49 protein-coding genes, 1 other RNA gene and 1 pseudogene (1 of these 51 only partly in view) are annotated in these 56,109 nt (G+C 73.8%); 29 read left to right on the forward strand and 22 right to left on the reverse strand.

Going from position 1 to position 56,109, the window contains the following annotated elements; genetic code table 11:
• The 3 genes from panB to WA762_RS01015 all read left to right on the forward strand — a co-directional run.
• Window positions 1–715, forward strand: the 3' portion of a protein-coding gene (gene panB, locus WA762_RS01005) for a 3-methyl-2-oxobutanoate hydroxymethyltransferase (protein ID WP_335931916.1). The gene continues 173 nt to the left of window position 1, outside the view; only the last 715 of its 888 coding nucleotides appear in the window; the start codon falls outside the window, past its left edge; it ends in the stop codon at window positions 713–715.
• A 176-nt stretch (window positions 716–891) separates the two neighbouring features.
• Complete coding sequence (locus tag WA762_RS01010) at window positions 892–1,914, forward strand: ATP-binding cassette domain-containing protein (protein ID WP_335931918.1); 1,023 nt, start codon at window positions 892–894, stop codon at window positions 1,912–1,914.
• Window positions 1,911–2,768, forward strand: a complete 858-nt coding sequence (locus WA762_RS01015) for an ABC transporter permease (RefSeq protein ID WP_335931920.1) — start codon at window positions 1,911–1,913, stop codon at window positions 2,766–2,768. The genes WA762_RS01010 and WA762_RS01015 overlap by 4 nt, the downstream gene beginning before the upstream one ends.
• Before the next feature lie 53 nt (window positions 2,769–2,821).
• Here WA762_RS01015 and WA762_RS01020 read toward each other — a convergent pair whose 3' ends face one another.
• A complete protein-coding gene (locus tag WA762_RS01020) occupies window positions 2,822–6,151 on the reverse strand; it encodes a BTAD domain-containing putative transcriptional regulator (RefSeq protein ID WP_335931922.1) in 3,330 nt (1,109 codons plus the stop codon).
• 160 nt (window positions 6,152–6,311) lie between these two features.
• Between WA762_RS01020 and WA762_RS01025 the strand changes: the two genes are divergently transcribed.
• On the forward strand, window positions 6,312–7,100 hold the full coding sequence (locus WA762_RS01025; protein ID WP_335931924.1) for a site-2 protease family protein: 789 nt from the start codon (window positions 6,312–6,314) through the stop codon (window positions 7,098–7,100).
• A 118-nt stretch (window positions 7,101–7,218) separates the two neighbouring features.
• Here the strand turns inward: WA762_RS01025 and WA762_RS01030 are convergent, their stop codons facing one another.
• Together WA762_RS01030 and npdG are read right to left on the reverse strand one after the other, a co-directional pair.
• Complete coding sequence (locus WA762_RS01030; protein WP_335931926.1) at window positions 7,219–7,452, reverse strand: hypothetical protein; 234 nt, start codon at window positions 7,450–7,452, stop codon at window positions 7,219–7,221.
• Between the two features lie 80 nt (window positions 7,453–7,532).
• Window positions 7,533–8,243: an NADPH-dependent F420 reductase gene (gene npdG, locus WA762_RS01035; RefSeq protein WP_335931928.1), complete on the reverse strand. Its 711-nt coding sequence runs from the start codon at window positions 8,241–8,243 to the stop codon at window positions 7,533–7,535.
• 336 nt (window positions 8,244–8,579) lie between these two features.
• On the opposite strand from npdG, the gene WA762_RS01040 reads away from it, so the two are divergent.
• Entirely contained in the window at window positions 8,580–9,950 is a 1,371-nt protein-coding gene (locus WA762_RS01040; RefSeq protein WP_335931930.1) for an MFS transporter, read from the forward strand.
• A gap of 90 nt (window positions 9,951–10,040) precedes the next feature.
• Here WA762_RS01040 and WA762_RS01045 read toward each other — a convergent pair whose 3' ends face one another.
• Window positions 10,041–10,298, reverse strand: coding sequence for a hypothetical protein (locus tag WA762_RS01045; protein WP_335931932.1), 258 nt, complete (start codon window positions 10,296–10,298; stop codon window positions 10,041–10,043).
• A 58-nt stretch (window positions 10,299–10,356) separates the two neighbouring features.
• On the opposite strand from WA762_RS01045, the gene map reads away from it, so the two are divergent.
• Together map and WA762_RS01055 are read left to right on the forward strand one after the other, a co-directional pair.
• Complete coding sequence (map, locus tag WA762_RS01050; protein WP_335931934.1) at window positions 10,357–11,214, forward strand: type I methionyl aminopeptidase; 858 nt, start codon at window positions 10,357–10,359, stop codon at window positions 11,212–11,214.
• A 417-nt stretch (window positions 11,215–11,631) separates the two neighbouring features.
• Window positions 11,632–12,297 (forward strand): biliverdin-producing heme oxygenase, encoded by a 666-nt coding sequence (locus WA762_RS01055; protein WP_335931936.1) that lies wholly within the window; start codon window positions 11,632–11,634, stop codon window positions 12,295–12,297.
• A gap of 227 nt (window positions 12,298–12,524) precedes the next feature.
• Here WA762_RS01055 and WA762_RS01060 read toward each other — a convergent pair whose 3' ends face one another.
• Complete coding sequence (locus tag WA762_RS01060; protein ID WP_335931938.1) at window positions 12,525–14,126, reverse strand: HtaA domain-containing protein; 1,602 nt, start codon at window positions 14,124–14,126, stop codon at window positions 12,525–12,527.
• Window positions 14,127–14,226: 100 nt separating this feature from the next.
• Window positions 14,227–15,657, reverse strand: coding sequence for an HtaA domain-containing protein (locus tag WA762_RS01065; protein ID WP_335931940.1), 1,431 nt, complete (start codon window positions 15,655–15,657; stop codon window positions 14,227–14,229).
• 145 nt (window positions 15,658–15,802) lie between these two features.
• On the opposite strand from WA762_RS01065, the gene WA762_RS01070 reads away from it, so the two are divergent.
• From WA762_RS01070 to WA762_RS01100, 7 genes are all read left to right on the forward strand, one after another.
• Window positions 15,803–16,906 carry a heme/hemin ABC transporter substrate-binding protein gene (locus WA762_RS01070; RefSeq protein WP_335931941.1) on the forward strand — a complete coding sequence of 368 codons (1,104 nt, stop codon included), beginning with the start codon at window positions 15,803–15,805 and terminating at the stop codon, window positions 16,904–16,906.
• 155 nt (window positions 16,907–17,061) lie between these two features.
• A complete protein-coding gene (locus WA762_RS01075; protein ID WP_335931944.1) occupies window positions 17,062–18,144 on the forward strand; it encodes a FecCD family ABC transporter permease in 1,083 nt (360 codons plus the stop codon).
• Window positions 18,141–18,980 carry a heme ABC transporter ATP-binding protein gene (locus WA762_RS01080; RefSeq protein WP_335931945.1) on the forward strand — a complete coding sequence of 280 codons (840 nt, stop codon included), beginning with the start codon at window positions 18,141–18,143 and terminating at the stop codon, window positions 18,978–18,980. Before WA762_RS01075 ends, WA762_RS01080 begins: the two co-directional genes overlap by 4 nt.
• A gap of 256 nt (window positions 18,981–19,236) precedes the next feature.
• On the forward strand, window positions 19,237–20,373 hold the full coding sequence (gene efeO / locus WA762_RS01085) for an iron uptake system protein EfeO (protein WP_335931947.1): 1,137 nt from the start codon (window positions 19,237–19,239) through the stop codon (window positions 20,371–20,373).
• A 32-nt stretch (window positions 20,374–20,405) separates the two neighbouring features.
• On the forward strand, window positions 20,406–21,671 hold the full coding sequence (gene efeB, locus WA762_RS01090) for an iron uptake transporter deferrochelatase/peroxidase subunit (protein ID WP_335931949.1): 1,266 nt from the start codon (window positions 20,406–20,408) through the stop codon (window positions 21,669–21,671).
• 40 nt (window positions 21,672–21,711) lie between these two features.
• Window positions 21,712–22,683, forward strand: a complete 972-nt coding sequence (gene efeU / locus WA762_RS01095; protein ID WP_335931951.1) for an iron uptake transporter permease EfeU — start codon at window positions 21,712–21,714, stop codon at window positions 22,681–22,683.
• Window positions 22,616–23,548 (forward strand): SCO2278 family lipoprotein, encoded by a 933-nt coding sequence (locus WA762_RS01100; RefSeq protein ID WP_472911605.1) that lies wholly within the window; start codon window positions 22,616–22,618, stop codon window positions 23,546–23,548. Before efeU ends, WA762_RS01100 begins: the two co-directional genes overlap by 68 nt.
• Window positions 23,549–23,839: 291 nt before the next feature.
• Here WA762_RS01100 and WA762_RS01105 read toward each other — a convergent pair whose 3' ends face one another.
• Window positions 23,840–24,586 (reverse strand): bifunctional DNA primase/polymerase, encoded by a 747-nt coding sequence (locus WA762_RS01105; RefSeq protein ID WP_335931953.1) that lies wholly within the window; start codon window positions 24,584–24,586, stop codon window positions 23,840–23,842.
• A gap of 164 nt (window positions 24,587–24,750) precedes the next feature.
• The gene (locus tag WA762_RS01110) at window positions 24,751–25,473 is read right to left on the reverse strand and encodes a TetR/AcrR family transcriptional regulator (protein WP_335931955.1); all 723 of its coding nucleotides are present in this window, start codon (window positions 25,471–25,473) and stop codon (window positions 24,751–24,753) included.
• A gap of 172 nt (window positions 25,474–25,645) precedes the next feature.
• Between WA762_RS01110 and ddaH the strand changes: the two genes are divergently transcribed.
• Entirely contained in the window at window positions 25,646–26,515 is an 870-nt protein-coding gene (gene ddaH / locus WA762_RS01115; protein WP_335931957.1) for a dimethylargininase, read from the forward strand.
• Between the two features lie 192 nt (window positions 26,516–26,707).
• On the opposite strand, the gene WA762_RS01120 is transcribed toward ddaH, so the two are convergent.
• The gene (locus WA762_RS01120; protein WP_335931959.1) at window positions 26,708–27,715 is read right to left on the reverse strand and encodes a small ribosomal subunit Rsm22 family protein; all 1,008 of its coding nucleotides are present in this window, start codon (window positions 27,713–27,715) and stop codon (window positions 26,708–26,710) included.
• 188 nt (window positions 27,716–27,903) lie between these two features.
• Here WA762_RS01120 and WA762_RS01125 point away from each other — a divergent pair, with 188 nt between their 5' ends.
• On the forward strand, window positions 27,904–29,214 hold the full coding sequence (locus tag WA762_RS01125; protein WP_335931961.1) for a hypothetical protein: 1,311 nt from the start codon (window positions 27,904–27,906) through the stop codon (window positions 29,212–29,214).
• A gap of 217 nt (window positions 29,215–29,431) precedes the next feature.
• On the opposite strand, the gene WA762_RS01130 is transcribed toward WA762_RS01125, so the two are convergent.
• A complete protein-coding gene (locus tag WA762_RS01130) occupies window positions 29,432–30,766 on the reverse strand; it encodes a multidrug effflux MFS transporter (protein WP_335932277.1) in 1,335 nt (444 codons plus the stop codon).
• 91 nt (window positions 30,767–30,857) lie between these two features.
• Between WA762_RS01130 and WA762_RS01135 the strand changes: the two genes are divergently transcribed.
• Window positions 30,858–31,862, forward strand: coding sequence for a Gfo/Idh/MocA family protein (locus WA762_RS01135; protein WP_335932279.1), 1,005 nt, complete (start codon window positions 30,858–30,860; stop codon window positions 31,860–31,862).
• 424 nt (window positions 31,863–32,286) lie between these two features.
• Here the strand turns inward: WA762_RS01135 and WA762_RS01140 are convergent, their stop codons facing one another.
• Complete coding sequence (locus WA762_RS01140; protein WP_335931963.1) at window positions 32,287–33,915, reverse strand: alkaline phosphatase D family protein; 1,629 nt, start codon at window positions 33,913–33,915, stop codon at window positions 32,287–32,289.
• 315 nt (window positions 33,916–34,230) lie between these two features.
• On the opposite strand from WA762_RS01140, the gene WA762_RS01145 reads away from it, so the two are divergent.
• The 3 genes and pseudogenes from WA762_RS01145 to WA762_RS35620 all read left to right on the forward strand — a co-directional run.
• The gene (locus tag WA762_RS01145; RefSeq protein WP_335931965.1) at window positions 34,231–35,004 is read left to right on the forward strand and encodes an SDR family oxidoreductase; all 774 of its coding nucleotides are present in this window, start codon (window positions 34,231–34,233) and stop codon (window positions 35,002–35,004) included.
• Between the two features lie 105 nt (window positions 35,005–35,109).
• A complete protein-coding gene (locus WA762_RS01150) occupies window positions 35,110–35,577 on the forward strand; it encodes a lamin tail domain-containing protein (RefSeq protein ID WP_335931967.1) in 468 nt (155 codons plus the stop codon).
• A gap of 55 nt (window positions 35,578–35,632) precedes the next feature.
• Window positions 35,633–35,839, forward strand: a pseudogene (locus tag WA762_RS35620) (hypothetical protein); the annotation flags it as partial.
• Between the two features lie 165 nt (window positions 35,840–36,004).
• Here WA762_RS35620 and WA762_RS01155 read toward each other — a convergent pair.
• Window positions 36,005–36,391, reverse strand: a complete 387-nt coding sequence (locus WA762_RS01155; protein WP_335931969.1) for a hypothetical protein — start codon at window positions 36,389–36,391, stop codon at window positions 36,005–36,007.
• Window positions 36,392–36,649: 258 nt separating this feature from the next.
• On the opposite strand from WA762_RS01155, the gene WA762_RS01160 reads away from it, so the two are divergent.
• Window positions 36,650–37,606 (forward strand): PhzF family phenazine biosynthesis protein, encoded by a 957-nt coding sequence (locus WA762_RS01160; protein WP_335931971.1) that lies wholly within the window; start codon window positions 36,650–36,652, stop codon window positions 37,604–37,606.
• A gap of 102 nt (window positions 37,607–37,708) precedes the next feature.
• On the opposite strand, the gene WA762_RS01165 is transcribed toward WA762_RS01160, so the two are convergent.
• Entirely contained in the window at window positions 37,709–38,794 is a 1,086-nt protein-coding gene (locus WA762_RS01165) for an NAD-dependent epimerase/dehydratase family protein (protein WP_335931973.1), read from the reverse strand.
• Complete coding sequence (locus WA762_RS01170; RefSeq protein WP_335931975.1) at window positions 38,791–39,858, reverse strand: ScbA/BarX family gamma-butyrolactone biosynthesis protein; 1,068 nt, start codon at window positions 39,856–39,858, stop codon at window positions 38,791–38,793. Before WA762_RS01170 ends, WA762_RS01165 begins: the two co-directional genes overlap by 4 nt.
• Window positions 39,859–39,986: 128 nt before the next feature.
• On the opposite strand from WA762_RS01170, the gene WA762_RS01175 reads away from it, so the two are divergent.
• Window positions 39,987–40,649: a ScbR family autoregulator-binding transcription factor gene (locus WA762_RS01175; protein WP_335931977.1), complete on the forward strand. Its 663-nt coding sequence runs from the start codon at window positions 39,987–39,989 to the stop codon at window positions 40,647–40,649.
• A gap of 209 nt (window positions 40,650–40,858) precedes the next feature.
• A complete protein-coding gene (locus WA762_RS01180; protein WP_335931979.1) occupies window positions 40,859–41,221 on the forward strand; it encodes a VOC family protein in 363 nt (120 codons plus the stop codon).
• Window positions 41,222–41,369: 148 nt separating this feature from the next.
• Here the strand turns inward: WA762_RS01180 and WA762_RS01185 are convergent, their stop codons facing one another.
• Together WA762_RS01185 and WA762_RS01190 are read right to left on the reverse strand one after the other, a co-directional pair.
• Entirely contained in the window at window positions 41,370–42,236 is an 867-nt protein-coding gene (locus WA762_RS01185; protein WP_335931981.1) for a metallophosphoesterase family protein, read from the reverse strand.
• A gap of 144 nt (window positions 42,237–42,380) precedes the next feature.
• Window positions 42,381–44,174 (reverse strand): glycoside hydrolase family 3 protein, encoded by a 1,794-nt coding sequence (locus WA762_RS01190; RefSeq protein ID WP_335931983.1) that lies wholly within the window; start codon window positions 44,172–44,174, stop codon window positions 42,381–42,383.
• 200 nt (window positions 44,175–44,374) lie between these two features.
• Here WA762_RS01190 and WA762_RS01195 point away from each other — a divergent pair, with 200 nt between their 5' ends.
• Both WA762_RS01195 and WA762_RS01200 read left to right on the forward strand, forming a co-directional pair.
• Window positions 44,375–45,727: an MFS transporter gene (locus WA762_RS01195; protein WP_335931985.1), complete on the forward strand. Its 1,353-nt coding sequence runs from the start codon at window positions 44,375–44,377 to the stop codon at window positions 45,725–45,727.
• Window positions 45,724–46,578, forward strand: a complete 855-nt coding sequence (locus tag WA762_RS01200) for a tyrosine-protein phosphatase (protein WP_335931987.1) — start codon at window positions 45,724–45,726, stop codon at window positions 46,576–46,578. The genes WA762_RS01195 and WA762_RS01200 overlap by 4 nt, the downstream gene beginning before the upstream one ends.
• 153 nt (window positions 46,579–46,731) lie before the next feature.
• Here the strand turns inward: WA762_RS01200 and WA762_RS01205 are convergent, their stop codons facing one another.
• Together WA762_RS01205 and rnpB are read right to left on the reverse strand one after the other, a co-directional pair.
• A complete protein-coding gene (locus tag WA762_RS01205; protein WP_335931989.1) occupies window positions 46,732–47,370 on the reverse strand; it encodes a TetR/AcrR family transcriptional regulator in 639 nt (212 codons plus the stop codon).
• 168 nt (window positions 47,371–47,538) lie between these two features.
• An RNA gene (rnpB, locus tag WA762_RS01210) (RNase P RNA component class A) lies at window positions 47,539–47,941 on the reverse strand.
• A 166-nt stretch (window positions 47,942–48,107) separates the two neighbouring features.
• On the opposite strand from rnpB, the gene WA762_RS01215 reads away from it, so the two are divergent.
• The 4 genes from WA762_RS01215 to eda all read left to right on the forward strand — a co-directional run bounded on the left by WA762_RS01215 (window position 48,108) and on the right by eda (window position 51,453).
• Entirely contained in the window at window positions 48,108–48,851 is a 744-nt protein-coding gene (locus tag WA762_RS01215) for a MerR family transcriptional regulator (protein WP_335931991.1), read from the forward strand.
• Entirely contained in the window at window positions 48,848–49,714 is an 867-nt protein-coding gene (locus WA762_RS01220) for a hypothetical protein (RefSeq protein ID WP_335931993.1), read from the forward strand. Before WA762_RS01215 ends, WA762_RS01220 begins: the two co-directional genes overlap by 4 nt.
• Before the next feature lie 117 nt (window positions 49,715–49,831).
• Complete coding sequence (gene yaaA, locus WA762_RS01225; RefSeq protein WP_335931996.1) at window positions 49,832–50,632, forward strand: peroxide stress protein YaaA; 801 nt, start codon at window positions 49,832–49,834, stop codon at window positions 50,630–50,632.
• 194 nt (window positions 50,633–50,826) lie between these two features.
• Window positions 50,827–51,453 carry a bifunctional 4-hydroxy-2-oxoglutarate aldolase/2-dehydro-3-deoxy-phosphogluconate aldolase gene (gene eda, locus WA762_RS01230; protein WP_335931998.1) on the forward strand — a complete coding sequence of 209 codons (627 nt, stop codon included), beginning with the start codon at window positions 50,827–50,829 and terminating at the stop codon, window positions 51,451–51,453.
• A 192-nt stretch (window positions 51,454–51,645) separates the two neighbouring features.
• Here the strand turns inward: eda and WA762_RS01235 are convergent, their stop codons facing one another.
• The 4 genes from WA762_RS01235 to WA762_RS01250 form a co-directional block, all read right to left on the reverse strand.
• Window positions 51,646–52,968 (reverse strand): bifunctional RNase H/acid phosphatase, encoded by a 1,323-nt coding sequence (locus WA762_RS01235; RefSeq protein WP_335932000.1) that lies wholly within the window; start codon window positions 52,966–52,968, stop codon window positions 51,646–51,648.
• Complete coding sequence (locus WA762_RS01240) at window positions 52,968–53,711, reverse strand: zinc ribbon domain-containing protein (protein WP_335932281.1); 744 nt, start codon at window positions 53,709–53,711, stop codon at window positions 52,968–52,970. The genes WA762_RS01235 and WA762_RS01240 overlap by 1 nt, the downstream gene beginning before the upstream one ends.
• Window positions 53,708–54,550 (reverse strand): Nif3-like dinuclear metal center hexameric protein, encoded by an 843-nt coding sequence (locus tag WA762_RS01245; RefSeq protein WP_335932002.1) that lies wholly within the window; start codon window positions 54,548–54,550, stop codon window positions 53,708–53,710. Before WA762_RS01245 ends, WA762_RS01240 begins: the two co-directional genes overlap by 4 nt.
• A 332-nt stretch (window positions 54,551–54,882) precedes the next feature.
• On the reverse strand, window positions 54,883–55,923 hold the full coding sequence (locus WA762_RS01250; RefSeq protein ID WP_335932004.1) for an ABC transporter substrate-binding protein: 1,041 nt from the start codon (window positions 55,921–55,923) through the stop codon (window positions 54,883–54,885).
• Between the last annotated feature and the right edge of the window lie 186 nt (window positions 55,924–56,109).

The raw sequence follows: 56,109 nt of genomic DNA on the forward strand, positions 1-56,109 counted from the left end.
GACCGCGTCCGTCTTCGACGAGGCCGGCATCCCGGTCATGCTCGTCGGCGACTCGATGGGCAACTGCCACCTCGGCTACGAGACCACCGTGCCCGTCACGATGGACGAGATGGCGGTGCTGTCGGCCGCCGTCGTACGGGGCACCCGGCGCGCGCTGATCGTCGCCGACCTGCCCTTCGGGGCGTACCAGGAGGGGCCGGTCCAGGCCCTGCGCAACGCCACCCGCCTGATCAAGGAGTCCGGGGTCGGCGCGGTCAAGCTGGAGGGCGGCGAGCGCAGCCATGAGCAGATCCGGCTGCTGGTCGGCGCCGGCATCCCGGTCATGGCCCACATCGGCCTGACGCCGCAGTCCGTGAACGCGATGGGCTACCGCGTGCAGGGCCGCGGCGAGGAGGCCGCCCAGCAGATGCTGCGCGACGCCAAGGCGGTGCAGGACGCGGGCGCGTTCGCGGTCGTCCTGGAGCTCGTGCCGGCCGAGCTGGCTGCGGAGATCACCCGCACCCTGCACATCCCGACCGTCGGCATCGGGGCCGGTCCGGACACGGACGCCCAGGTGCTGGTCTACACCGACATGGTCGGGCTGACCGGCGGCAAGGTGCCGCGCTTCACCAAGCAGTACGCGAACCTGCGCCAGGTGCTGGGCGACGCGGCGAAGGAGTTCGCGGAGGAGGTCGTGGGCGGTTCCTTCCCGGCCGCCGAGCACACCTTCCACTGAGGGCCCGCCCCGTTCCGCCCGGGTCGCCCCCGGGCGGAACGGGCGCCCCGGTGCGCGGCCCGGCCCCCCGGCTCCGGCCCGGAAGACCACCGCCGGCACCACCGACAGCCCGCCGACATCCCCCATCGGCGGGCTGTCGGCCTGTTGTCGGCGGCCTGTCGGTGACGCCTGGTCCCATGGTGGACATGACGCGAAACGACACGAACCCCAGGAGCGGCGCCAACGCCGTGGAGGTCCGGGGGCTGGTCAAGCACTACGGCTCGACCAGGGCTCTGGACGGTGTGGACCTCGACGTCCGCGAGGGCACGGTGCTCGGCGTGCTCGGCCCCAACGGCGCGGGCAAGACCACGCTGGTGCGCTGCCTGTCCACCTTGATCGTCCCCGACGCCGGGCGCGCCGTGGTGGCGGGCTACGACGTGGTGAAGCAGCCCCGCCAGCTGCGCCGCACCATCGGTCTGACCGGGCAGTACGCCTCGGTCGACGAGAAGCTGTCCGGCTGGGAGAACCTCTACATGATCGGGCGGCTGCTCGACCTGTCGCGCAAGGACGCCCGGTCCCGGGCCGACGAGCTGCTGGAGCGGTTCTCGCTCACGGACGCGGCCCGGCGCGCGGCGATGGACTACTCCGGCGGCATGCGGCGGCGCCTCGACCTGGCCGCGTCGATGATCGGCCGTCCGGCCGTCCTCTACCTGGACGAGCCGACGACGGGGCTCGACCCCCGGACCCGCAACGAGGTGTGGGACGAGGTCCAGCGGATGGTCGCGGAGGGCGCGACGGTCCTGCTCACCACCCAGTACATGGAGGAGGCGGAGCAGCTCGCGAACGAGCTGACCGTCATCGACAAGGGCCGGATCATCGCCAACGGCGGGGTCGACGAGCTCAAGGCCAAGGTCGGCGGACGCACCCTGCAGATCCGCCCCTCGGACCCGGCGCAGCTGCCCGCGATGGCGCAGGCGCTGCGGGAGGCCGGCCTGGACGGGGTCTCGGGCGCGCAGGCGGTCCCGGACGAGGGCCTGCTGTACGTGCCGATCCTCAGCGACGAGCAGCTGACCGCCGTCGTCGGCCTGCTCGGCGCCCGGGGCTTCGCGCTGGCGCACATCGCCACCGCGCTGCCCAGCCTGGACGAGGTCTTCCTGGCCATCACCGGCGAGAAGAGCACTTCCGCCGCCGACACGATCCCCGCGGAGGTCGCGGCATGAGTACGACGATCCAGCAGCCCGTCACGACCGGCGCCGCCCCGTCCGCCCCGCCGAGGGCGCCCGTCGGCGAGGGCCGGATCGGGCTGCGCGCCAATCTGCGGCACATCGGCGCGCTGATGCGGCGCAATGTGCTCCAGATCAAGAAGGATCCGGAGTCGATGTTCGATGTGCTGCTGATGCCCATCGTCTTCATCCTGCTGTTCGTGTACGTCTTCGGCGGGTCCATCGGCGCGAGCCTGGGCGGCGACCGGCAGACGTACATCAACTACGTGGTTCCCGGCATGATGGCGATGCTGGGCATGAACATCGCCACCGCGGTCGGCACCGGGGTCAACGAGGACTTCCGCAAGGGGGTCATGGACCGGTTCCGGACGATGCCGATCGCCCGTTCCTCGGTCCTCATCGCGAAGATCATGGTGGAGCTGGGCCGGATGATGGTCGCTACCGCGATCCTGCTGGGCATGGGCTTCCTGCTCGGCATGGAGCTGAAGACCTCGGCGCTGGGTCTGCTCGGGGCGGTCGGTCTGTCGGCGGTGTTCGGCGCCGCGATCATGTGGGTCTTCATCCTGCTGGGTCTGTCGCTGAAGTCCGCCCAGGCGGTTCAGGGAATGGGGTTCCTGGTGCTGATGCCTCTGCAGTTCGGTTCCTCGATCTTCGCCCCGACCGCCACGATGCCGGGCTGGCTCCAGGCGTTCACCGACTACAACCCGCTGTCCAACCTGGCGGACGCGGCGCGCGGGCTGATGATCGGCGGTCCGGTCGCCCATTCCGCGTGGCTGACGCTCGGCTGGGCGGTGGGGATCACCGCGGTGACGGCTCCGCTGGCGGTCGCCAAGTTCCGCAAGAAGAGCTGAGCCGGGCGGCGACCCGGGGCCGGGGCGCGGCGGGCCCCGGCCGGTCGGCGGTCTCAGTCCCGGTGCGCCTCGGCGAGGGCGGTGGCCTCGTCCAGGGAGAGGCCGCCGCCCTCGGTGTACGCCCGGTCGTAGGCGTCCCGGCCGAGGACCGCGACGGCCAGTTCCTCCGCGTGCGCGCGGTCGTCGCGCTCCATCGACGTCGGCACGTGCCCCGGGGGCAGCAGCCCCCGTCCGGCCGCCAGCAGCCGGGCCGCGAGCGCGGCCCGGCGCTCGCCGCCGAGCCCCGCCAACGACCGGGCCACGGAGACGAGATGGATGACGGACATCTGCGGCGCCACCATCTGCGACAGCCGGTCCCGGGACTGGCGCAGCGCCGCCAGGGACCGGGGCAGCGCCTCGGCGTACCGCCCGTCCTGGTTGTCCAGCCAGGCCAGGGTGCCCACCAGGAACCCCTCGAAGATCGCCAGGGTCCGGGAGCGGAACTCCTCCTGCAGCGCGACGAGTTGCTCGCGCGCCTCGCCGGTGCGTCCGGTCCGGCCCAGCCACAGGGCGAGGTAGATCCGGGCGGCGGGGATCGCCTCGTGCCCCTCGTGGCGCCCCTCCGCCAGCACGGCGCGCAGAATCGCCTCGCCCTCGTCGCCGCGGCCGAGCTCGGTGAGGGTGGAGGCGTACCGGGTGCGCAGGATCGCCACCTGGGACTGGGCGCCGATCCGCTCCGCGTGGCCGATGGCGGCCTGGAAGTCCTCGGAGGCGCGCGCGAAGTCGCCGCGCTTCTCGTTGGCCTCGCCCCGGGAGGAGAGCGCTTCGGCGGTGCCCCAGTCGTCGCCGAGCCGCCGGAAGATCTCCAGGCTCTCGTCGGCGTCGGCGCGGGCCGTGCCCGCCCATTCGGGGCGGTTGGCCAGCACGTTGGCCCGCATCTGGAGCGCGCCGGCCAGCTCCCAGGCGTAACCGAGCTCCCGGCTGGCGCGGACCGTCTCGTCGAGCAGGGCGCGCAGGTCGTCGACCCCGCCGGTCATCATGACCGCGAAGAACCAGAGCGAGCCCGGGGCCCGGCAGGTCTGCGGCTGCCCGGCCCGGTAGGTGTCCGCGATGGTCCGCAGCCGGGCCATGCCCTTCTCGTCGGCCCACACGTCCTGGGCGTGGTCCATGCTGACGAGCTGGATCAGGGTCACCTGGCGCCGCGCCTCCTGGAGCAGTTCGGGCGGCATCGGCGGCGGGGCGTCGGTGCAGCGCTCCCGGATGGACGGCACGGGCCGGGCGGGCCCGGCGAAGGGGTCGGGGCCCAGCGCGGCCACCGCGTCGGCCCACAGCAGGCCCTCGGCGCGCAGATCGCGCATCTGCCAGTACCAGCACAGCGACAGCACGACGCAGAGCGCCTCCTGCTCGTCGCGGGCGGCGACGGCCCGGCGCAGGGCGGTGCGGATGTTCTCGTACTCGCGCTGGAGCAGGGCGATGGCGGCCCGCTGCCGGGGGCCGCGGAGCTCGGGGTCGGCGGTGCGGGCCAGTTCCCGGAAGTACACGAGGTGGCGTCGCTCCACGGCGTCCCGTTCCGCCGCCTCGTCGAGCCGTTCGGCGGCGTACTCGCCCACGGTCTCCAGCAGCCGGTAGCGCATCTCGCCGTCGTCGGCGGGCGCGGCGACCACGAGGGACTTGTCGACGAGCGAGCCCAGCACCCCGGGGACGTCGCGCGCGTCCCGGGGGCCGTCCGCGCAGACGGCCTCGGCGGCGGCCAGGGAGCAGCCGCCCGCGAAGACCGACAGGCGGCGCAGGGCGGCGCGTTCGTCCCCGTCGAGCAGGTCCCAGGACCAGTCGACGACGGCGCGCAGCGTCTGCTGCCGGGGCAGCACCGTACGGGCCCCGCTGGTCAGCAGGCGGAACCGGTCGTCGAGCCGGTCCGCGATCTGGCGCGGAGTGAGCATCCGCAGCCGGGCGGCGGCCAGTTCGATGGCCAGCGGCAGCCCGTCGAGGCGATGGCAGATCTCGGCGGCGGCCGCGGCGGTCTCCTCGTCCGCGTCGGCCCGGAAGCCGGGCCGGGCGGCGGCGCCGCGGTCGGTGAACAGCCGCAGCGCCACCGGATCGGGCAGCGGGTCCACGGGCCGGACGAACTCGCCGGGCACCCCGAGCGGTTCCCGGCTGGTGGCCAGCACGGTGAGGTCCGGGCAGCGGGCGAGCAGATGGTCGACGAGGGCGGCTGCGGCCCCGACCAGGTGCTCGCAGTTGTCCAGGAGGAGGAGCATCCGGCGCCGCGAGCAGTGCTCGGTGAGGCGCACGAGGGGGTCGCCCGCGTTGCCCTCGACGGCGCGCAGCTCCTCGGCGCCGGCCCCGCGCAGCACCGTCTCGCGGGCGCCGAGCGCGGTCAGCACGGCCTCCGGGACGGCGTCCGGGTCGTCGACGGGGGCGAGTTCGGCCAGCCATACGCCGTCCGGCCAGGCGTCGCCGACGGCCTCGGCCGCCTCCTGGGAGAGCCGGGTCTTGCCGGCGCCGCCCGGGCCGAGGAGGGTGACCAGCCGGACGCGCGCCAGGTCCGCGCGCAGCGCCTCGATGTCGTTCTCGCGCCCGACGAAGCTGGTGAGCCGGGCCCGGAGGTTCCCGCGCCGGGCGGGGGCGGGCCGGGGGGCCGGGGACGGCGCGTCCCGGCGGACCGGGCGCGGGCCGCCCGCCGCGTCCTGGGCCAGCAGCCCGGCGTGGAGGGCGCGCAGTTCGGGGCCGGGGCCGGCGCCGAGCCGCTCGGCGAGCACGGTGCGCACCTCGTCGTACGCGGCCAGCGCCTCGGCCGTGCGCCCGGCGTCGCGCAGGGCCCGCAGCCGCAGCGCCTGGAGCGGTTCGTCGATCGGGTGCTCGGCGCACAGGGCCAGCAGCTCGGGCAGGACGCCGTCCGCGTGCCCGAGCGCGAGCGCCGCGGCGAACCCGGCGCGGCGGGCGTCCAGCCGCCGGGCCGTCCAGCGGGCGGCGACGGCGTCGCGGTCGGGGAGGTCGGCCAGGGCCGGGCCGCGCCACAGGGCGAGCGCCTCGTCGAGCAGGGCCCGGGCCTTCGCCGGGTCGCCCTCCGCCAGGGCCCGCGTCCCCTCCCCGGCCAGCCGTTCGAAGCGGAACAGGTCGACGTCCTCCGGCCGGGCGGCCAGCCGGTAGCCGCTCTCCTCGGAGGTGACCGCCGCATGGCCGAGGACCCGGCGCAGCCGCCCGACGAGGGCCTGGAGCGCGCCCACCGCGTCGGCCGGCGGGGCGTCGTCCCACACCTCGTCGACGAGCACGGCGGCGGGGACGGCGCGCCCCGGGCGCAGGGCGAGGACGGTGAGCAGGGCACGCAGCCGCGCCCCGCCGAGGGCGACGGCGGTGCCGTCGTCGCGGAGCGCCTGAGTGGTCCCGAGGATGCCGTAACGCACGTGCCCATTCTCCGTGACCGGAATCGGTGCGAGGACACCCGTGCGAAACGCGCCCGCCCCGCGTCGGCGCGCGACGGACGGGGGTGCGGGCCGCGACGGACGGGGGTGCGGGCCGCGACGGACGGGGGACGGGCGGCGGACAGCCCGTAGGCTCGGTCCCATGGTCAGTGCATCGCGCCAAGGGATCAGCCCGGTGTTCCTCGGCATCGTCGCCGTGATGGCGGTGTCGGGCTGGGCGGTGTGGGCGGGGTTCGCCGAGCGGCCCGGCATCGCGGTCTTCCTCTTCGTCACGGCCGCGTGGGTGGTGTCGCTGTGCCTGCACGAGTACGCGCACGCCCGCACCGCGCTGCACAGCGGGGACATCTCGGTCGCCGCGAAGGGCTACCTCACGCTCAACCCGCTCAAGTACACCCACGCGCTGCTGAGCATCGTGCTGCCGGTGGTCTTCGTGATCATGGGCGGCATCGGTCTGCCGGGCGGCGCGGTGTTCATCGAGCGGAGCCGGATCCGGGGGCGGTGGCGGCACAGCCTGATCTCGGCGGCGGGCCCGCTGACGAACGTGCTGTTCGCGATCGTGTGCACGGCGCCGTTCTGGCTGCACGCGCTGGACGGCGTCCCGGGCCCGTTCCGCCATGCGCTGGGCTTCCTGGCGCTGCTCCAGGTGACGGCGGCGATCCTCAACTTCGTTCCGGTGCCCGGGCTGGACGGGTACGGGGTGATCGAGCCGTGGCTCTCGCACCGCGTCCGCAGGCAGGTCGAGCCGTTCGCCCCGTTCGGGCTGATCGCGGTCTTCGCCGTGCTGTGGATCCCCGGGATCAACATGGCGTTCTTCGACGCGATCCACGCCCTGCTGCGGGCGCTGGGCGTCGACGACTTCACGTCGTACTGCGGCTGGGACGCCTACCGGTTCTGGCGGCCGGCCAACCCGGTCTGCGCGTTCCAGGGCTGACCGGTCCGCGGGTCTCCGCGGCCGGCCTGCGACGGTCCGCGGCCGGCCTGCGACGGTCCGCGGGCGGGCTGCGACGGTCCGCGGGCGGGGCGCCGGTGACCGGCCTCCCCGCTCGGTCTCACCGGCTCGCGGCGGCTTCGGCGCGGTGCCGGCGCAGGTAGAACCACGCCATGTTGGACGAGAGCCCCGCCAGCAGCACCCAGACGATCCCGAGCCAGCTGCCCTGGACGAACGAGAACACGGCCGCGACGACGGCCAGGGCGCAGACGACGAGGGCGTAGAGAGCGAGTCGGGGCATGGGAGTCGGCTCCTGTCCGGAGTGCGGTGCGCGGTCCCGTCCAGTGTCCCCCATGCCCCTTTCCGCCCGTCGCGGGGTGGTCCGGAAGAGGCCCGGGACGGGCCCGCGTCCGCGACCCCGCGGGCCCGGGCCGCTCAGACGTCGGTGACGCGGAGCCCCGCGTGCGCCTTGTAGCGGCGGTTGACCGAGATCAGGTTGGCGACGAGCGACTCGACCTGGTGGGCGTTGCGCAGCCGCCCGGCGAAGACGCCGCGCATCCCGGGGATCCGGCCCGCCAGCGCCTGCACCAGGTCGGTGTCGGCACGGGACTCGCCCAGCACCAGCACATCGGTGTCGATCTCCTCGATGGCCGTGTCCTGGAGCAGCACCGCGGAGAGGTGGTGGAAGGCGGCGGTGACCCGGGACTCCGGGAGCAGCGCGGCGGCCTGCTCGGCGGCGCTGCCCTCCTCGGGCTTCAGGGCGTAGGCGCCCTTCTTGTCGAAGCCGAGCGGGTTGACGCAGTCGACGACGAGCTTGCCGGCGAGTTCACCGCGCAGCGACTCCAGGGTCTTGGCGTGGCCGTCCCACGGCACGGCCACGATCACCACGTCGCTGCGCCGGGCGCACTCGGCGTTGTCCGCGCCCTCGATGCCGTGGCCGAGCTCCCCGGCGGCGTCCCGGGCACGGTCGGCGACCCGCGACCCCACGATCACCTTCTGTCCGGCGCGGGCGAACCGGTAGGCGAGCCCGCGCCCCTGCGGGCCGGTGCCGCCGAGCACGCCGACGGTCAGCCCGGACACATCGGGGAGGTCCCAGGGGTCCTTGGCGGGAGGCTTGGGCTCCCCGCCCGTCTCATTCGTAGTCATGGCTTCGACACTACTGCCCGGCGTGTCACCGTCCGCCACGCAGGAGAACACCGTGTCTCCGCGCGGAAGAACACGGAAGAGCGAAGAGCACGGAAGAACGGGGGCGGCCCGCGGACGCCGGGCGGCCGACCGCGCGCGACGAACACCGTGCCGCCACGCGGGAGGCCCCCGTACACACACGGAGGGCCGGAGCCGGACGCGGAACCGGACGTGGAGGGCGGGCCGGAGCCGGACGCGGAGGGAGCTCGTGCGGCGGAGGGGGCTCGGGCTGCGGAGGAGGCCCGGGCGGCGAAAAGATGTTGCGCCCAGGGGCGCGGCTCCGGACCATGACCCCTCGTGACCTCAGCTCCTTCCCGGGCCGGGCGGTTCTCCGCGCTGCTGCCCGATCTCACTCCCCTGCGTGCCTCGGCCGATTTCCGCCTGCTGTGGATCCAGGGCGTGGTCACCTACTTCGGCAGCTTCATGGCGCTGATCGCGCTGCCGCTCCAGATCAAGGAGTTGACGGGGTCGCCGCTGGCGGTCGGCGTGATGGGCGCGGTCGAACTGGTCCCGCTGGTCGTCTTCGGCCTGTACGGCGGGGCGCTCGCGGACGCCGTGGACCGCCGCAAGGTGATCCTGGGCACCGAGGCGGGGCTGGGGCTGCTGGCCCTCGTCCTGCTGCTGAACGCCGCGCTGCCCCATCCGCTGCTGTGGCCGCTCTACCTGGTCGCGGGCGGGGTCTCCGCGCTCGCCGGGCTCCAGCGCCCCGCGCTGGACTCGCTGATGGCCCGGATCGTGCCGCACGACCAGCTGACCGCGGCCGCCGCGCTGAACTCGCTGCGCTGGCAGTTCGGCGCGATCACCGGCCCGGCGGTGGCGGGGCTCGTGGTGGCCTACGCCGGGCACGCCACCGCGTACACGGTAACGGTGGTGACGTTCGCCGTCTCCGTGCTGCTCTGTCTGCGTCTGTCGCCGGCCCCGCCCGCCCGGGACAACGCGAAGCCGTCGCTGCGCGGGATCGCCGAGGGGGCGCGGTACGCCTGGAGCCGGCCGGTGCTGCTGGGGACGTACGCCGTCGACCTGGCCGCGATGTTCTTCGCCTTCCCGAACACGATCTTCCCGTTCCTGGCGGACGAGCTGGACGCCGACTGGTCGCTGGGCCTGATGTACGCGGCGGGCTCGGTCGGCTCCCTGGTACTGGGCCTGACCAGCGGCTGGACGTCGCGGGTGCGGCGGCACGGCCTGTTCGTGGTGGGCGGGGCGGCGGTGTGGGGGCTGGCGATCGCGGCGGCCGGATGGTTCAGCAGTGTGTGGCCGGTGCTGATCTGCCTGGCGGTGGCGGGCGCGGGCGACATGCTCAGCGGGCTGGGCCGTTCCACGATCTGGAACCAGACCATCCCGGAGGAGCTGCGGGGCCGGCTGGCGGGCATCGAGGTGCTCTCGTACAGCGTCGGCCCCCAGCTGGGCCAGGTGCGGGCCGGCGCGATGGCGGGCTGGACGGGGACCCGGCCCGCCATCTGGAGCGGTGGCCTGGCCTGCGTGGCGTCGGTCGCGCTGCTCACCGCGGCGCTGCCGAAGCTGCTCACCTACGACTCCGAGACGGACGAGGACGCGGTACGCCGGCGCGCGCAGCGCGAGGCGGGCTCCGCCCCGGCGGCGGCCCCCGTCCCGCCCGGGGCGGAGACCGGGGCGGGATCCGGGGCGGAAACCGCTCCGTCGGGCGGCTGAGAACGAAGCGCGGCGGCCCGGGTGGGCGGACGCGACGGCCCGGCCCGGGCGGGCGGGTTCAGTCGCCGGACGGGCCCGCCCGGTGTCCGGTCACGCGTCCGGCTTCCCGGCCGGACCGTCGTCCCCCGGGGTCCCGGGGGTTTCGTCGTCGTGCCACTTGGGGTCCGTCTCCCACTCCGTGTTCCGCTCCCGCGCGATGTCCATCGCGTGCCGCGCCTCCTCCGGCGAGGCGTACGGCCCGAAGCGGTCCTTGGCCGGGCAGTCGGGGCCCTCCTCGACCTTCTGGTGCCGCAGGCAGTAGTACCACTCGCCCGGCCTGCCGACCGTGCGCTTCTTGAACAGGGCCATCACCGGCTCCTTCCCTCGGGGCCATGCTGCCCCAAGCGCGCTGGTTAGACTCGCTGACATGTCTGGCCAGTCGCTCCTCGTACCCGGGGAGATCACTCCCATCCGTTCCGTACCCGGAAAGATCCGGCGCCCCGAGTACGTGGGCAAGCCGGCCCCGACTCCGTACACCGGGCCCGAGGTCCAGGACGCCGACACCGTCGAGCGCATGCGCGTCGCGGGCCGCATCGCCGCGCAGGCGATGGCGGAGGCCGCCAAGCACATCGCCCCCGGCGTGACGACGGACGAACTCGACCGGGTGGCCCATGAGTTCATGTGCGACCACGGCGCCTACCCGTCGACGCTGGGGTACCGCGGCTTCCCCAAGTCGCTGTGCACCTCGATCAACGAGGTGATCTGCCACGGCATCCCCGACTCCACGGTGCTGCGCGACGGCGACATCGTGAACCTCGACGTCACGGCGTACATCGGCGGCGTGCACGGCGACAACAACGCCACCTACCTCTGCGGCGAGGTGGACGAGGAGTCCCGCCTGCTCGTGGAACGCACCGAGGAGGCGCTGAAGCGGGCCATCAAGGCGGTCCGGCCCGGGCGGCAGATCAATGTGATCGGGCGGGTCATCGAGTCGTACGCCAAGCGCTTCGGGTACGGCGTGGTGCGGGACTTCACCGGGCACGGGATCAACTCCTCGTTCCACTCCGGCCTGATCATCCCGCACTACGACAGCCCGCACGCGACCACCGTGCTGAAGCCCGGGATGACGTTCACCATCGAGCCCATGCTGACGCTGGGCAGCCACGACTACGACATGTGGGACGACGGCTGGACGGTGGTGACGAAGGACCGCAGGCGCACCGCCCAGTTCGAGCACACGCTGGTGGTGACGGACACGGGCGCCGAGATCCTGACCCTGCCGTAGCCGGGCGGCCGTGCGGAGGCCCGCGCGCGGCAGGCCCACGCGGGCGCGCGCGGCGCGTTTCCGGCGGCCCGTGACGGCGTGTGCGCGGAGCCGTACTCGACCGTGCGGGCGGCCCGCCACCGGAACCGCCGCCGGAACCCGCCACCGCCGAAGCAACGCTCACCACGAGAAGCGGCCGCCCCGCCGGGCGGCCGCTTTCGTGTGCCCACGCCCGTACGGGCCTCGCCGCCCTGCCATGCGGAGGGCGCGGAACCCGGCGTATCGTTTTTACCGACAGACTGTCGGGAAGCTGTTGACTTAGGTAAGCCTAAGTAGGAGGATCAGGGGTGTCGACAGCGGCCGCATCGCTCGGTCACTGCCGTTCTTTATCCGTTTCTTTCCGGACTTCCCGTCCCTCTTGGCCCCCGGAGGCCCGCCTTGGACGCAACCGCCGCCGTCACGCCCTTCTCGACGCTCATCCGCACGGCGTCACACGAACAGCACACCGAGGCGGAGACCTCGACCTTCATGAGCGACCTGCTCGGCGGGCGTCTCGGGGTGGACGCGTATACGCGCTACACCGAGCAGCTGTGGTTCGTGTACCGGGCACTGGAGGAGGGGGCGCAGGCGCTGCGGAACGACCCGGTCGCCGGCCCGTTCATACAGTCCGAGCTGATGCGCACCGCCGAGCTGGAGCGCGATCTGGCGCATCTGCGGGGCGACGGCTGGCGCGACGGCCTGGAGCCGCTGCCCGCCACCGCCGCGTACGCCGCCCGGGTCGAGGAGTGCGCCCGCACCTGGCCCGCCGGTTATGTCGCCCACCACTACACCCGCTACCTCGGCGACCTCTCCGGCGGCCAGATCATCCGGGACAAGGCGGAGAAGACCTGGGGCTTCGCGCGCAAGGGCGACGGGGTCCGGTTCTACGTCTTCGACCAGATCCCCAACCCCGCCGCGTTCAAGCGGGGTTACCGCGAGCTGCTGGACGCGCTGAACGCGGACGACCTGGAGAAGCAGCGGGTCGTCGACGAGTGCAAGCGGGCGTTCGCGCTGAACACCGCGGTCTTCCGCGAGCTGGGCGAGGCGTTCCCGCTCGGCGCGTAGCGCCTTCCCCGCGCGGGGTCTTCGCGCGGAGCCCTCTCGGCGCGGCCGACGACGGCGGACCGAAACACCGGTCGGCCGCCGTCGGCCGCGCCGTTCCCGTTCCCGCTTCCGTTCCCGCTCCCGCTTCCGCTTCCGCTTCCGCTTCCGGCACAGCGGAACCGCCCGGGTGACGGCCGTGGAACGGGCCGCCACCCGGGCGGTGCGGTCGGGACGCCGCGTGCCTACGGTCAGGCGGTGCGGCGGCGGGCGGCGAGGACGACTCCCGCACCGGTCGCCACGACGAGGCCCGCACCGCCGATCAGGGCGCCGGTCGGGAGGTCGGAGCCGGTGGAGGCGAGGGATCCGGAGCCGCCGACCGAGCCGCCGACCGAGCCGCCGCCCACGCTGTCGCCGCCGAGGGACGCGGAGCCTCCGGCCAGACCCGTGGAACCGGTCGAGTCACCGGAGCCGGTGGAGCCGGAACCGCCCGCCGCGCCGGGGAGTTCGGCGTCCTCGTCCAGGGCGACCGCGACGGTCAGCGGGTCGAGCTCCTCGCCCGCCCGGTACATGCCGCCGAACGCCTTGGTGCCGTCGGCGGTGAGGGTCGCCGGGACGGCGGAGAGGTTCACCACCCCGTCCTTGGCCGCGAATCCGCCCTTGGGCAGCTTCAGGTCCGCGACGGCCAGGCCGGAGTACTCGGAGACCTTCTTGGTCTCGCGGTCCTTGCTGGAGACGTCCGCGATCAGCGTGCCCTTCGTGCCGTTCGCCTGGATCCTCAGCTTGGTGAGGGAGAGGTCGAGGGTGTAGGAGCCGTCCTCCTGGTGGCCCAGGAAGCGGACCTTGCCGTCGAACCCGGCGTTCAGGGTCTGCTTCTCGGTGTCGACGTGCCCGGTGGCGTCGGGGAACCGGTAGCCGTCGGCGGACGCCCGGGCGCCGCCCGTCGTCTCGACCTTGCCGTGCGCGATGGGCCCGGTGACGTAGGTGCGGAACGACTTCTTGACGCCCCAGTCCAGGGTGCCGTCGACGATCTCGCCGGTCTCGGCGGCCGGCTTGTCCGTGGCGGTGGCCGACGGGGAGGCGGACGAGGTGGGCCTGCCGGTCGGTTCGGTGGTGGGCTTCCCGGTGGGCCCGGTCGTCGGCTTCCCGGTGGGTTCCGTGGTGGGCTCGGTGGTCGGCCCGGTCGACGGCTCCCTGGTGGGCTCCGTGGTCGGGGCCCCGCCCGCCTTCACCGAGAGGGTGGCCGGGTCGAGCGCGTCGCCCTCCTTGTACTGGCCGTTGAACGCCTCGGAGCCGGCCTTGGTCAGCGTCGCCGGGATGTCCTTGAAGACCATCGCGCCGCCCGCGCCCTGACCGGGCTTCACCGCCGACAGGTCCAGGGAGGCGAACACCACGTCGTCATGGGTGCCTTCCGGGGTCGTGACGTCGGCGGTGATCGCGCCGCCGGTGCCGGCGGTGGAGAGCTTCACGTCCGAGAGCGTGATGTCGAGGACGCCGCCGTGGGCGTAGAAGTTGACGCCGCCCTCGAAGGCGGTGTCCGTGCCGTGCGTGGCGGTGTCGTAGCTGCCCTTGCCGTTGACGAAGGTGAACACGCCGTTGTCGGGGGCCTGGACGGCGCCGTCCTTGACGGTGATCTTCCCGCCGGAGAACGACGACGCCAGGTACTTGCGGAAGGACTCCTTGACGCCCCACTCCAGGGTGCCGTCCTTCAGGTCCAGCTTCGGGGCGGCGGCCGCCCTGCCGGAGGCGGCGCCGTCGGCGGCGAGCGCCGGGAGGGCGAACGCGGTCGCGCCGAGGGCTGTCGCCGTGGCGACGGCGGCGGCGAGGGCTATGGGGCGGCGGGTGGCTGCCATGGTCGGTGGTCTCCTCGGGGGATGCGGTATGGGGGTACCGGGTGAGGCAAGCGGTACGGGGGTACCGGATGAGCCGGGTGGTACGGGGGGTGAAGGGGAGTCAGTCGTTCTTGCCGGGGGCGCCGCGGCGGCGGGCGAGGTACAGCGCGCCCGCGGCGGCCAGGACGCCGGCGCCGCCGAGGCCGAGGTAGAGCGGCGTCCGGGAGCCGGAGTCGGAGCCGGTGCCGGGCGACGCGGCCGTGGTGACGGTCTTCGTCTCGGCCGTCGGCGACGGGGTGGGGTCGCTGCCCAGGTCGGGCAGGGCGGGCAGGGCGGCGTCCCGGTCGACGGCGACGGCCAGGGAGACCGGGTCCATCGCGGTGCCCGCCTTGTAGAGCGAGCCGAACGCCTTGGCGCCGTCGGCGGTGAGGGTCGCGGGGGCCTCGGTGAGGACGGCGAGGCCGTTCTTCGGCGCGAAGTCCTTCGCGGCGAAGGTGACCAGCGGGACGGCCCTGCTCCGTTCGCCGCCGCTCAGCACGTCGGCCGAGAGGGTGCCCCGGCCGTCCTTCACCCGGACCGCGACCGCGGAGAGTTCCAGGTCCAGCCCCTCGGCGCCGGTGAAGCGGACGCTGCCCGCGAAGCCGGCGTCCAGGGTCTGCCGCTTCGGGTCGTACGTTCCCTTGCCGGCCGGGAAGCGGAACAGCGCGCCGCCGTCCTGCGCGCCGTCGGCCAGGGTCCACTTCCCCTTGCCGACGGGGCCGGTGACGTACTCGCGGAAGGTGCGGCGCACGCCCCAGTCGACGGCGGCGTTCTCGACGCGTCCGGCGGTCTCCCCGTTCTTCGCGGTCTTCTTCGGATCGGCGCTCTTCCCGGCGGACTTCTCCGGGGAGGCGGCCGCGTCCGGCTTCCCCGCCGGGGCGGTGGTGTCCACGGAGAGGCTGATCGGGTCGAGCGGGGTGCCGGCCGTGTAGTAGCCGGCGAACGCCTTCGCGCCCTGCGCCGTCAGGGTCGCCGGGATGTTGGTGAGGGCGATGGGGGTGGTGCCGCCCCGCATGTCGATCCCGGACAGGTTGAGGGTGGCCAGCGGCACCTGCGCGGCGGAGCCGACGCGTCCGCTGCCGCGCTCCTTGCTGACCATGTCGGCGAGGACGGCGCCCCGGCCGCCCGTGATCCGGATGGTGGGGCGGCTGATGGAGAGGTCCAGTTCGTTGCCGCCGTCGGCCTTGCGGTGTCCGACGAAGCGGACCCCGCCGGAGAAGCCCGCGGTGAGGGCGCCGGTCGCCGGGTCGTAGGAACCGGCGGCGGAGTGGAAGCGGAACTGGCTTCCGCCGACCGTGGCGGCGCCGCCGGTCAGGCCCCAGCTCCCGTTCGCGATGGGGCCGGTGACATAGCTCTGGAACGACGACTTGATGCCCCAGTCCAGCCGGCCGCCCTGCACCGTGCGGCCTGCCGCCTGGGCGGCGGTGGCCGGGAGCAGGGCTCCGAGCAGCGCCGCGAACAGCGCGACCGCGAGCGCCCGTCCGGGCACGCGGGCAGGTCGGGACGACAGCATGAGGACCCCTCCGAGATCTAGCGAGCAAGGTAAGGCTAACCTAAGCTATGAAGATCGTGTGGTGGTACCCCCTTCACCACATGCCTCGCAATCAGATGCGAACCATGGCCAACTGCTCATGGCGGAACGACAGGACGGTGCCCCAATGCGCTTCTCGCAGGACTTCGCCCCACCGGGACGGCGCACCCGGCGGCCCGGACGCCCCGGCCCCGGCGGGCCTTCCGGCCCCGCCCGGCCGCGCGGCCCGCTCGCCGCCCTGACGGCGGTGCTCGCCCTGGCCCTGCTTCTGACCGGCTGCGGCGGCACGGACGCCGGGAAGCCCGCGGCGAAGTCCCCGGGTTCCGCGAAGACCGCGGCCGACCGGCTCGAACCGCTGCCCGGGACGCCGAAGCCCCGACTGCCCGTCACGGTGAAATCGGCCGACGGGACCGAGGTCACCATCACCTCGGCCGACCGCGTCGTGCCGCTGACCGGCGGACTGAGCGAGATCGTCTTCACCCTCGGTCTCGGCGGGCGGGTGGTGGCCCGGGACATCACCGCCACCTTCGAACAGGCCGCGAAACTCCCGGTGGTGACCCGCGCCCACGACGTCTCGGCGGAGAGCGTGCTCTCGCTGAGGCCGACCGTGGTCCTCGCCGAGACCACCACGGGCCCGGCCGAGGCCATCGACCAGATCCGCGACGCCGGTGTCCCGCTCGTGGTGGTCGACCCGGCCAAGGAGCTCACGGACGTCGGCCGACGGATCGGGACCGTGGCGGCGGCCCTCGGCGTGCCGGACGCGGGCGCCGCGCTCGACGCGCGCACCCGTTCCCGGATCGAGGCCGTGCAGAAGTCCGTGCCCGCCGACGGCGGGAAGAAGCCCCGGGTGGCCTTCCTCTATCTGCGCGGTTCCGCCTCCGTCTATCTGCTGGGCGGCCGGGACTCCGGCGCGAGTTCCCTCATCGAGGCGGCCGGGGGCGTCGACGCGGGCAAGGCGTCCGGCCTGAAGAAGGACTTCACCGCCATCACCAGCGAGGCACTGGCCAAGGCGGCCCCCGACGCCATCCTGGTGATGAGCAAGGGCCTGCAGTCGGTCGGCGGCGTGGACGGCCTGGTGAAGATCCCGGGAGTCGCGGAGACCCCGGCCGGGCTGGACCGGCGGATCGTCTCCATCGACGACGGGGTGCTGCTGAACTACGGTCCGCGCACCGACCGGGTACTCAAGGACCTGATCACGCAGCTCCACCCGAAGGACGGGGCGGCCGAGTGACCACGCCCCGAACTCCCACGCCCCGAACTCCCGCACCGCGGACCCCCACGCCCCGGACCGCCGCCGGCTCCCCCGCCGCCGCGCCGCCGACGGCCGGCGCCCGGGCCGCGGCCTCCCCGGCCGCCGCCTCCCCCGGAGAAGACCCCCGTCCGGCCGTGGCCCCCGGGGGCCCGGCCGCGACGGCCCCGGGGCCCGGGGCCCCCGAGTCCCGCCGTTCCACCGCCTTCCTCCTCACCGCCGGCCTGGTCGCGGCCCTGCTGGTGTGCTCCCTGCTCTCCGCCGGTCTCGGCGCATACCACATCCCGCTCGGGGACGTCCTCGGCTCCGTCCAGCACCGGATCGGGCTCGGCGGCGCGGCGCTGGACCGGGTCGGGGAGAGCGTGCTGTGGAACGTGCGGCTGCCCCGGGTCGCCCTCGCCCTGCTCGTCGGGGCGTCGCTGGGCTGCGCGGGCGCGCTGATGCAGGGGGTGTTCGGCAACCCGCTCGCGGAGCCCGGGGTGATCGGGATCTCCTCCGGCGCGGCGGTCGGCGCGGTCGCCTCGCTCGCGTTCGGGCTGAACTTCCTGGGCAACTGGACCGTCACCGCCTTCGCGTTCGCCGCCGGGCTCGGCACGGTGCTGCTGGTGTACGCGCTGTCGCGGTCGGGCGGGCGCACCGAGGTGGTGACGCTGATCCTCACCGGGATCGCGGTCAACGCCTTCGCGGGTGCGCTGATCGGGCTGTTCGTCTTCTTCGCCGACAACGCGCAGGTCTCCCAGATCACCTTCTGGCAGCTGGGCTCGCTGGCGCAGGCGACCTGGCCGAAGGTGCTCGCCGTGCTGCCGTGCGCGGCGATCGGCCTGCTCGTCGCGCCGTGCTACGCCCGGCGGCTGGACCTCCTCGCGCTGGGCGAGCGGCCCGCCCGGCACCTGGGGGTCGACGTCGAGCGGCTGCGGGTGGTGCTCGTCCTGGTGGTGGCGCTGCTGACGGCCGCCGCGGTGGCGGTCGCCGGGATCATCTCGTTCGTGGGGCTGCTGGTGCCGCATCTGCTGCGGATGGCGAACGGCCCCGGGCACCGCTTCCTCGTTCCCGCCAGCGCGCTGGGCGGCGCCCTGGTGCTGGTGGCGGGCGATCTCGCGGCCCGTACCGTGGCCGCTCCCGCCGAGCTGCCGCTCGGTGTGCTGACCGCGCTCTTCGGCAGCCCGTTCTTCTTCTGGCTGCTGCGCAGGACCCGTCGCAGGCAAGGTGGTTGGGCATGACGTCGCTACGCAATCCGTTCCGGGCGCGGGGCCGCCGGCTGCCCGCTCCCCCCTCCCCCGGCGCGCCGGTCGCCGAGGCGCGCAACCTGCGGGTGCGGCTGGGGCAGCGTCCGGTGCTCGACTCCATCGAGCTGACCGCGCACGCGGGCGAGGTGCTGGCACTGGTCGGCCCCAACGGGGCGGGGAAGTCGACGCTGTTGGCGGCGCTGGCCGCCGATCTGCCCGCCGAGAGCGGCGAGGTGCGCGTCGACGGCCGCCCGGTGACCGACTGGTCGGCTCCCGAACTGGCCCTGCGCCGGGCGGTGTTGCCGCAGACCGCGGCGCTGTCCTTCCCGTTCCCGGTGGCGGACGTGGTCCGCATGGGGCGGGCGCCGTGGGCCGGAACCGGGCGGGAGGACGAGGACGATCCGGCGGTCGCCGAGGCGATGGCGGCGACCGAGGTCACCGGGTTCGCCGCGCGCCCGTTCTCGGCGCTGTCCGGCGGCGAGCGGGCCCGGGTCGCGCTGGCCCGGGTGCTGGCGCAGCGCGCCCCGCTGCTGCTGCTGGACGAGCCGACCGCCGCCCTCGACCTGCGCCACCAGGAGCTGGTGCTGCGGATCTGCCGGGAGCGGGCCGCGGCCGGGGACGCGGTCGTGGTGGTGCTGCACGACCTGGGGCTGGCGGCGGCGTACGCGGACCGGGCGGCCGTGCTGCACGGCGGGCGGATCGCCGTGGCCGGACCGCCCGCCGAGGTGTTCACCGACGAACTGCTCGGCGAGGTCTACCGGCAGCCGGTCGAGGTGTTCCCGCATCCCCGGACCGGGGTGCCGCTCGTGGTACCGACCCGTTCGGCGTGAGCGACCCGCGACCCGCGACCCGCGACCCGCGACCCGCGACCCGCGACCCGCGACCCGCGCGACTTGACCATCGCTTGACCGTGAGATGAACCCTCCATGGGGCATCCGTGATCGGATCGTTTCCACACGGCCCGGGTGAGAGGTGAATCACGGCATGAGTGGGTGCCGGTCAGGTAAGCCTCGGTTAAGTTAGGTCCGCCTCACCTGTCTTTGTCCGATCTTCTCCTGCTTCTCTTCGTCCCCCGTGGAGCCCCGTATGCGAGCCGTCCGTCTCTCCGTCGTCACCGCTGCCGCCGGCGTGGCAGCCCTGACCGCCGTCACGGGGTGCGCGCAGAAGAGCGACGGCAAGGGCGAGGGCGCCGTGGAGATCGTCGCGAAGGACGACGCCTGCGAGGTGTCGAAGACGAAGCTGCCGGCCGGCCACGTCGAGCTGGCCGTGCAGAACAAGGGCTCCAAGGTCACCGAGGTCTACGTCCTCTTCCCGGACGACCGGATCGTCGCCGAGCGCGAGAACATCGGCCCCGGCACCAGGGCCACCATCACGGCCGAGATCAAGGCCGGTTCGTACGAGATCGCCTGCAAGCCCGGCATGAAGGGCCACGGCATCCGGCAGAAGATCGAGGTCACCGGGGCCAACGCGGCCAAGCGCAGCCCCGAGATGGACAAGGCCGTCGCCGGGTACCGCACCTACGTCCAGGCCCAGGCCGACGAGACGCTGCCGAAGGCCAAGAAGTTCACGGACGCCGTCGCCGCCGGCGACATCGAGACCGCCAAGAAGCTCTACGCCGACTCGCGGCTGGGCTGGGAGCGCACCGAGCCGGTCGCCGAGTCCTTCGGCGACATCGACCCGAAGGTCGACGTCCGCGAGGACGGCCTGGAGGACGGGCAGAAGTGGACCGGCTGGCACCGCCTGGAGAAGGCGCTGTGGCAGGAGAAGAAGCTCGGCGCCGAGGAGAAGGCGCTGGCCCCGGTCCTCTACAAGGACCTGGTCGACTGGCAGAAGCGGGTCGGCACCGCGGACATCACCCCGACCTCCATGGCCAACGGCGCCAAGGAACTCCTCGACGAGGTCGCCACCGGCAAGGTCACCGGTGAGGAGGAGCGTTACAGCCACACCGACCTGGTCGACTTCAAGGGCAACGTCGAGGGCGCGGAGAAGTCCTACGAGCTGCTGAAGCCGATCGCCGCGAAGAACGACCCGGCGCTGACGGCCTCCCTGGACAAGCAGTTCGCGGCGCTGAACGCCCTGCTGGACAAGTACCGCGAGAACAAGGCCTCCTACGACTTCGTCTCGTACGAGAAGGTCGGCAAGGCGGACCGCAAGGAGCTGTCGGACGCCGTGAACGCGCTGGCCGAGCCGCTGTCCCGGCTGGCCGCCGCGGTGACGAAGTAACGACGGGTCGGGAGCGGACGGGAGTGACCGGGATGTCCGATCGGAAGCAGAACGGCGACGACACCGGCGCGGCCGCCCCGTCCCGCCGGGCCCTGCTCGGCTGGGGCGGCGCGGGGCTGGCGCTGGGCGCGGCCGCGGCGGGCGGGGCGATGGCCGTGATCCGGCCGGAGGGCGACCCGGTGCCGGCCGCCGACAGCGGCGCGGCCGTGCCGTTCCACGGGGAGCACCAGGCGGGCATCGCCACCGCCGTCCAGGACCGGCTGCACTTCGCCGCGTTCGACGTGACGACGAAGGACCGCGCCGACCTGGTCGCGCTGCTCAAGGAGTGGACGCGGGCGGCCGAGCGGATGACCGCCGGTCACGCGGTCGGCGACGGCGCGTACGGCGGACCGGGCGAGGCCCCGCCGGACGACACCGGCGAGGCCCTGGGGCTCAAGCCGTCCCGGCTCACGCTCACCGTCGGCTTCGGCCCCTCGCTCTTCGCCAAGGGCCGGTTCGGCCTGGAGGACCGGCGCCCCGAGGCGCTCGTCGACCTGCCGAAGTTCCCCGGCGACAACCTGGACCCGGCCCGCAGCGGCGGCGACCTCTGCGTCCAGGCGTGCGCTGACGACCCGCAGGTGGCGGTGCACGCCATCCGCAACCTGGCCAGGATCGGCATGGGACGCACCGCGATCCGCTGGTCCCAGCTGGGCTTCGGCAAGACGTCCTCGACCACCCCCGACGCCCAGACCCCGCGCAACATGATGGGCTTCAAGGACGGCACCCGGAACATCTCCGGCACCGACGCCGCCGCCCTGGACGAACACGTCTGGGTGGGCGGGAAGGACGGCGCCGACTGGATGACCGGGGGCTCGTACCTGGTGGCCCGGCGCATCCGGATGCACATCGAGACCTGGGACCGCGCCCCGCTCCAGGAGCAGGAGGACATCTTCGGCCGCGACAAGGGCGAGGGCGCCCCGGTCGGCAAGGCCAAGGAGCGCGACGAGCCGTTCCTGAAGGCGATGCTGCCGACCGCCCATGTGCGCCTCGCCCACCCGGACAGCAACAACGGCGCGACGATCCTGCGCCGGGGCTACTCCTTCACCGACGGCACGGACGGCCTCGGCCGGCTCGACGCCGGGCTGTTCTTCATCGCCTACCAGCGCGACTCCCGCAAGGGATTCATCCAGCTGCAGCGCCGTCTGGCGGCGCATGACGCGCTCAACGAGTACATCCAGCACGTGGGTTCGGCGCACTTCGCCGTCCCGCCGGGCGTCCGCGACAAGGACGACTGGTGGGGCCGGGCGCTGTTCTCGTGACGGCACTCGAAGCGGAACAGCGGAACAGGAGAACCGAGACGTGTTCAGCAACTTTCTGATCGGCCTGCGCGAGGGTCTTGAGGCCAGCCTGGTCGTCTGCATCCTCATCGCCTACCTGGTGAAGACCGGCAACAGGGACAGGCTGACGCCGATCTGGATCGGCGTCGGCATCGCGGTCTTCGTCAGCCTGGCGTTCGGCGCCGGTCTCGAATTCGGTTCGCAGGAGATGACGTTCAAGGCCCAGGAGGCGCTCGGCGGTTCGCTGTCGATCATCTCGGTGGGTCTGGTCACCTGGATGGTGTTCTGGATGCGGCGCACCGCGCGGCATCTGAAGACCGAGCTGCACGGAAAGCTGGACGCGGCGCTCGCGATGGGGACCGGCGCGCTGGTCGCCACGGCGCTCCTCGCGGTGGGCCGGGAGGGCCTGGAGACCTCGCTGTTCGTATGGCGCGCGGTGCACGCGGCGGACGACGGCTGGCACCCGATGATCGGGGCGTTCCTCGGCATCGCCGCCGCGGTCGTGCTGGGCTGGCTGTTCTATCGGGGCGCGCTGCGGATCAACCTGTCGAAGTTCTTCACCTGGACCGGCGGCATGCTGGTGGTGGTCGCCGCGGGCGTCCTCGCGTACGGCGTCCACGACCTCCAGGAGGCCGAGTTCATCGGCGGACTGCACCACCAGGCGTTCGACATCAGCGGCGCGATCCCGCCGGACAGCTGGTACGGCACGCTGCTGAAGGGCACGTTCAACTTCCAGCCGGACCCGACCGTCCTCCAGCTCATCGTGTGGGCGGTGTATCTGGTCCCCACACTCGCGCTGTTCCTCGCCCCGGTAGGGTTCGGACGGTCAGTGGGGGCGACGGATCAGAAGGCGCGGAAAGCAGCGGATGAGAAGTCTGAGGCCGGTTCGGCCGGTGACGTGGCTCGCGGCGGCGACGGTGCTGTGCTTGACGGCGAGCGGGTGCGTGACGGTGCACGGCGAGCTGGAAGTGGTGCCGTCGGCGACCAGGGCTGAGGCCGCACGGGCCCTGAAGGACTTCACCGACGCGTACAACGCGGCGGACAAGGTCTACGACCCGGCCCTGGACGCGGACCGGGTCACCGGCCCGCTCGGCGCGATCAACCAGGCCGGGCTGAAGGCGCGGCGCAAGGCCCATCCGGACGGCAATCCCGATCATATGCCGCTGAAGCTGACCGACGCGCGCTATCTCATCCCGAAGAAGGCCGGCTGGCCGCGCTGGTTCGTCGCGGACACGGACTCCAACCGCGACCAGGGCGACGCGAAGAGCGCCGCCCGCTGGCTGCTCGCCTTCGTCAAGTCCGGCCCCGACGCGGAGTGGCGGGCCGCCTATCTGTCGGTGGTCGCGTCGTCCCGGCTCCCCGGCCTCGCCAGGGACGGCGAGGGCCGGGCCAGGCCGGTGCCCGCCGACAGCGCCGAACTCGCCGTGGCCCCCGAGGACTTGAGCACCCGGTACACGGAGTACCTGGGGAAGGGCGCCCCGGACGTCTTCGCCCCCGGCGACGCCACCACGGTCTGGCGCGAGGCGCGCCGCACCACCCGGCGGCCGGGCTTCTCGTACCAGTACGTCGACCAGCCGCTGGACACCGGCTCGTTCGCCCCACTGGGCCTGGAGACGGAGGACGGCGGAGCGCTGGTCTTCTTCAGCAGCAAGCACTTCGAACGGCAGACCGCCGCGAAGGGGCTGCGCCCGCCGGTCAACGCGGATGTGGAGGCGCTGCTGACGGGCGAGGTGAAGTCGACCCTCACCAAGGAGCGGGTCTCCGGTCAGCTGGTGTACGTGCCGAAGAAGGGCGCGGGCGACGGCAAGGTGGTCGTGCTGAACCGGCTGCCGGGCCTGACCTCGGCGCAGGGCTCCTGACGCTCCCGGCCGCGCGTGCCGGGTCGGCGCGGGCGCGCGTCCCGGCCGCGGCCCCGGCGGCCCATCGGCCCGGCGGCGGGCGTCACGTACCGAACGGCGGACGGCGTGCGGGGCGGCGGTTCGAAGACCAAGGGCTGCCCCGTCATCCGTGGTGGATCAGCGCGCGGCGTCAGATGTGGTGCATCGCAAGGCGGAGGGGCGCCCGCATACTGGACGTATGCGGGCGTTCCGACAACGCGGCGAGGTGCCGCAGCTGCCGTCGCGCGCCCGCCAGGGATGACGGGGCAGCCCTTAGCGGCTCAGCGGCCAGGCCACCGAGCCGTGGTCGAAATCGCTCTGGTCCGCCGTGTCCGCGTACTGGGCGCAGGCGTCGGTGAGCGTCTCCAGCAGGGTCAGCGGGTCGGGCAGCGGGTGTTCCGGCCCCCGCACCCACTCCACGTCCAGCTCGGCCGGCAGCCGGGCCGGCGGCAGGAGGACGTAACTGCCCCGGCAGTGCCACCGCAGGCCGGGGTGCTCGTCCATGGTCTCGGGGTGGCAGTCCAGCTCGCACGGCCACCACTCGTCCTCATCCTCGGGGGTGCCCCGGGTGGCGGTGAAGAAGAGCATCCGGTCGTCGCCGGAGCGGGCGACCGGGCCGACCTCAACGCCCGCGCCGAGCAGCCGCTCCAGGGCCTGCTCCCCCGCGGGCAGCGGCACGTCGAGGACGTCGTGGATCATGCCGGTCGCGGTGATGAAGTTGGCCTGCGGCTGGTTGCGGGCCCAGCGCTCGATCTGGGCGCGGTCCGTGGTGGCCTGGGTCTGCCAGGCGAAGGAGACGGGATGCCGGGCGGGGGTGGGACAGCCGATGCGTTCGCAGGAACACCGGTAGCCGATCGGGTGGGCCGCGGGCGCGATCGGCATTCCGGCCTCGGCGACGGCCAGGAGCAGCGCCTCCCGGGCCGTGTCGTCGACCCCGCTCCGGTGTGGTTTGGGGCGGCGGCGGAGCCACTGGGAAATCCTGTTCGCTGAGCCGCGACCACGGCCGATATCGGCGCCCATCTATCCCCTCACCTCGGTATTGCCTCTGCCCATCGTCCCACCATCCTGCGCCCGGGGTGGCCGGAGTCCCGAAGCGGGGTACGGGAGACACCACGACGAACCGGGCACTATGCCACGTTTTTTCATGAGATGACGGTTCTGTCCCGGGGTTCTGCCGGGCCGCCTCAGGGTTCTGCCGGGCCGCCCCGGGGGGCTTCCAGTCCGCGCAGGACGTGGTCGACGACCGCGTCCGCGTAGGCGTGGGTCAGCGGGAGGGTGCGCAGCAGCCAGCGGTGGGTGACCGGCCCGACGAGGAGTTCCAGGGCGATCCGGGGGTCGGCGTCGGCGCGCACCCACCCGGCCCGCTGGGCGGCGCGCAGCCGGTCCGCGTACAGCTGGAGGCCCGGTTCGAGCAGTTGCCGGACGAAGGCGGCGCCGAGCGCGGGGTCGATGATCCCCTCGGCGGCCAAGGCCCGGGCCGGCGCCTCGAAGACGGGATCGGTCAGCTCGTCGACGGTGGCCCGCAGGACGGTCTTGAGATCGGCCGCCAGGTCACCGGTGTCCGGAATCCCCGGCGCGTCGGCCGGGCCGCCCCCGGCGCCGTCTCCCGGCTCTCCGGCGTCCGGCCCGCCTCGGAAGCCCCCGGCGTCCCCCGCTCCCCCGGCCGCCTCGGCGCTCCGCCGGGCGGTTCGGTCGCTGAGCGCGACGAACGCCTCCAGCAGGACGGCCGCCTTCGACGGCCACCACCGGTAGATCGTCTGCTTGCCGACGCCCGCCCGTGCGGCGATGGCCTCGATGGTGGTCGCGCGGTAGCCGGCCTCGCCGACCAGGGCGAGCGCCGCGTCGTGGATCGCGCGGCGCGAGCGCTCGCTGCGACGGCTGGAGTCGGGGGGACGCTTCTCTGCCATGCCGGCCGTTCTGACGACGGATACGGGTCACCGCGTATCGTCTCATCACCGCGCCCGGAACCACCCGATCGGATCACTGCGCGCCGCCCCCCGGAAGGCGGACCATGGGCTCACGCACACACCCGTGCCACGTTCCCGGCAGGCGACCCCTGCGTTTCGTGAGGAGCCCTCATTGCCCACGGACCACCCCGCCACCACCCCGCGTCCGGACGCTCCGCGCCATGTCCCCGGCCGCCGGGCCACGCCCCGCCGCTATCTGATGTGTCCCCCGGACCACTTCCGGGTGACGTACTCCATCAACCCCTGGATGGACCCCGGAAAGCCCGTCGACCTGCCGCTGGCGCACGCCCAGTGGGAGGACCTGCGGGACCGCTACCGCGCCCTCGGGCACACGGTGGAGCTGCTCGCCCCCCGCCCCGGGCTGCCGGACATGGTGTTCGCCGCCAACGGCGCAACCGTCGTCGACGGCCGGGTGCTGGGCGCGCGGTTCGCGTACCGGGAGCGGTACGAGGAGGCCGCCGCCCACCGGGAGTGGTTCCGGGCCGCGGGCTTCGCCGAGATCCACGAGCCGGCCCACGTCAACGAGGGCGAGGGCGACTTCGCGGTGACCGCGTCGTATCTGCTGGCCGGACGGGGCTTCCGGTCCAGTCCGCTGTCGCACGGCGAGGCGCAGGAGTTCTTCGGCCGCCCGGTGATCGGCCTCGATCTGGTGGACCCGCGCTACTACCACCTGGACACCGCGCTGTGCGTGCTCGACGAGGCGGGCGACGAGATCATGTACTACCCGGGCGCCTTCTCGCCGGGCAGCCGGGCGGTGCTGGCGCGGCTCTTCCCCGACGCGCTGATCGCCGAGGAGGCGGACGCGGCGGCGCTCGGTCTGAACGCGGTGGGCGACGGGCTCCATGTGCTGCTGCCGCAGGCCGCCGCCGGGCTCTTCGGGCCGCTGCGGGCGCGCGGCTTCGAGCCGGTGCCGATGGATCTGAGCGAGCTGCTGAAGGGCGGCGGCAGCGTGAAGTGCTGCACCCAGGAGCTGCGCGGCTAGCCGCGCGGCCCCGGTCCGCCCGGCCCCGGGTCGGGCGGACCGGAGCCGCCGGGGGGCGGGCCGGACGGAGACGGAGGCCGACCGGACGAAGACGGGGCGGGGTCGCGGAGGCGGCCCGAAGACGGGGCGGGGTCGCGGAGGCGGCCCGCCCCGCTCCCGCCGCGTCCCCGCCTCGCCTCCGTGCTCCCCCGGTCAGGCGCCCGGGCCGTCCGAGTCGTCCGGCGGCCAGGCGTCGCCCCACGCCGCGTCCCGGGCGGCCCGGTACAGCCCGCCGTGCCGCTTGGTGACCGTGTCGCGCCGCAGCGCCTCGTCGCGGGTGCACAGGTCCAGCAGCACCTGCCCCTTGCGGATCTGCGGTCTGCGGACGACGCGCGCCGGGACGGGCGTCGCCGCGAACCGGGTCGCCGCGACATAGCTGAACTTCTCGTCCTCGTACGGCAGTGAGCCGCCCTTGACCTGCCGGTGCAGCGAGGAGCGGCTGACCCGGGCCGAGAAGTGGCACCAGTCGGCGCCCGGCTCTATGGGGCAGGCGTCGCTGTGCGGGCAGGGCGCGGCGACCGTCAGCCCGGCGGCGATCAGCCGGTCGCGGGCCTCGATGATCCTGGCGTATCCGTCGGGGGTGCCCGGCTCGACGATCACCACCGCCCGGGCCGCGGCCGCGACGGAGTCGACGAGCCCGGCCCGGACCTCCGCCGTCAGTTCGTTGAGCACATAGGAGACGGTGACCAGGTCGGCGGGGGCGAGGCCGAGGTCCGCGCCGATCCGGGCCCGGCGCCATTCGGCCGCGCGCAGGGCGGGGACGCCGGAGGAGCCGGCCAGTTCGCGGCCGAGGGCGAGGGCGGGCTCGGCCCAGTCCAGCACGGTCGTCCGCGCGTCCTCCCAGGTGCCGGCGACGGCCCAGGTCGCCGCGCCGGTGCCGCCGCCGACGTCGGTGTGCGTGGCGGGCGCCCAGTCCGGGGCGGCGGCCCGGAGCGCGGCGAGGGCGGACCGCACCGCCTCGAAGGTCGCGGGCATCCGGTAGGCGGCGTAGGCGGCCACGTCGGAGCGGTCGCGCAGCACCGGGGCGTCCGTGGGGGTGGTCCCGCGGTAGTTGGCGATGAGCCGGTCGACGGCCTCGGCGGCCTGTCGGGGCGGCAGCCCGTCGAGCAGTCCGGCGAGTGCCGCGCGCAGGTCTTCCGCGGTGGGGAGGGTGGCGTTCACCGGCGAATTGTAGGCGGAGGTGACGAACCGGCCGTGCGTGCCAGGCGTCGCACGGCGGGCGGCGGTCCGAAGAGCGGGCCTACGGCCCGGAAACGGCGGGGAACAACGGCATTCATGAACTGCCACGAGCGCTACGCGTGTTGATAATCTGACGGCCGCGAGGTCGGGACCGCCCATCGAGGGACACCATGAGACAGAAGATCGTGCGCCTGGTACTGGTCGGCGGGGTGCTCGTGCTCGCCATGATCCTTCTGCTGGCCACGTGCGGCAGCGGCGGGAAGAAGAAGGCCGACGCGTCGGAGAAACAGGTCACGACGAGCGCGACGCCGGTGACCCGGCTCACCGTTCCGGCCGCTTTCGAGACGAAGCACGGCTGGGAGCTGGTCGGTACCTCGCCCGACTACGGGCTCTCCCGGGAGACGGGTCTCCTCGCCTATCTCGTACGGGTCTCGGACTCCAAGTACCAGCTGCGGACCATCGATTCGGAGACCGGCCGGTCCGGCTGGCACGGGGAGAGCTGGCGGCCCGCGGCCCCGCAGCGCTTCCCGAGGCTCCTGACGGCCACCGTGGACGACCGGGAGTACTTCGTGACCTGGTCGTACGGGAAGGTCGGCGAGAACGCGCTGGCCCCGGCCGACTCGATCGTCTCGATGGACGTCTACGACGCGAAGGACGGCAACCGGCGGCGCGTCGAGGTGCCGTGGGGCTCCGCGCCGACGGTCTCCGCCACCGGCCCCGGCATCCTCATAGGCGACGGCCGGACCAACAGCGTCGTGGTGGACCCGGCGACCGGCCGGGTGTCGCAGCTGACCGCCGCCCAGCTGAAGTATCCGAAGGGCTGCGCCTCCTGCAAGCAGCTCACGGAGGTGCAGGGGCAGGCGCAGAAGGGTCTGCTGGTCAGCGGCGCCAAGGAGTTCTGGGTGCAGGACGGCTGGTTCAGCCGTGATGTCGCCCCCAAGGGCGCCGACCGGCAAAGCGGTGTCCCCACGTCGGTGATCCGGGGCCTGGTGCTGGCGAAGTGGCAGCTCGCGAAGGGCGCGAAGCGCGCCGCCACCCACGATCTGTGGACGGTGCACGACCTGGAGACGGGCAGGGAGCTGGCCTCGGTGGAGTGCAGCAAGCCCGCGATCAAGCCGGGCCAGTACCCGCAGCTCGTGTCCGCCCCCTCCGGCGGCTTCCTGGTCGCCGGGCCGCTCGCCTTCGACCTGGTGACGAAGCGGGGCTTCTGCTTCGAGGGCTCGGACGGCTCGAAGCCGCTGACCCTGGTCTCGGTGGACGACGAGGGCATCGCGTACGGCGCGGCCAACGCCCGTAACGCGGGGGACGTGCTGGCGGGCGGCGGCACGCCCGTCGCGGTCGCCGTGCGGAGCGGGTCCACGGGGGCCCTGCCGTCGAACGTGCGGGTTCCCGGCGCGGTGACGTCGGACGGCGTGGGCCTGTTCCGCTGGACCGACGAGAAGGACCGCCCGCACCTGATCGGGTACCCGGGCGCCCGCTGAGCCGCGCCCGCGGGGTCGCCCGCCCCGCGCGAGGCCGTACGGGCCGTCCCCCGGTTCGAGATCGCCGATCTCCCCGTCGCCCGCCCCGCGCGAGGCCGTACGGGCCCGGCGGGGCGCACCGACCCGGACGGGGCGCGACGGGACCTAGAGGCCAGGCCGGGCCGGGCGGGCGAAGGCGCGGCGGACGGCGCCGTCCGCCGCCGCGCGGGCCGGGCCCTTACTCCGCCCGTCGCCAGGGCCGGCACATGCCCAGGAAGCAGGCCATCGCGCCCAGCCCGCACACCAGCTGCACCACCGCCATCGGAACGGCCGTGTCCTCGCCCGCGATGCCGACGAGCGGCGAGGCGACGGCGCCGACCAGGAACGACGAGGTGCCGAGCAGCGCGGAGGCGGACCCGGCCGCGTGCTTGGTCCGCATCAGCGCCTGCGCGTTGGTGTTCGGCATCGCCAGACCCATCGAGGACATCAGCACGAAGAGCGCGGCGGCGATCGGGGCCAGACCCACCTCGCCGACGATCCCGGACGTCATGACCAGCAGCGCGGCCGCGGCCAGCACGACGACCGAGAGGCCGAAGGCGAGCGCCTTGTCCAGGCTGACCCGGCCGACCAGCACCTTGCCGTTGATCTGGCCGACCACCACCAGCCCCACCGAGTTGATCCCGAAGAGCAGGCTGAACGTCTGCGGCGACGCCCCGTAGATCTCCTGCACGACGAACGGCGAGGCGCTCACGTACGAGAAGAGGGTGGCGAAGGCCAGACTGCCCGCGATCATGTAGCCGGCGAAGACCCGGTCGGCGAGCAGCCCGCGCATGGTGCGCAGCGCGTCGCCGAAGCCGCCGGTGTGCCGGTCGGCCGGCGGCAGCGTCTCGTGCAGCCACTTCCAGACGACCAGGGTGAGGAGGAGCCCGACGACGGCGAGGACGGCGAAGATGCCGCGCCAGTCGGTGAACCGCAGCACCTGCCCGCCGATCAGCGGGGCGACGACGGGGGCGACGCCGGAGATCAGCATCAGGGTGGAGAAGAACCGGGCCATCTCCATGCCGTCGTACAGGTCGCGGACCACGGCGCGGGCGATGACGATGCCCGCCGCGCCGGCCAGCCCCTGGAGGAGGCGGAAGCCGATGAGGAGTTCCGCGGTGGGGGCGAAGACGCAGATCAGGGTGGCGAGGACATAGACGGCCATGCCGATGAGCAGCGGCCTGCGCCGCCCCCAGCGGTCGCTCAGCGGTCCGACGACGACCTGTCCCAGCGCCATGCCGGTGAGGCAGGCGGTGAGGGTGAGCTGGACGGTCGCGGCGGGGGCGTGCAGGGACTGGGTGACCGCGGGCAGTGCCGGGAGGTACATGTCCATGGAGAGCGGCGGCAGCGCGGTGAGCCCGCCGAGCACCAGGGTGGTCAGCAGCCCGGTGCGGCGGGCCGCCTCGGTCGCGGCCGGTCCTCCGGAACGCGTGCCGGGGCTCGCGCCGGGAGTCGCGGCCTCGTCGGCCCGGCTCCCGGCGGATGGTATGTGCGCGTCGTCCTGCTGGGCCCGGCTCACTCCGCTCTCCGCCATTCTCATCTCCATGTCGTTGAATCTGCATCTATGCTCTCAGCTCGGCCGCACTGGTCGAGACCTTTCAGGGGGGAGAGCGGGCATGGCGGGCATGGGTGGGACGGTGCGCTGGGGCGTGCTGGCGACGGGCGGCATCGCGGCGACGTTCACCGAGGATCTGCGGGCGCTGCCGGGCACGGAGGTGGTGGCCGTGGCCTCCCGTACGGACGCCTCGGCCGAGGCGTTCGCGCGGCGGTTCGGGATACCCCGGGCCTACGGCGACTGGGCCGGGCTGGCCGCCGACGAGGACGTCGACGTGGTGTACGTCGCGACGCCGCACTCGGCGCACCGGGAGGCGGCGGCGCTCTGCCTGGAGGCCGGGAAGCACGTGCTGTGCGAGAAGGCGTTCACGCTGAACGCGCGGGAGGCGGGCGAGCTGGTGAAGCTGGCCCGGGACCGCGGTCTGTTCCTGATGGAGGCGATGTGGACGTACTGCAACCCGGTCGTCCGGCGCATGACGGAGCTGGTGCGGGACGGCGCCGTCGGTGAGATCCGGCTGGTGCAGGCCGACTTCGGGCTCGCGGGCCCCTTCGGCCCCGGGCACCGGCTGCGCGACCCGGCGCTGGGCGGCGGCGCGCTGCTGGACCTCGGGGTGTATCCGGTGTCCTTCGCTCATCTGCTGCTGGGCGAACCGGGCCGGGTGCGGGCCGACGCGCTGCTGTCCCCGGAGGGCGTCGACCTGAACACGGCGATGCTGCTGGGCTGGCCGGAGGCGGGCGCCTCGGCGCTGCTGAACTGCTCGATCGTCGCGGACACTCCGCTGACCGCCTCGGTCACCGGTACGAAGGGGCGCATCGACTTCCCACGTGGCTTCTTCTACCCGGAGAGGTTCGTCCTGCACCGGGAGGGGCGCGATCCGGAGGAGTTCACCGCGGGCGCGACGGGCGGCGGACTGCGCGGGATGCAGTTCGAACAGGCCGAGGTGGTACGGGCGCTGCGGGCGGGCGAGACGGAGTCGCCGCTGGTGCCGCTGGACGGCTCGCTCGCGGTGATGCGGACGCTCGACGCGGTGCGCGAGCGGATCGGCGTCCGCTACCCGGCCGACGAACTCGGCTGACCCCCGGCCCGGTCGCCCGCCGACGCGCGTCCGCGTCGTGCGGCCCGGCACGCGCGGCCCGTCGCGCCGGTGCGCTCCGGCGCGCTCCGGCGCACGGTACCGCCCCGGGCCGAAGGCCCTTACGGCAGTGGGCCGTACGGGCTCCCCGGCCGGGGCGCGGGCGGCGCCGGGCCGGACGCGGCCGCGCCCCGGGCGGCGCCTGCGCGGGCGTGGGCCCCTGGTCGGCACGGCGATGACGCCGCGCGGCCGGTCCGCGGCGCCTAAGGGCTGTCCCGTCATCCGTGGTGGATCAGCGTGCGGCGTCGGATGTGGTGCATCGCAAGGCGAAGGGGCACCCGCATACTGGACGTATGCGGGCGTTCCGACAACGCCGCGAGGCGCCGCAGCTGTCGTCGCACGCCCGCCAGGGATGACGGGACAGCCCTTACGCGGGCGTGAGCCCCTGGTTGCCCACCTCCGTGACGAAGGACGCGGCGGTCGTGACCGGCGCCCCGGGCGTGGTGACGGCCGTCACCGTGCGGTAGTCGGCGCGCGCCCGCTCGCGGCCCAGGTCGACGAGGACGTATCCGCGCCGCCCGTTGAAGAACTTCAGGTGCGGGTTGGCGCGCATCTGGTTGTCCCAGCTGCCGGGCCGCTCCGAGCCGTCCTTGCCGCTGGTGATGGACGTGGTGACGATCTCCGTGCCCAGGGTGCGGGACGACGGGTCGTCGAAGTCCTTCTTCAGGTCGAAGCCGTAGTGCACGTGCACGTCGCCGGAGAGCACCATCAGGTTGTCGGCCCCGGTGGCCTCGGCGCCGTGCAGGATCCGCGCCCGGGAGGCGGGGTAGCCGTCCCAGGCGTCCATCGACAGCTTGAAGGCGTCGGTGGGGACGTCCTTGCGCCGGGCCATGACGACCTGCTGCGGGACGACGTTCCAGGTGGCCTTCGAGGCGCGCCAGCCGTCCAGCAGCCAGCGCTCCTGGGCGGCGCCGGTCATGGTGCGCGAGGGGTCCTCGGACTCCGGTCCGGGCTTCTGCCAGCCGTCGCCGTACGCCTGGTCGCTGCGGTACTGGCGGGTGTCGAGGATGTCGAACTGGGCGAGGGTGCCGAAGTGCAGTCGCCGGTGGAGCCTCATGTCCGGTCCCGCGGGGCGCTGCGGCAGGCGCAGCGGCTGGTTCTCCCAGTACGCCCGGTAGGCGGCGGCGCGGCGCAGCAGGAACTCCTCCGGCGGCACGTCGTTCTCGGGGATGTCGCCCGCGTAGTTGTTCTCGGTCTCGTGGTCGTCCCAGGTGACGACGAAGGGGTAGGCCGCGTGGGCGGCGCGCAGATCGGGGTCGGACTTGTAGAGGCCGTACCGCAGCCGGTAGTCCTCCAGCGTGATCGTCTCGCGGTTGAAGTGCGCGGGCAGCCTGCGGTCGGTGTACTTGCGGGCGCCGCCGGTCGCGTCGACGGCGTACTCGTAGAGGTAGTCCCCGAGGTGGAAGACGGCGTGGACGTCCTCCTCGGCGAGGTGCTTGTACGCGGTGAAGTAGCCGTCGTGGTAGGCCTGGCAGGAGACGGCGGCGAGCCGCAGCGAGCCGTTGCGGGCGCCGCGCGCGGGCGCGGTGCGGGTGCGGCCGACGGGGCTGGTCCAGCCCCCGGCGCGGAAGCGGTAGTAGAGGACCCGGTCGGCTTCGAGGCCCTTGGCCTCGACGTGGACGCTGTGGTCGAACTCCGGGTGGGCGGTGGCCGTTCCGCGCCGGACGACCCGTGAGAAGCGCGCGTCGCGGGCGAGTTCCCAGCTCACCTGGACCCGCGCCCGGGGCAGTCCGCCGCCGGTCTCGTACGGGCGGGGCGCGAGCCTGGTCCACAGCAGGACCGAGCCGGGCAGCGGGTCTCCGGAGGCGACGCCCAGGGTGAACGGGTCCTCCTTGATCTTCCGCGCGTCCAGTTCGGCGGCGCTCGCGGTGCCCGCGGCCGGCAGGTTGACCGAGAAGGCGAGCGCGGCGGCGGCACCGGTGACCGTGAGGAAGCGGCGCCGTCCGAAGTGCCGGGCCGCGTCGCGCATGTCCTGCGAGTGCGATGACTGCGTCATCAGTCCCTCCCCATGCTGGTGGTGTGCTCGCTGGTGATGTGCTCGGAACAGTGCACCGGCCCCGCCCGACCGGTTGTTGTCGTGCTCGCGTCGCGCGGGCGTCCGGTGGATGAGGAACGCGGCGGGAATGGATTCGAGGGGCAAAGCACGCATACGCGCCGAGGAGCATGATCTCCGCCCGGGAACCCGTCCATGCCGCCAACCCCCCGCCCCATACCCGTTCTTGACCGGTCTCGGAGTCCACCGGCCCACCCGCCGCTCCCGTCCCCGGCGACACGGCCCCGCCGGGGACGGGAGGGCGTACGCTGCGGCGCCATGACCAACAGAACGTCGAACTCCGCGCCGAGGACCGCCGTGGTGACGGGCGCCGGCTCCGGGATCGGCCGCGCGGTGGCGCTGGCCCTGGCCGGCGCCGGCTGGTCGGTGGCGCTCGCCGGCCGCCGCCCGGCCCCGCTCGCCGAGACCGCGGCGCTGGCCGGGGAGACCGCCCGGGTGATCACCGTTCCCGCCGACGTGTCGCGCCCCGAGGACGTGGACGCGCTGTTCGCCTCGGCACGCGAGTGCTTCGGCCCTCTCGGGCTGCTCTTCAACAACGCGGGCGTCTTCGGCCCGGGGCCGGTCCCGGTCGAGGACCTCTCGGTGGAGGACTGGCGCGCGGTGGTGGACGTGAACGTCACGGGCGCGTTCCTGTGCGCGCGAGCGGCGTACCGGCAGATGAAGGAGCAGGACCCGCAGGGCGGCCGGATCATCAACAACGGCTCGGTCTCCGCCCACGCGCCGCGCCCGCACTCGGTCGCCTACACCACGACCAAGCACGCCATCACGGGCCTGACGAAGTCGCTGTCGCTGGACGGCCGCCCGTACCGGATCGCGTGCGGGCAGATCGACATCGGCAACGCGGCCACGGACATGACGGAACGGATGCGCACCGGCGCCCTCCAGGCCAACGGCGAGCTCGCGGTGGAACCGGTGATGGACGCCGCGGACGTGGCCCGGACGGTGCTTCACATGGCGGAGCTGCCCCTGGAGGCGAACGTGCAGTTCGCGACGGTCATGGCGACGGCGATGCCGTACGTGGGGCGCGGCTGACGCGGCATCCGCTCCCCTGCCGGATTCCGGCGTTCCTCCCCGAGCGACCGCGGTGCCGTACTACGATCACAGTTCTTCACCGGAAACACACACGAGGATCATGGAATGCGCATACGCACCGCGGCTCCGCTCGCCCTGGCCGCCGCCACCGCCCTGGCCGGCTCGCTGCTCGTGACGGTCCCGGCGTCGGCCGCCCCGCACAAGGGCGGGCTGCACCTCGGGAAGATCCAGTACGACAGCCCCGGCAAGGACGACCGCAGCAACGCCTCGCTGAACGCCGAGTGGGTGGACATCCACAACAACGGCACGTCGAAGGTCCAGCTCAAGGGCTACAAGCTGAAGGACAACACCGGTTACACGTACACCTTCGGCAGCTACGCCCTGGGCGCGGGCAAGACCGTCAAGGTCCACACCGGCAAGGGGAAGAACAAGACCGGCCACGTCTACTGGAACCGCGGCTCGTACGTCTGGAACAACACCGGCGACAAGGCCCGGCTGATCAAGCCGAACGGCAAGCTCCTGGTCTCCTGCTCCTGGTCGAAGTCGGGCAAGGGCGTCAAGAACTGCCACTGACCCTGACGCCCCTCTCCCGCCCGCCTCCACCGCGGCCGCGCTCGAACCGGAACGGCTGCGCGGCGGCCTGGAGGCCGGGTTCGCCCGCGTGGACGGGTCCGCTCGCGCCGCTCGTACAGCGGGGCGATCTGACCGACCGGCAGCTTGCCGACCACGAGCCCCGTTCCGGCTCGGTTCCCTGGAGTGTGCGCGTTGGCCGCTGCCGTCCCTCGCCGCGCCGGTCGGCGTGCTCAGACTCGACGTGGCCCTGCGGCAGGCCGCCCGGAAGTCACCCCGCCCCCTCCCGCACGCTGCGGGAGGGGGCGGTTTGGTGCCGACGGCGCGGCCCTGGCGTTGTCGACGGAACCTCTGCGTCCCGTCCGTAGACTCCTCGACGCGGGGAGAATCACCCACGGCCGCGCTTCTGCCCGCGCCGTGATCGTCGCTGCTACAGGACCGCGAGGGTGAAGCTGGAGGACGTGGGGTGGCCGTTCTTGAGAGTCACCACGGTGATGGCGTCCCTGCGGTTGTCACACGATGTGGTGGGCTGCCCAATCGTCGAGACGCTGTCGGCGTGGATATGGGCATTGGCCAGGATCAGGGCGTTGGACGGGTTGATGCCGGCGTTCGGGTTGACGATGACGCAGTAGAGGCCCTCGCCGACCTGGAAACTGTCGACCACGTTCTTCTGCCTCAGCAGTTCACCGTGGAAGTCCACTTCGGCTGCGGCCCTGGCGTTGGGGGCGACGATCTCGGCGGGGGCCGCGACGGCCTGGGATGCGAAGACGGCCGACAGAACAGCGGCTCCCGCGAAGACAGCGGTGGTACGGCGCATGGCGTCACTCCAGGGATCGGCTCGCAGCGCGGATCCGCCGCGAAGTGATGAGATGCCGACGACGCTAGTGCGGGAGACCGCGGCAGAACGCCGGGCTGCCCGGGGAGTCATCTGATCAGGTGCCCGCCTGGAGCGCCTTCCGGCGCAATCAGAAGAAAAACCGATACCTGGTCGAGTGGCGTCCCAGGTGACCGTGGCCCGGGGCCCATCGGCCGAGGGCCGGGAATGCTCCGGGCCGTGATCCGGTTGACCTGCGGCATGAGCCAGCATTCAGTCTCCGGGGTCCTGCGTTACACCGCCTTCTCCGCCGACCCGGAGGGCGGCAATCCGGCGGGCGTGGTCCTGGACGCGTCCGGTCTCGACGACGCCGCGATGCTCGCGGTCGCGGCCGGACTGGGCTACAGCGAATCCGCCTTTCTCACCGGCCGGAGCGGACCGGCGGCCGGTGAAGAGCCTGCGACCGGCGAGAAGCCGACGGGCGGCGAGGTACCGGCGGACGCCCGAGCAGCGGCGGCCGGTGAAGAGCCGTCGGCCGTCCGGGAGTACGCGATCCGCTACTTCAGCCCGAAGGCCGAGGTCCCGTTCTGCGGCCATGCCACCGTCGCCGCGGCGCTCGCGCTGGCCGAGCGCGACGGACCCGGCGACCTGGTGTTCCACACCTCGGCGGGCCCGGTCCCGGTCACCGTAGTCCAGGAGGGCGCCGAGCTCCGCGCCACGCTCACCAGCGTCGAGCCGCAGGTCACCGACATCGCGCCGGACGACGTGGCGGAGGCGCTGGCCGCGCTGCGCTGGCCGGCCGCCGACCTCGACCCGGCCCTGCCGCCCCGAATCTCCTACGCGGGCGCACGCCATCTGGTGCTGGCCGCCGGGAGCCGGGAGCGCCTCGCCCGTCTCGACTACGACTTCGCGCGTCTCGACGCGCTGATGCAGCGACTCGACCTGACCACCCTGCAACTGGTGTGGCGGGCGTCCGGGACCGTCTTCCACGTCCGCGACCCGTTCCCGGTCGGCGGCGTGGTCGAGGACCCCGCCACGGGTGCGGCGGCGGCCGCGTTCGGGGCGTACGCCCGCGCGCTGGGGCTGGTACCGGACACCGCGGTGCTCACGCTCCACCAGGGGGAGGACATGGGCCGCCCCGGCACGCTCACCGTCGAACTGCGCGCCGGCGACGCCCGGGTGCGGGTCAGCGGCACCGGCGCCCGGATCCCTGACTGACGCCCCGGCACGCCCTTGCCGCAACCCCTGGCGCACCCCGGAGCGACTCCCGGTACTCCCCGGAGCGACTCCCGGCACGCCCGGCGCAACTCCCGGCACGCCCTACTGCCCCGGCGTGCGCGTGGGGACAAGTGCGGGGGCGGTGCCGGGCGCGGCCCGTCGCAAGGAGTCCAGGTGCCCCCGGTACCAGGCGGCGTGCCGGGCGAACGCGGTCGTGAAGCCCTCGCCCGGCTCCCAGTCGAGGTCGCGGCCCGCCCGGTCGTCGGCGAACCAGTGGTCCACGGTGAGCATGCCGAAGTGGTGCAGCGCGTACGGCACGTCCGCGAGCCGCTCGCGCGCCTCGGCCGGACCGATCCGCTCGGCCCCCCAGGGCAGTCCGAGCCCGTCGACGACCGCGGCCAGCAGCTGGGAACAGCTCACCGGCTCGGGGTGGTTGACGTGGTAGACGCCGGCCGGATCGTGCCGGGACAGGGCCGCGCCCAGCAGCGCCCGGCCCAGCGCGCCCGCCTCGATCATCGAGTGCCGCGCCCCGCACCCGGCCGGCACGGCCGCGAGCCGCCCCAGCAGCCCGACCAGCCCGGGCACGGCCCACCGGTCCCCGGCCCCGTACACGATGTGCGGGCGGACGACGACACCGCCGGCCGCGAGGACGTGCCGCTCGGCGGCGGCGCGGGTCAGACTGGTCACGGAGGCCGGGGCGGGCTCGGCGTCCCCCGGCCGCAGCCGGACGAACGGGCCCCGCCCGTAGACGGACGCCGTGCTCAGCTGGACGATCCGGGGCACGCCCCGGCGGACCGCCTCCTCGACCAGAGCCCGAGTTCCTTGATCATTTACGGACCGCGCGGTCGGTTCGTTATGTCCGATCTCGGAGGCGCAGTGGATCAGCGCGTCGACCCCTTCGCAGCTGCCGCGCAGCGTCTCCGGGTCGGCGAGATCCCCGTGCACCGTCTCGATCCCGACCCCGGCCACGCCCCCCGACCCGTCCCCGGAACCGTTGCCCGGCCCGTTCCCGCTGGCCGCGACGACGGCCGGGGCGAGGGCGGTCCGGTGGGTCATCAACCGCAGCCGGAGGCCGGGCACGGCGCGGGCCGCGGCCACCACATGGCCGCCGACGAATCCGCTCGCGCCGGTGACGAGCACCCGCGGCCCGTCCGGCGCGCCCCGCGCGGCGGAGGCGTCCGCCGTCACGACTGCCCGCCCCGCCCGCGGCCCTGCCGCGTCCCGTGTCCGTCCCGGGGCGGCGCCACCAGGCGTCGGGAGCCCTGGACGGGCGAGTCGAGGGTGCAGGTGAAGGCCGGCCGGTCGTCCTGGGTGGCCGTGACGCGCACCCGGGACACCGCCGGGTCGTCGGCCGGGACGTGCCGCGCCTCGATCCAGCAGGGGCGGTCGAGTTCGACGTACCGGAGGAAGTCGGTCCGCAGCGACGCGGGGAGGAAGTCGTGGCCGGGGGTGGCGGCGACGGCCGCCTGGCGGGCCGCCTCCAGCAGCAGAATGCCCGGCACGTGGTCGTTGGGCCGGGCGAACAGGGTCGGGTGCTCGGTGTCGACCCGCAGCCGCCAGGCGTTCCGGTGGGCGGCGGGGGCGAGCACGACGTCGCGTTCGTCCGCCCTGCCCACCTCGGCCGGATCGACGGCGGGCAGCAGGGGTATCGGCGCGCCCACGACGTGCCGGCGGCCGCCCCGCAGCTTGTCGTACGCCTTGGCCGAGGTGCAGCTGATGCGCCCGCCGCCCCGGGCGAGGACGGTGCCCAGGCGGTGCAGGAGCAGTTCCACGTGCATGGAGCCGATGCTCTGGCGGAGGCGTCTGATCCGGGAACAGGCGACGTCCACGGTGATGTCCCAGGGCTCGTCCCCCAGCAGCAGCCGGTGCGGCTCGGAGACGTAGGCCAGCTCCCACATGACGAACTGGTCCCCGACCGGCACCCCGAACTCCGCGTGCCCCAGGAGCATCGTCGTCTGCCGCATGGTCTCCGCGATCAGCAGCGGGTCCTGGTAGCGGCCCGCCACGGGCGTGAAGAACCGGTGCGCGCGCGGCCATCGGGCCGACACCGAGAACTGGGTGCCGGTCTGCGGGGTCCAGCCGACGGGGAAGACGTCCCGCGGGTCGGGCCGGTGGACCAGGCGTCCCAGCAGATCCCCGTCCACCTGCCCCCGCCCGGGGGCCGGCCCTTCGGCGCCGGGGGCTCCGGCGGGTGCGGGCACTCCGACGCCCTGGGCGCGGGGTGGAGTTCCGTACGAGGTGACCTGAACCATGAACGTTCCTCCCGAGAATCCGTACCGGGAGGGCAGGCCGCCTCCGCAGTAAGATACTGACAGTCCGGTTTTCCTATCCAGCCACACCTGGTGCTGACCACGCCACGGCTGAGAGAGACTTGTAGCTGATGGCACAGCAGGCGCGCGCGATCCAGACCCGTCGGTCGATCCTGGTGGCGGCCGCCGCCGTCTTCGATGAACGCGGCTACAGCAGCGCCACCATCAGCGAGATCCTCGCGCGTGCCGGGGTCACCAAGGGCGCGCTCTACTTCCACTTCACGTCGAAGGAGGATCTGGCCCTCGGCGTGATGGACGTGCAGCTGGACGGCGATCCGCTGCCGCCCCAGCTGACGAAGCTTCAGGAGCTGGTCGACCAGGGAATGCTGCTCGCCTACCGGCTCCGCCACGAGCCGCTGGTCCGCGCCAGCGTCGGGCTGGCCATGGACCAGGCGGTGGAGGGGCTCGACCGGGGCACCCCCTTCCGTGCCTGGATAGACCGGCTCGAACACCTGCTGAACGCCGCGAAGGAGCAGGGCGAGCTGCTCCCGCACGTGAACCCCCGCGAGACCGCGGAAATGCTGGCCGGTTCGTTCTCCGGCATCCAGGTGATGTCCCAAGCCCTGTGCAAGCGGGAGGACTTGGGACATCGTATTTCGGTCCTTCTGCACTATGTGCTGCCGAGCATCGCGACACCGGCCATGCTGGCCACGCTCGACATGGCCGAGGACCGCGGTGAGCGGCTCTTCGACACCATCGACTCGGCGCCGAGCCGGGCCGGCGCGACCGGCTGAAGCCTACCGCCCGTCGGCCGGCGCCCCTCGGCCGGTGGCCGGAAGTCGTCTACTCCGCACGGAGGATACCGGTCCGTCCGGTGGCACCCGGGGCGCCCGGTGACCAGACTGGGACGGCCGGACGGCCGCACTCCCCCGCCGCTCCTCGGCTTCGCACCGCTTCCGCGCGGCCCGTCGGCACGGAGTCAGTCCCGAGACAGGAGTCACCGATGCCCATCCGCCGGGTCGTCCCCACCATCCGGACCGCCGCCTCCCCCAGGGCCGCGATGGAGCGGAACACGGAGTTCTACGGCCTGTTGGGCTTCCGGGAGGTCATGAACCACGGCTGGATCATGACACTCGCCTCCCCCTCGCAGCCGTCGGCGCAGCTCAGCATCGTGGCGGCCGACGCGACCGCGCCGGTCACCCCGGACCTGAGCGTGGAGGTGGACGACGTGGACGCGGCCTACGCGACCCTGCGGGAGAAGGGCGCGGAGATCGTGTACCCCCTGCACGACGAGGACTGGGGCGTACGGCGCTTCTTCGTCCGCGATCCCAACGGCCGGGTGGTCAACGTGCTGAGCCACCGCTGAGCGGGCCGGGCGGGCCGGGCGGGCCGTGTCGTCGAACCGCCGTCCGCCGCGCGGAGCAGGTTCGACGGCACGCCCCGTGACCCGCCTTGGGACCGCCGCGCCCGTCTCCCGGCCGCCGTGCCCGCCGTGCGCGGTCCGGCGCCGGGCCCTACGCCGCCAGGGCGTCGTCGTACGGGAGGATCCGCCGCAGCAGGCCCCGCGGATGGCCCCGTTCGCGCCATTCCCTCGGGTAGCCGATGGAGACCTCCTCGAAGCGCACCCCGTCGTACCAGGTGGTGCGCGGGATGTGCAGATGGCCGTAGACCACGGCCGCCACGTTGAAGCGCCGGTGCCAGTCGGCGGTGAGCTCGGTGCCGCACCACTGGGCGAACTCGGGGTACTTCAGCACGTCCGTGGGCTGCCGCACCAGGGGCCAGTGACCGGCGAGGACCAGCGGAACCGCCGGGTCGTGCACGGCGAGCCGCCGCTCCGTCTCGGCCGCCCGCGCCCGGCACCAGTCGTCGCGGCCCGGGTACGGGTCGGGGTGGAGCAGGTACTCGTCGGTGCACACCACTCCCGTCCGGTGCGCGTACGCCAGGGACTCCTCCTTGGTCGCGGTGCCCGGCGCCCGGAAGCTGTAGTCGTACAGCACGAACACGGGCGCCACCGCCACCGGCCCGCCGGGCCCGGACCACACCGGGTACGGGTCCTGCGGGGTGGACACCCCGAGGCCGCGGCAGACCTCGACCAGGTGCTCGTACCGTTCCCTGCCGCGCAGCTGCGACGAGTCCCGCGTGGGCGTCCACAGTTCGTGGTTCCCGGGCGTCCAGAGCACCCGGGCGAAGCGCCCCGCGAGCAGCCGCAGCGCCCATTCCACGTCCTCGACGCGCTCCGCCACGTCCCCGGCGACGATCAGCCAGTCCTCGTCCGACTCCGGCCGGAGGGACTCGGTGACGGGGCGGTTCTCCCCGATGCCGACATGCAGGTCGCTCACCGCGAAGAGGGAGCCGCGGTTTCCGGAGGCGCGTGGGGACACTGGAGAACCCTTCCCGAGAAGTGACTCCCCTGATCGTGCCTCACGACCGGCGCTCCGCCCAGCGGTTCCCGCGACTCGGCCCGGCGGGTCCGGCCCCGGAGGCCGTGGCCCCCGGGGTGGGCGGCAGCGGCCGACGGCCCGCGGTCACCCGGCCGGGGGCGTCCGGGCGGACCAGTGCAGGCCGTGGCCGAAGCCGAAGAGCGGGTCGGCCGTGTCGAAGGGGACGTCCTCGCGGGCGGCGGCGACCGCCGCCCCCGAGCGGGGCAGGTCGAAGGGGAGCCGTCCGCTCACCGTCGCCCGGCCGCTCACGGCGTCCAGCAGGATGTCGTCGTCGACGCCGAACGTCCCGACGAGGGTGACGGACGGGATGGCGTCGAGCGGGGTCAGCACGGCCGCGCGTTCCAGGAAGACGTCGACGACCGTGGGCACGGCCGCCGCGACGCGCTCGACGTGCCGGACGGTCTCCTCCGGGAATTCGAGGCCGCCGGAGTGGAACGCCGCTTCGAGCGTGCCCTCGGGGTGGGCGTCGAAGGGCGCGGCCAGCCGCAGGATCGCCAGGTCGGCCTCGGCGACGTCGTCGACCGGGACGGCGTACCCGGCCAGGACGTCCGGGTCGATCCCCTCGGCGTAGACCCGCGTGTCCGGGCCGAGCCGGGCGGGGCGGCCGGTCAGGGCGACGACGGACGCCGCCTGCGCCCGGCGGGCGAGCGCGAGGTTCCCGGGGTTCGCGACGCGGCGGCCGACGGCGGCCGGTTCGGCGGCGCCCGCGGCCGGGTCGTCGAGCAGGCCGAGCCGCTCCTTGTCCCGGAGCACGCGCCGCACGGAGGCGTCGAGGCGTTCCTCGGTGACGAGCCCGCGGTCCAGCGCCTCCAGGACGAGCGTCGGATCGTCCTCTCCGCCGAGCTGGTCGACGCCCGCCTCGAAGAGCCGCCCGACGCGTTCGACCGGGGGGAGCGAGAGAAGTCCCCAGGCGCGCACCGGGAGTTCGACGCCCAGGCGGGGCAGCCTCATGCCGGTCACGATGTTGAAGTCGGTGACGACCACGCCGTCGAAGCCGAGCCGGCCGCGCAGCAGGCCGGTGATGAGGTCGCGCTGGAAGGCGAAGCCCACCTCGTCGTAGTCGAGGCCGAGCGGGGCGGCGTAGCCGGGCATCATCATCGCGACGCCCTCCTCGATCGCGGCGGCGAACGGCAGGAGGTGGTCCTCGAAGCGTCCGCCGGGGTACACCGTGTGCGCCCCGCGTGCGAAGTGGGAGTCCTCGCCGCCCTGCTGCGGTCCGCCGCCGGGGAAGTGCTTGGCCGTCGCCAGCACGCGCTCGTGGGCGCCGCCGCTCTGGAGGCCCCGGACGAAGGCGCGGATCATCGTGGCCGCGTGGCCGGGGTCCTCGCCGAAGGTGCCCGCGACGCGCGCCCAGCGCGGTTCGGTGGCGAGGTCGGCCATGGGGTGCACCGCGATGTGCACGCCGGCCGCGCGCAGTTCGCGGGCCATCATCCGGGCGACCTCCTCGACGAGCCCGGGGTCCCAGGTGGCGGCGAGGCCGATCGGCTCGGTCATCGCGCTGAACCCGCCGCCGCTCTGGCTGACCTGGCCGTTGCGCCCGCGGCCGTGCGTCGGGTCCGAGCCGACGGTGACGGGGATGCCGAGCCGCGAGCGGGCCGTGATCGCCCGTATCGCCTCGCCCCAGCGTGCCAGCGCCTCCGTGCCGGGGACGTTCATCAGTCCCAGGTGCCCGACGTGGCGTTCGAGGAGCAGCTCGGTGGTGGGGGTGAAGCCGAACGGCGATTCGGCCTCGGTGCCCTCCCAGGGGGTGCCGTCCGGGTTGATCGTCACCCGCGCGGCGAGCAGCGCTCCCGCCTTCTCTTCCACGGTCATGGCGCTGACGAGGCGCTCCACACGGGACGAGGGAGCGGCCGGTGAGGTGGTGTCGGTGGTGTGCATGCGCTCACGCTAGGACGGCCCGGACCCCGGCCGCGGGCAAATGACTTAGTCTTCACTAAGTATTACTTAGTCGTCGCTAAGTGTTCAGCCGCAGGTCCATGACGGCTTCCTACGCTCACGGCGGGAGCTCACCCGAGCGCCCGTCGACGGGCGCTCGTCCGAGCCTCCCCGCAGAACGCACAGCGACCGAAGGATCCCCCGTGACCCCCCGCCCTCCCGAGCCGCCGGCCTCCCGCCTTCCCGAACCGCCGCCGCGCGTGCCCATGTCGCGCGTCTATCTGCTCGCGTTGATCGAGCTCGCCGCGCTGGGGCCGATCGCCACGGCGCTGGCCGCGTCGCTCTCCCTGAAGGTCCTGGAGATCGCGCCGGGGACGAAGGAGTCCTCGCTGGCGCTGGTGACCACGGTCGGCGCGGTCGCCGCGCTGATCTCGAACCCGGTCTGGGGCCACTTCTCGGACCGCACCCGGTCCCGCTTCGGGCGGCGCCGCCCGTGGATCGTCGGCGGCACGCTGCTGGGCGCGGTGAGCGCCGTGCTGATGCTGCTGGCGCCCGGCGTCGGCTGGCTGGCGGCGGCCTGGGCGCTCGGCCAGCTCGGCTACAACGCCGTGACGGCGGCGCTCAACGCGATGCTCGCCGACCAGGTTCCGGAGGAGCAGCGGTCGAAGGCGTCGGGCGTGTTCGGCGCCTTCGGCTTCCTCGGCATGGTCCCGGCGATGCTGATCGCGGCGCTGTTCGCCGGCGATCTGCCGGTGGTGATGCTGTCGATGCCGCTGCTGTCGGTCGTGATCGCGGGGGCCGTCTGCGCGGTCGTCCCCGATCCGCCCGTGGCCTCGGCCGCGGCGCCGGCGCGGCGGCTCGGGGACGTGTTCCGGGCGTTCCTGTTCAACCCGTTCCGCGTGCCCGCGTACTCGCTCGCCTGGCTCCAGCGGTGCGTGATGCAGTTCGGGTACACGATCGTGGGGACCTTCGGCCTCTTCTACCTGATCGAGCGGCTCGGGATGGGGCAGGACGAGGCGGTCTCGCTCACCTCGGTCGCCACGATCGCGGGGGCCGCGTTCAACGTCGTGGCCGCGTTCGCCTGCGGGCATCTGGCGTCGCGCCGGGGGAACTACGGCCCGTTCGTCCTCGTCGCGGTGGGGGGCATGACCCTGTCCCTGCTCATGAAGGCGTTCACGGGCGACCTGGCGGTCTTCTGGGCGAGCACGGTCATCGCCGGCTTCGCGCTGGGCGTGTACTACTCCATCGACCTCGCGCTGGTCCTGCGAACGCTCCCGGCCGGCGAGGAGGGCAAGTACCTCGGCATCTTCAACCTGGCCAAGACGATCCCGCAGTCGGTCGCGCCCGCGCTGGCCCCGGTCGTCCTCGCGTGGGGCGGCCCGGACCCGGTGTCCGGGCACGCGCAGAACTACGCGTCGCTCTATCTGGCGGCCGCGGCCGCCGTCGTGCTCTCCCTCGCCGCGCTGCCGGGCCTCCGCCCGGTCCTCCGCCGCGCGCCCGTGGCCCCGGCGGCGCGCGGCGCCGCACCCGTGACCCCCGAGGACGTGACCCTGTGAACGAACCCAACGAACCCAACGAACCCAACGAACCCAACGAACCCAACGAACCGAATGAGTTGAACGAGTTGAGCGAGTCGAGTGTGCTGAACGAGTTGAGTGCGCCGAACGAGACGAACGAGCCGACCGCCCTCGCCGAGCGGCGGATACGCGAGCCCGAGGGGCTGGTCAACTTCCGCGATCTGGGCGGTCTGCGCGCCGGCGCCACGACGGTCCGTCCGGGGGTGCTCTGCCGTTCGGCCGGGCTCGCCTCGCTGACCGGGGCCGGAATCGCGGCGCTCCGCGACGGCGTCGCGCTGGTGGCCGACCTGCGCTCGGAGCACGAGGCCCAGGCCGCCCCGGCGACGGCGCATCCCGTCACCGTCCGGCTGCCCCTGCTGGACGGCGACGCCCTCGCCATGGCCCGCGTCCCGACGCTGGACGAGGTCTACACGAACCTCCTCGACACGGCGGGCCGCACCTTCGTCCGCGTCGCCCGCCTGGTCGCGGAGACGGACGGCGCGGTCCTGGTGCACTGCACGGCGGGCAAGGACCGCACCGGGCTGGCCGTGGCGCTGCTGCTGGACGCGGTGGGCGCGGACCGGGACGCGGTCGTCGCCGACTACGCGCTCAGCGAGGACCGCCTCGCGGGCGCCTGGTCCGACCGGATGACCGCCTCGGTGCGTGCCATGGGCGTCGAGGTCACGCCCGGGATCGAGGCGCTGATCACCCGCAGCCCCGCCCCCGTCATGGCGCGGACGCTCGCCCTGCTGGACTCCGGACACGGCGGCGCGGTCCCCTATCTGACCGCCCACGGCCTGGACGAGGACACGCTCGACCGGCTGCGCGAGCGCCTGCTGAACCACGCCTGAGACGCCCCGGGAACCGTCCCGCCGGCCCACCGGCGGGACGAACGGCCGTACGGGGGCGGCGGAACGGCCCCACCGGCACGTGGGGCGGCGCGCCGGGCGCGTACGCCGGAACCGCGCCCCGGCCGGCCTCGGCTCGGCCTCCCGGCACGGACCTCAGCGGTCGGCCGACGCGGCGACGCGCCCGTAGAGGGAGTCCACCGCCTTCGTGAACGTCCCGACGTAGTCGACGCGTTCGGGCAGGGTGATCCACTGGTCCCGGATGCCTTCGTTCAGCGCCAGCACCTCCAGGACGATCTGCTCCGGCTCGCACTCCGGACGCAGCTCGCCCGACTCGACCCCGCGCCGTACGACGGGGACGAAGGCCGCCAACGCCCGCTCCAGGTTCTCCCGGTAGCGCCCCTCGATGGGATGTCCCTCGATGCTCGCCGCACCGGTCAGCATCCGGCGGAACCGGACCAGGTCCGGGTCCTCGGCGGCGCGGCGGACGGAGACGGTCAGCGCGTCGAACAACGCCCGGACGGTCTCGAACTCCCGCGTGCTGAGCGCGCGGTAGGCGTCCTCGCGCAGCTCCACGACGGCGACGAAGAGGTCCCGTTTGCGCGGGAAGTGGTGCAGCACCCCCGCGTCCGTCACACCGGCCGCACGGGCGATGTCGGCGATCCGCGCCCGCTCGTACCCCTTGCGCCCGAACTCGCGGGTCGCGGCCGCGAGGATCGCCGTGCGACGGGTGTCGCCGCGCACGATCCGCTTGTCGTCGACCACGACCGTTCCTCCGCCGCCCCGGGGTGCCATGTTCCGATCATAGGCGGCGGCGCCCTCGGGCGGTTCCGGTGGCGCGACGGGTGTTCGGGGCCGCTCCGGAGCGGCCCGGGGCCGTCCCCCGTGCCCATCGCCCGTGCCGGCGGTCGTCGTCGCGGACGCCGCTGGGGCCCCTCCTGGGGGCGGAATGGTCTAGGGCGGCAGACGAGTCGGGCTGTACGCCGGGTTCTGTCACCCGGTCGCCTCGCGGCGGCCGGGGAGACGGCCATCCATCTAGGACCGGCATTGCTGCCGGCCTCGTGCGGTCTACCCGCGAACTCGGGCGGGCCGCCCTCGATCGTTCGCGCAGGGCCGTCTCGCGACGGCCCCTCTTGACCTTGCTCCGGGTGGGGTTTACCTAGCCGCCTGGGTCGCCCCAGGCGCTGGTGGTCTCTTACACCACCGTTTCACCCTTACCGGGGACCGAGGTCTCCGGCGGTCTGTTCTCTGTGGCACTGTCCCGCGGGTCACCCCGGGTGGCCGTTAGCCATCACCCTGCCCTGTGGAGCCCGGACGTTCCTCGGGGAGATCCGATGGACCTCCACGCGGCCGTCCGCCCGGCTCGTCTGCCGTGCCGACCATGCTACCCGCCCGCCGGAGGGCCCGGGACGGGGGACGGGACCGCCGTACGGGGCCGTCGGGCGGGGCGGGCGGACGGGGCGGGGCCGGGCTGACGGGGCGGGGCCGGGCGCGCTTGACCCTGCCGCAGCGTCAACGTTTCTACTGGCCCCATGCGGATAGGAGAGATCGCCGCGCTCGTCGGTGTCACCTCGCGGGCGGTCCGGCACTACCACCACGTCGGGCTGCTGCCGGAGCCCGGGCGGCGGGCCAACGGCTACCGGGTGTACGGGATGCGCGACGCCGTGGTCCTGGCCCGGATCCGGCGGCTGACCGAGCTGGGCCTCACGCTGGACGAGGTGCGTGACGCCCTCGCCGATGACGACGGGCGCGAACTCGTGGACATACTCGTCGAGCTGGACGCGGATCTGGCCCGGCAGGAGCGCGAGATCCGGGAGCGGCGGCTGCGGCTGGCCCGGCTGCTGGACGGGCCGCCGGGCGCCGGGGAGTCCGTGCCGCCCGCGCTGGCCGAGCTGTTGGGCACGGGCCCGGACACCGGCTCCCCCGCGGCCGCCAAGGACCGCGAGCATCTGGTCCTGCTGGACGCGGTGGCCGGGAGCGAGGAGCTCCGCGGCGCGCTGCGCCCGCTGACCGGCGACCCGGCCGTGCACGCCCTGTACGAGCGGCTGGACGCGCTGGCCGGGGCCCCGGCGGACGACCCCCGGATCGCCCCGCTGGCCGCCGATCTGGTCGCCGCCGTGCCGGACGAGCTGCTGGCGGCGGTCCCCGCCGCCGGTCCGGCCCATCCGGGGTTCGGCGAGGCGCTGCTCGACGACTACGCGCCCGCGCAGGCCGAGGTGGTGCGCCGGGTGATGGCGGCCATGGCGGAGCGCGTGGCGGGGCGGGGCGCGGGATGAGCCGGCGGCGGGCGGCGCGGTGCGCGGCGGCGGCCGGGGTGGCCGTCGAACTGGTGTGGGCGGGCTGCCGGACGGCCGGGGTCCGGGTGCCGGAGGCGGTCGCGGTGGGCGCGGCGGTGCTGCTGGTCGCCGTGTTCGGCTTCGAGTGCGCGGTGCTGGGGCGGCTGTGGTGGGCGGCCCGGCGCGCTGGAGCCGGGCGGCGGGCCGCGCTGGGCGCGGTGGTGCGCGAGGCGGTGCCGGGGCCGGTGCGCCGCCTGGTCGCGCACGAGGCGCGCTCGCTGGGCAGCCTCGGCCCCTGGCTGCTGAGAAAGCGCCACGGCGTGCCGGAAGGCACCCTCGCCGCCGCCTATACCGGCCCGCAGACGGCGCTGGTGTACGGCCTGTTGTTCGTCGCCCTGGTCGAGACGCTCGTGCTGGCGCTGGTGATCCCGTGGCCGGTCGTGCACGCGGTGGTCCTGGTGCTCGACGGGTACGGGGTGGTGTTCGTCCTCGCGTTCCACGCCTCATGCGTGACCCGGCCGCATGTGGTGGAGCCGGGCGGGGGGCTGCGGATCCGCTACGGCGCCCTGTTCGACCTGCGGGTTCCGGCGGGGACGGTGGCGGCGGCGCGGGTCGACCGGCGCAGCCCGGAGGGCGGCCCACTGCGGGTAGGCGCGGACGGGGTGCTCGATCTCGCCGTGGGCGGCCAGACGACGGTGACGGTGGAACTGGCGGACCCGGTGGATTTCGTACGGCCGTGGGGCAAGCGCGGCCGGGCGCGGACGGTGCGGTTCCACGCGGACGATCCGGGCGCCGTCGTGGCCGCGCTGACGCGGCGGCCGGGCGGGACGTCGGCGTCCCCGGACCGCTCCGGGCGGAGCTGACCCGAGCGGGCCGGGCCCGCGGAGGCGGGGCGTCCGGCGCGCCGGGGAGGTCCCCGTAGGCTGGTCCGAGGCCCTTGCCGGGCCGTCTGCCTGTGCGTACGTACGAAGGGAAACGCCGTGCTGGTGCTGTTGCCGCCGTCGGAGGGCAAGGCCGCGTCGGGGCGGGGCGCGCCACTGAAGCCGGAGTCGTTGTCGCTGCCGGGCCTGGCCGCGGCACGGGCCGCGGTCCTCGACGAACTGGTCGAACTGTGCGCGGCGGACGAGGAGAAGGCCCGCGAGGTGCTCGGGCTGAGCGAAGGGCTGCGCGGCGAGATCGCGAAGAACGCGGGGCTGCGGACGGCGGGCACGCGTCCGGCCGGGGAGATCTACACCGGGGTGCTGTACGACGCCCTCGATCTGGCCTCGCTGGACGCGGCGGCGAAGCGGCGGGCCGGGAAGTCGCTGCTGGTCTTCTCCGGGCTGTGGGGAGCCGTGCGGGTGGGCGACCGGATTCCGTCGTACCGCTGCTCGATGGGCGTGAAGCTGCCCGGTCTGGGCGCCCTGGGGGCGTACTGGCGCGGCCCGATGGCCGAGGTCATGCCGGAGGCGGCCGGGGACGGGCTGGTCCTGGATCTGCGGTCCTCCGCGTACACCGCCGCCTGGAAGCCGAAGGGGGCGTCGGCGGAACGCACGGCGAGCGTGCGGGTGCTGCACTCCCAGTTGGTGGACGGGGTCGAGAAGCGGTCCGTGGTCAGCCACTTCAACAAGGCGACGAAGGGGCGGCTGGTGCGCGATCTGCTGGTGGCGGGGGCGCGGCCGAAGGGGCCCGCGGAGCTGGTGGAGACGCTGCGGGACCTCGGGTACGCGGTGGAGGCCGAGGCTCCGGAACGGCCCGGGCGGGCCTGGTCGCTGGACGTGGTGGTGACCGAGATCCACTGAGCCGGGCGGGCCTCGCGGGCCGGGCGCGGGCGATTCACGGTTCGCGGTTCGCGGTTCGCGGTTCGCGGCTCGTTGCTCGTTGCTCGTTGCTCGTTGCTCGTTGCTCGTTGCTCGTTGCTCGTTGCTCGATCGTCTTGTTGCAGCATGCGCAACGCTCGTTGCGCAATACGCTGTGCGGGCGGCAGGATGGCCGCATGACCTCGACCTCTTCCGTGCTGGATCTCGCTCCCGTCCTGCCCGTCGTCGTCCTGGAGGACGTCGCCGACGCGGTGCCGCTCGCCCGGGCGCTGGTCGCGGGCGGACTGCCGGCCGTGGAGGTGACGTTGCGGACGGCGGCCGCCCTGGAGGCGATCGGGGCGATCGCGGACGGGGTGCCGGACGCGGTGGTCGGCGCGGGCACGGTGATCTCGGTGCGGAACGTCGCCGACGCGGTCGCCGCGGGGGCCCGGTTCCTGGTCAGCCCGGGCTGGACGGACACGCTGCTGAACGCGATGAAGGCGTCCGGGGCGCCGTTCCTGCCGGGGATCTCGACGGCGTCCGAGGCGGTGGCGCTGCTGGAGCGCGGCGTCACGGAGATGAAGTTCTTCCCGGCCGAGGCGGCGGGCGGCGCCGCGTATCTCAAGGCGCTGTCCTCGCCGCTGCCGCAGGCCCGGTTCTGCCCGACGGGCGGCGTCTCGGCGGCGAACGCCCCGACCTATCTGGCGCTTCCCAACGTCGGCTGCGTGGGCGGAAGTTGGATGGTTCCGGCGGACGCGGTCGCGGCGAAGGACTGGGCCCTGGTGGAACGGCTGGCGCGCGAGGCGGCGGCGCTGCGCGGCTGACCGGCGCCGGGGGAACCCCGGGCGGCCCCCGTCGCACGGCACGACCGGCGACCGTATCGCGCGACGGGCCGGGTCGTGCAACGGGCCGGGGCACGCACATGAGTCGGCCGCCGTCGGCGCGCGACCTCTCGGGTCCTTCCACGCCCCGGTCGCTCGCGGTGGGGGCGGGCCGCCCGGACAGGCCGCCGGGCTCTACCGCAGATGCGAGGTGTCGTTGAGCAGCCTGAGCGAGGCGTTCCCGTCCGCGTAGTACGCCACCACCGACACCGAGGCCGCCGAGAGCTCCATGCGGAACATGGCTTCCGGCGGGGCGCCGAGCGCCAGCCGGGCCAGGGTCTTGATCGGCGTCACATGGGTGACCAGGAGGACCGTGCGGCCCCGGTAACGGGCGATGAGGCGGTCCCGGGCGGCGGCCACCCGGCGGGCGACCTCGGCGAAGCTCTCGCCGCCGCCGGTGGGGGCGGCCTTCGCGGAGGCGAGCCAGGCGTCGAGGTCGGCGCCGTGACGTTCGCGCACCTCGGCGAAGGTCAGCCCCTCCCAGGCGCCGAAGTCCGTCTCGCGCAGGCCGTCCTCGATCCGGACCTCCAGACCGAGCCGCTCCGCCACCGCCCCGGCCGTCTCGCGGCAGCGGCGCAGCGGTGAGCTGACGATCTCCTCGATCGTGCCCCGGGCGGCGAGCGCCGCGGCGATGGCCTCGGCCTGCCTGCGGCCGGCCGCCGAGAGCGCGGGGTCGCTGCCGCCGCTGCCCGAGAACCGCTTCTCGGGGGTCAGGGCGGTCTCGCCGTGCCGGAGCAGTACGAAGGTGGCGGGCGCCCCGAGGTCGGGGGCCGCGCCCCAGCCGACCTGGGGTGCGGCGGACGCCGTGGCGGCAGCGGGGAGGGCGGACGCGGCGGGGGCGGCCGTCGGCGGGGCTGCCGGGGCCGTGCCCGCCGTCGGCCGGGAGGCGAGCGCCGCGCGTGCCTTGGCCGCGCCGACCGCCGCGTCGCCGGGCGGGCCGGAGACCGGCGGCAGGGCGTCGTCCACCGAGGGCCGGGCGGTGTCGAGGCCGGCCGTGGACGCGGACGGCTGCCACTGCTCGCCGCGCCTGCCCGCGTCCATCGCCTCGTTGGCGAGCCGGTCCGCGTGCTTGTTCTTCTCGCGCGGGATCCACTCGTAGGTGACGGCGGAGGGCGGCAGGATGCGCGCCGCCTCGGCCGCGAGCGGCTTCATGTCGGGGTGCTTGATCTTCCAGCGGCCCGACATCTGCTCCACGACCAGCTTGGAGTCCATCCGGACCCGCACCTGGAGCACGTCGGCCGCCGACGCGTCCGGGGCCAGGGCCTTCGCCGCTCTCAGGCCCGCGATCAGGCCCTTGTACTCGGCGACGTTGTTCGTCGCGACGCCGAGGTACTCGGCGGCCTCGGCGAGGGTCTCCCCCGTCGCCGGGTCGATGACGACCGCCCCGTAACCGGCGGGCCCCGGGTTGCCCCGGGAGCCTCCGTCGGCCTCGACGACGAGCCGGCGCGGCCGGGTCATTACAGGCCCGACTCGGCCGTGCGGACCAGGATGCGACGGCAGTTCTCGCAGCGCAGCACGGTGTCCGAGGAGGCCGCCTTCACCTCGTTGATCTCGGTGATGTTCAGTTCGAGGCGGCAGCCCTCGCAGCGGCGCTGGTAGAGGCGGGCGGCGCCGATCCCGCCCTGCTGCTCGCGGAGCTTGTCGTACAGCTTCAGCAGGTCGGCGGGGACGGAGGCGGCGACGACCTCGCGCTCCTTGGCGACCGTCGCGGCCTCCTGGTCGAGCTCGCGGAGGGCGGCGTCGCGGCGGGCGGTGGCGTCGTCGGCCTTGGCCTGGACGGCGGAGACCCGGCCGGTCAGCTCGGTGACGCGCTCCTGGGCGGCCTCGCGGCGCTCCATGACTTCGAGGACGACGTCCTCCAGGTCGCCCTGGCGCTTGGCCAGCGAAGTGATCTCGCGCTGGAGGTTCTCCAGGTCCTTCGGCGAGGTGATCGCGCCCGAGTCGAGGCGCTGCTGGTCGCGGGCGGCCCGCTGGCGCACCTGGTCGACGTCCTGCTCCGCCTTGGTCTGCTCGCGGGCGGTGTCGCTCTCCTCGGTCTGCGAGGCGATCAGCAGGTCGCGCAGCTGCGCGAGGTCGCTGGTGAGCGACTCGATCTCGGCGTGCTCGGGCAGCGACTTGCGCCGGTGCGCGAGCTGCGACAGGCGGACGTCGAGGGCCTGGACGTCGAGGAGTCGGATCTGGTCGGCGGGCGCGGCGTTCAGTTGGGGGCTCCAGAAGAGTGGTGGGTGGTGGTGGTCCAGGGGTCGGTGACCCGCTTCGAGACGTGGACCCGCAGGTCCCATCCGTGGCGGTCGGAGATCGCGTCCAGTTGCGCCGCGGCCTGCTCGCACCAGGGCCACTCGGTGGCCCAGTGCGCGGCGTCGATCAGGCCGAGCGGGGAGTGCTGGATGGCCTCGGAGGCGGGGTGGTGGCGCAGGTCGGCGGTGAGGAACGCGTCGACGCCCGCGGCGCGCACCGCGTCGAAGAGGCTGTCGCCGGAGCCGCCGCTGACCGCGACGGTGCGCACCGTCGCCGCCGGGTCCCCGGCGAGCCGGATGCCCTGCGCGGTGGCGGGCAGCCGGGCGGCGGCGCGGGCCGCGAAGTCGGCCAGGCTCTCGGGGTGGTCGAGCACGCAGATCCGGCCGAGGCCGCGACGGCCCGCGGGGTCGGTGGGGTCCGGCACCAGGGGCCGGTCGACGCGCAGGTCGAGGGCTCCGGCGAGGGCGTCCGAGACGCCCGGGTCGGCGGTGTCGGCGTTGGTGTGGGCGACGTGCAGCGCGATGTCGTGCTTGATCAGGGTGTGCACGACCCGGCCCTTGAAGGTGGAGGCGGCGACCGTCGTCGTACCCCGCAGATAGAGCGGGTGGTGGGTGACGATCAGCTGGGCGCCGAGCCGGAGCGCCTCGTCGACGATCTCCTGGACGGGGTCGACGGCGAAGAGCACCCGGTCCACGTGCGATTCGGGGTCGCCGCAGACGGTGCCGACCGCGTCCCAGCTCTCGGCCCGCTCGGGCGGCCAGAGGGCGTCGATCTCGGCGAGGACTTCAGACAGGCGGGGCACAAGGAAAAGGCTACCTGCCCGCCGCACACCGTCGACCGCGGCTTCCGTACCGGGGGCCGGACCCCCGGCGGACCGGGACCGCGGCGGGGACCACGGCCGCGACCGCGGGGCGTCCGGCCCCGCGCCGACGAGGACGCGGGGAGACGACGGGACGGCGAGGACTACGAGGACGACGGGACAGCGAGGACGACGGGGTCGGTGGGCCGGCGCACCGCTCGGCTCGTCGCCTCACGAGCCGTCCGCCCGCCGTCCCGGCCGCCCGCCGTCCCCGCCCGCCCCGCCGTCGCGCGCCGGGGCGGGCGTTTGCCGGGGCAGGCGTGATGGGACGGGCGTTACTTGACGAGGTCGGCGCGGAGGTCGTCGAGGACCAGGTTCGCGGCCGTGACGCCCAGGCCGAGGTACCAGGTCTCGTCGGGGACGTCCTTGGCCCGGCCCTCCTTGACCGCCTTGAGGTTCTTCCACAGCGGGTTGGCCTGGGTGGTGTCGCGCTTGGTGGCCTTCACGTCGCCGTAGACGCCGGTGAAGATCCAGTCGGCGTCGGCCTCGTCGATCTTCTCGGGGCTGATCTCCGCGGCGAGGTCGTCGATCTGCTGGTTCTCGGGCCGGGGCAGGCCGACGTCCTGGAGGATCGTGCCGATGAAGGACGCCTTGGCGTAGAGGCGGATCCGGTCCGGCATGTAACGGACCATGGAGACGGTCGGCTTGTCGGGGCCGATGTCGTCGCCGAGCTTCTTCGCCTTCGTCTCGTAGGCGGTGAGTTCGCGCTCGGCCTCGGCCGTCTTGTCCAGCGCCGCGGCGTTGAGGAGGTAGTTCTCCTTCCAGGTGAAGCCCGGGCGGATGGAGAACACGGTCGGCGCGATCTTGGAGAGCGCGTCGTACTTGTCCGCGGCGCGCAGCTGGCTGCCCAGGATCAGATCGGGCTTGAGGTTGGCGATGGCCTCGAGATTGAGGTTGTTGATGGTGCCGACGTTCTTCGGGTCGCCCGCGTTCTTCTTCAGGTACGAGGGGATGGCCGCGTCGCCCTCGGAGGGGGCGTAGCCGACCGGCTTCACGCCCAGCGAGACCACGTTGTCGAACTCGCCGACGTCCAGCACGACGACGCGCTTGGGGGCCGACTTGATCTCGGTCCTGCCCAGCGCGTGGGTGAGGGTGCGGGGGAACTCGCCGGGCTTGGCGTCCGTGCCGTACCCCGCCGTCTTCTTCGCGGCGTCGGCGAAGTCCTTGCCGCCCGTCGCGACGGCCGCCTTCTTGTCGCCGCCCTCCGACTTGCCGGATTTCCCGGAGCCCCCGTCGTCGCTCCCGCAGGCGGAGAGGGAGAGGGCGGCGGCCACCGCCAGGCCGACTGCGGCGGTGCCGCGGCGACGAAGGGACATCTCTTGCTCCAGTGATCGGTCACAGGCATTGCTTAGGAGTGCCTAACCTTATCGACCTCCCTCGGTGACAAGCACAGGCGCCCCCTCGACTTCAGGCGATTCCCGACTTCACCACCCTTATGTGTGAAGTGAGGACGCTCGCGTTGTTCGGCAGGAAGTGCGAAAACTAGCGTCGCTCACCGGAGG

Origin of the sequence: Streptomyces tyrfis (assembly GCF_037034285.1) — a bacterium.
Classification (GTDB): Bacteria; Actinomycetota; Actinomycetes; order Streptomycetales; family Streptomycetaceae; genus Streptomyces.

What these genes read in the sequence shown, in the direction of transcription:
- WA762_RS01205 (WP_335931989.1), bottom strand. Translation starts at nt 47,370, where the DNA reads ATGGCACCCCGGGGCGGCGGAGGAACGGTCGTGGTCGACGACAAGCGG.
- WA762_RS01135 (WP_335932279.1), top strand. Translation starts at nt 30,858, where the DNA reads ATGGGTGGGACGGTGCGCTGGGGCGTGCTGGCGACGGGCGGCATCGCG.
- efeB (WP_335931949.1), top strand. Translation starts at nt 20,406, where the DNA reads ATGTCCGATCGGAAGCAGAACGGCGACGACACCGGCGCGGCCGCCCCG.
- efeO (WP_335931947.1), top strand. Translation starts at nt 19,237, where the DNA reads ATGCGAGCCGTCCGTCTCTCCGTCGTCACCGCTGCCGCCGGCGTGGCA.
- WA762_RS01170 (WP_335931975.1), bottom strand. Translation starts at nt 39,858, where the DNA reads ATGGTTCAGGTCACCTCGTACGGAACTCCACCCCGCGCCCAGGGCGTC.
- WA762_RS01190 (WP_335931983.1), bottom strand. Translation starts at nt 44,174, where the DNA reads ATGCACACCACCGACACCACCTCACCGGCCGCTCCCTCGTCCCGTGTG.
- WA762_RS01010 (WP_335931918.1), top strand. Translation starts at nt 892, where the DNA reads ATGGTGGACATGACGCGAAACGACACGAACCCCAGGAGCGGCGCCAAC.
- WA762_RS01145 (WP_335931965.1), top strand. Translation starts at nt 34,231, where the DNA reads ATGACCAACAGAACGTCGAACTCCGCGCCGAGGACCGCCGTGGTGACG.
- WA762_RS01125 (WP_335931961.1), top strand. Translation starts at nt 27,904, where the DNA reads ATGAGACAGAAGATCGTGCGCCTGGTACTGGTCGGCGGGGTGCTCGTG.
- WA762_RS01160 (WP_335931971.1), top strand. Translation starts at nt 36,650, where the DNA reads ATGAGCCAGCATTCAGTCTCCGGGGTCCTGCGTTACACCGCCTTCTCC.
- WA762_RS01110 (WP_335931955.1), bottom strand. Translation starts at nt 25,473, where the DNA reads ATGGCAGAGAAGCGTCCCCCCGACTCCAGCCGTCGCAGCGAGCGCTCG.
- WA762_RS01060 (WP_335931938.1), bottom strand. Translation starts at nt 14,126, where the DNA reads ATGGCAGCCACCCGCCGCCCCATAGCCCTCGCCGCCGCCGTCGCCACG.
- WA762_RS01065 (WP_335931940.1), bottom strand. Translation starts at nt 15,657, where the DNA reads ATGCTGTCGTCCCGACCTGCCCGCGTGCCCGGACGGGCGCTCGCGGTC.
- WA762_RS01175 (WP_335931977.1), top strand. Translation starts at nt 39,987, where the DNA reads ATGGCACAGCAGGCGCGCGCGATCCAGACCCGTCGGTCGATCCTGGTG.
- WA762_RS01025 (WP_335931924.1), top strand. Translation starts at nt 6,312, where the DNA reads ATGGTCAGTGCATCGCGCCAAGGGATCAGCCCGGTGTTCCTCGGCATC.
- npdG (WP_335931928.1), bottom strand. Translation starts at nt 8,243, where the DNA reads ATGACTACGAATGAGACGGGCGGGGAGCCCAAGCCTCCCGCCAAGGAC.
- WA762_RS01030 (WP_335931926.1), bottom strand. Translation starts at nt 7,452, where the DNA reads ATGGGGGACACTGGACGGGACCGCGCACCGCACTCCGGACAGGAGCCG.
- WA762_RS01155 (WP_335931969.1), bottom strand. Translation starts at nt 36,391, where the DNA reads ATGCGCCGTACCACCGCTGTCTTCGCGGGAGCCGCTGTTCTGTCGGCC.
- WA762_RS01070 (WP_335931941.1), top strand. Translation starts at nt 15,803, where the DNA reads ATGCGCTTCTCGCAGGACTTCGCCCCACCGGGACGGCGCACCCGGCGG.
- WA762_RS01140 (WP_335931963.1), bottom strand. Translation starts at nt 33,915, where the DNA reads ATGACGCAGTCATCGCACTCGCAGGACATGCGCGACGCGGCCCGGCAC.
- WA762_RS01080 (WP_335931945.1), top strand. Translation starts at nt 18,141, where the DNA reads ATGACGTCGCTACGCAATCCGTTCCGGGCGCGGGGCCGCCGGCTGCCC.
- WA762_RS01045 (WP_335931932.1), bottom strand. Translation starts at nt 10,298, where the DNA reads ATGGCCCTGTTCAAGAAGCGCACGGTCGGCAGGCCGGGCGAGTGGTAC.
- WA762_RS01105 (WP_335931953.1), bottom strand. Translation starts at nt 24,586, where the DNA reads ATGGGCGCCGATATCGGCCGTGGTCGCGGCTCAGCGAACAGGATTTCC.
- WA762_RS01015 (WP_335931920.1), top strand. Translation starts at nt 1,911, where the DNA reads ATGAGTACGACGATCCAGCAGCCCGTCACGACCGGCGCCGCCCCGTCC.
- WA762_RS01250 (WP_335932004.1), bottom strand. Translation starts at nt 55,923, where the DNA reads ATGTCCCTTCGTCGCCGCGGCACCGCCGCAGTCGGCCTGGCGGTGGCC.
- WA762_RS01150 (WP_335931967.1), top strand. Translation starts at nt 35,110, where the DNA reads ATGCGCATACGCACCGCGGCTCCGCTCGCCCTGGCCGCCGCCACCGCC.
- WA762_RS01180 (WP_335931979.1), top strand. Translation starts at nt 40,859, where the DNA reads ATGCCCATCCGCCGGGTCGTCCCCACCATCCGGACCGCCGCCTCCCCC.
- map (WP_335931934.1), top strand. Translation starts at nt 10,357, where the DNA reads ATGTCTGGCCAGTCGCTCCTCGTACCCGGGGAGATCACTCCCATCCGT.
- WA762_RS01215 (WP_335931991.1), top strand. Translation starts at nt 48,108, where the DNA reads ATGCGGATAGGAGAGATCGCCGCGCTCGTCGGTGTCACCTCGCGGGCG.
- eda (WP_335931998.1), top strand. Translation starts at nt 50,827, where the DNA reads ATGACCTCGACCTCTTCCGTGCTGGATCTCGCTCCCGTCCTGCCCGTC.
- WA762_RS01220 (WP_335931993.1), top strand. Translation starts at nt 48,848, where the DNA reads ATGAGCCGGCGGCGGGCGGCGCGGTGCGCGGCGGCGGCCGGGGTGGCC.
- WA762_RS01130 (WP_335932277.1), bottom strand. Translation starts at nt 30,766, where the DNA reads ATGGCGGAGAGCGGAGTGAGCCGGGCCCAGCAGGACGACGCGCACATA.
- WA762_RS01235 (WP_335932000.1), bottom strand. Translation starts at nt 52,968, where the DNA reads ATGACCCGGCCGCGCCGGCTCGTCGTCGAGGCCGACGGAGGCTCCCGG.